This window comes from Streptomyces sp. NPDC001493, from assembly GCF_053597235.1.
Genome location: NZ_JBSFHV010000002.1, coordinates 399,735 through 457,405, shown reverse-complemented (window position 1 = coordinate 457,405; position 57,671 = coordinate 399,735). Strand labels below are relative to the sequence as shown.

At 69.4% G+C, this 57,671-nt stretch carries 49 protein-coding genes and 2 tRNA genes (2 of these 51 cut by a window edge); 30 read left to right on the top strand and 21 right to left on the bottom strand.

Annotation, left to right across the window (positions count from 1 at the left end; translation table 11 throughout):
• Positions 1-833, bottom strand: the beginning of a protein-coding gene (locus tag ACWCWD_RS04545) for a transglycosylase domain-containing protein (protein WP_450770177.1). Its footprint begins 1,897 nt before the window's first position; only the first 833 of its 2,730 coding nucleotides appear in the window; the start codon lies at positions 831-833; the stop codon falls past the left edge of the window.
• Positions 834-1,220: 387 nt separating this feature from the next.
• Between ACWCWD_RS04545 and ACWCWD_RS04540 the strand changes: the two genes are divergently transcribed.
• From ACWCWD_RS04540 to ACWCWD_RS04530, 3 genes are all read left to right on the top strand, one after another.
• A complete protein-coding gene (locus ACWCWD_RS04540) occupies positions 1,221-1,904 on the top strand; it encodes a helix-turn-helix transcriptional regulator (protein ID WP_450770175.1) in 684 nt (227 codons plus the stop codon).
• Between the two features lie 64 nt (positions 1,905-1,968).
• Complete coding sequence (locus tag ACWCWD_RS04535; RefSeq protein WP_390964085.1) at positions 1,969-3,051, top strand: inositol-3-phosphate synthase; 1,083 nt, start codon at positions 1,969-1,971, stop codon at positions 3,049-3,051.
• A 123-nt stretch (positions 3,052-3,174) separates the two neighbouring features.
• Positions 3,175-4,443 carry an MFS transporter gene (locus ACWCWD_RS04530; protein ID WP_450770174.1) on the top strand — a complete coding sequence of 423 codons (1,269 nt, stop codon included), beginning with the start codon at positions 3,175-3,177 and terminating at the stop codon, positions 4,441-4,443.
• Between the two features lie 118 nt (positions 4,444-4,561).
• Here the strand turns inward: ACWCWD_RS04530 and ACWCWD_RS04525 are convergent, their stop codons facing one another.
• Positions 4,562-6,004 carry a CCA tRNA nucleotidyltransferase gene (locus ACWCWD_RS04525; protein WP_450770172.1) on the bottom strand — a complete coding sequence of 481 codons (1,443 nt, stop codon included), beginning with the start codon at positions 6,002-6,004 and terminating at the stop codon, positions 4,562-4,564.
• A gap of 184 nt (positions 6,005-6,188) precedes the next feature.
• Between ACWCWD_RS04525 and ACWCWD_RS04520 the strand changes: the two genes are divergently transcribed.
• The 7 genes from ACWCWD_RS04520 to trxA all read left to right on the top strand — a co-directional run bounded on the left by ACWCWD_RS04520 (position 6,189) and on the right by trxA (position 15,878).
• Complete coding sequence (locus ACWCWD_RS04520) at positions 6,189-8,486, top strand: DUF6049 family protein (protein ID WP_450770171.1); 2,298 nt, start codon at positions 6,189-6,191, stop codon at positions 8,484-8,486.
• A 49-nt stretch (positions 8,487-8,535) separates the two neighbouring features.
• Positions 8,536-10,695 (top strand): murein biosynthesis integral membrane protein MurJ, encoded by a 2,160-nt coding sequence (murJ, locus tag ACWCWD_RS04515; RefSeq protein ID WP_450770169.1) that lies wholly within the window; start codon positions 8,536-8,538, stop codon positions 10,693-10,695.
• 131 nt (positions 10,696-10,826) lie between these two features.
• Positions 10,827-12,518, top strand: a complete 1,692-nt coding sequence (locus ACWCWD_RS04510) for a protein kinase family protein (protein WP_450770167.1) — start codon at positions 10,827-10,829, stop codon at positions 12,516-12,518.
• A gap of 28 nt (positions 12,519-12,546) precedes the next feature.
• Positions 12,547-13,269 carry an RNA polymerase sigma factor SigM gene (sigM, locus tag ACWCWD_RS04505; RefSeq protein WP_450770166.1) on the top strand — a complete coding sequence of 241 codons (723 nt, stop codon included), beginning with the start codon at positions 12,547-12,549 and terminating at the stop codon, positions 13,267-13,269.
• Positions 13,266-14,399: an anti-sigma factor family protein gene (locus ACWCWD_RS04500; protein WP_450770165.1), complete on the top strand. Its 1,134-nt coding sequence runs from the start codon at positions 13,266-13,268 to the stop codon at positions 14,397-14,399. Before sigM ends, ACWCWD_RS04500 begins: the two co-directional genes overlap by 4 nt.
• A gap of 131 nt (positions 14,400-14,530) precedes the next feature.
• Complete coding sequence (gene trxB, locus ACWCWD_RS04495; RefSeq protein ID WP_390959201.1) at positions 14,531-15,502, top strand: thioredoxin-disulfide reductase; 972 nt, start codon at positions 14,531-14,533, stop codon at positions 15,500-15,502.
• Positions 15,503-15,545: 43 nt separating this feature from the next.
• Positions 15,546-15,878: a thioredoxin gene (gene trxA, locus ACWCWD_RS04490; RefSeq protein ID WP_327176808.1), complete on the top strand. Its 333-nt coding sequence runs from the start codon at positions 15,546-15,548 to the stop codon at positions 15,876-15,878.
• Between the two features lie 167 nt (positions 15,879-16,045).
• Here the strand turns inward: trxA and ACWCWD_RS04485 are convergent, their stop codons facing one another.
• From ACWCWD_RS04485 to rpmH, 9 genes are all read right to left on the bottom strand, one after another.
• Positions 16,046-16,663 carry a GNAT family N-acetyltransferase gene (locus ACWCWD_RS04485; RefSeq protein WP_450770162.1) on the bottom strand — a complete coding sequence of 206 codons (618 nt, stop codon included), beginning with the start codon at positions 16,661-16,663 and terminating at the stop codon, positions 16,046-16,048.
• Between the two features lie 157 nt (positions 16,664-16,820).
• Positions 16,821-17,897, bottom strand: a complete 1,077-nt coding sequence (locus ACWCWD_RS04480; protein WP_450770161.1) for a ParB/RepB/Spo0J family partition protein — start codon at positions 17,895-17,897, stop codon at positions 16,821-16,823.
• Positions 17,894-18,970, bottom strand: a complete 1,077-nt coding sequence (locus tag ACWCWD_RS04475; protein WP_450770377.1) for a ParA family protein — start codon at positions 18,968-18,970, stop codon at positions 17,894-17,896. The genes ACWCWD_RS04480 and ACWCWD_RS04475 overlap by 4 nt, the downstream gene beginning before the upstream one ends.
• A gap of 312 nt (positions 18,971-19,282) precedes the next feature.
• Positions 19,283-19,999 (bottom strand): 16S rRNA (guanine(527)-N(7))-methyltransferase RsmG, encoded by a 717-nt coding sequence (gene rsmG, locus ACWCWD_RS04470; protein ID WP_450770159.1) that lies wholly within the window; start codon positions 19,997-19,999, stop codon positions 19,283-19,285.
• Positions 20,000-20,107: 108 nt separating this feature from the next.
• Positions 20,108-20,617 (bottom strand): Jag family protein, encoded by a 510-nt coding sequence (locus ACWCWD_RS04465; protein WP_266706608.1) that lies wholly within the window; start codon positions 20,615-20,617, stop codon positions 20,108-20,110.
• Between the two features lie 12 nt (positions 20,618-20,629).
• On the bottom strand, positions 20,630-21,883 hold the full coding sequence (gene yidC / locus ACWCWD_RS04460) for a membrane protein insertase YidC (RefSeq protein ID WP_450770158.1): 1,254 nt from the start codon (positions 21,881-21,883) through the stop codon (positions 20,630-20,632).
• Positions 21,884-21,886: 3 nt separating this feature from the next.
• Entirely contained in the window at positions 21,887-22,264 is a 378-nt protein-coding gene (gene yidD / locus ACWCWD_RS04455; protein ID WP_450770156.1) for a membrane protein insertion efficiency factor YidD, read from the bottom strand.
• Positions 22,261-22,632: a ribonuclease P protein component gene (gene rnpA, locus ACWCWD_RS04450; protein WP_327176815.1), complete on the bottom strand. Its 372-nt coding sequence runs from the start codon at positions 22,630-22,632 to the stop codon at positions 22,261-22,263. Before rnpA ends, yidD begins: the two co-directional genes overlap by 4 nt.
• 18 nt (positions 22,633-22,650) lie before the next feature.
• Complete coding sequence (gene rpmH, locus ACWCWD_RS04445; RefSeq protein ID WP_003967884.1) at positions 22,651-22,788, bottom strand: 50S ribosomal protein L34; 138 nt, start codon at positions 22,786-22,788, stop codon at positions 22,651-22,653.
• Between the two features lie 381 nt (positions 22,789-23,169).
• Here rpmH and dnaA point away from each other — a divergent pair, with 381 nt between their 5' ends.
• The 10 genes from dnaA (at position 23,170) to ACWCWD_RS04395 (ending at position 36,592) form a co-directional block, all read left to right on the top strand.
• A complete protein-coding gene (gene dnaA, locus ACWCWD_RS04440) occupies positions 23,170-24,957 on the top strand; it encodes a chromosomal replication initiator protein DnaA (RefSeq protein ID WP_450770155.1) in 1,788 nt (595 codons plus the stop codon).
• Between the two features lie 1,169 nt (positions 24,958-26,126).
• Positions 26,127-27,257 carry a DNA polymerase III subunit beta gene (gene dnaN / locus ACWCWD_RS04435; protein WP_386885238.1) on the top strand — a complete coding sequence of 377 codons (1,131 nt, stop codon included), beginning with the start codon at positions 26,127-26,129 and terminating at the stop codon, positions 27,255-27,257.
• A 138-nt stretch (positions 27,258-27,395) separates the two neighbouring features.
• Positions 27,396-28,274 carry a phosphogluconate dehydrogenase (NAD(+)-dependent, decarboxylating) gene (gene gnd / locus ACWCWD_RS04430; RefSeq protein WP_450770153.1) on the top strand — a complete coding sequence of 293 codons (879 nt, stop codon included), beginning with the start codon at positions 27,396-27,398 and terminating at the stop codon, positions 28,272-28,274.
• Between the two features lie 38 nt (positions 28,275-28,312).
• Positions 28,313-29,437, top strand: coding sequence for a DNA replication/repair protein RecF (gene recF, locus ACWCWD_RS04425; RefSeq protein ID WP_450770151.1), 1,125 nt, complete (start codon positions 28,313-28,315; stop codon positions 29,435-29,437).
• Positions 29,434-30,057 carry a DUF721 domain-containing protein gene (locus ACWCWD_RS04420; RefSeq protein ID WP_450770150.1) on the top strand — a complete coding sequence of 208 codons (624 nt, stop codon included), beginning with the start codon at positions 29,434-29,436 and terminating at the stop codon, positions 30,055-30,057. Before recF ends, ACWCWD_RS04420 begins: the two co-directional genes overlap by 4 nt.
• 460 nt (positions 30,058-30,517) lie before the next feature.
• A complete protein-coding gene (gene gyrB, locus ACWCWD_RS04415; protein WP_450770148.1) occupies positions 30,518-32,587 on the top strand; it encodes a DNA topoisomerase (ATP-hydrolyzing) subunit B in 2,070 nt (689 codons plus the stop codon).
• A gap of 46 nt (positions 32,588-32,633) precedes the next feature.
• On the top strand, positions 32,634-35,258 hold the full coding sequence (gene gyrA / locus ACWCWD_RS04410) for a DNA gyrase subunit A (RefSeq protein WP_450770147.1): 2,625 nt from the start codon (positions 32,634-32,636) through the stop codon (positions 35,256-35,258).
• Positions 35,259-35,351: 93 nt separating this feature from the next.
• Positions 35,352-35,918: a DUF3566 domain-containing protein gene (locus ACWCWD_RS04405; protein ID WP_387368196.1), complete on the top strand. Its 567-nt coding sequence runs from the start codon at positions 35,352-35,354 to the stop codon at positions 35,916-35,918.
• Between the two features lie 71 nt (positions 35,919-35,989).
• Positions 35,990-36,066: transfer RNA gene (locus ACWCWD_RS04400), tRNA-Ile, on the top strand.
• Between the two features lie 259 nt (positions 36,067-36,325).
• Complete coding sequence (locus ACWCWD_RS04395; protein ID WP_450770145.1) at positions 36,326-36,592, top strand: sigma factor-like helix-turn-helix DNA-binding protein; 267 nt, start codon at positions 36,326-36,328, stop codon at positions 36,590-36,592.
• Positions 36,593-36,710: 118 nt separating this feature from the next.
• On the opposite strand, the gene ACWCWD_RS04390 is transcribed toward ACWCWD_RS04395, so the two are convergent.
• A complete protein-coding gene (locus ACWCWD_RS04390) occupies positions 36,711-37,025 on the bottom strand; it encodes a DUF6234 family protein (protein ID WP_450770143.1) in 315 nt (104 codons plus the stop codon).
• 210 nt (positions 37,026-37,235) lie between these two features.
• On the bottom strand, positions 37,236-37,595 hold the full coding sequence (locus ACWCWD_RS04385) for a DUF6344 domain-containing protein (RefSeq protein ID WP_450770142.1): 360 nt from the start codon (positions 37,593-37,595) through the stop codon (positions 37,236-37,238).
• A gap of 328 nt (positions 37,596-37,923) precedes the next feature.
• Between ACWCWD_RS04385 and ACWCWD_RS04380 the strand changes: the two genes are divergently transcribed.
• Both ACWCWD_RS04380 and ACWCWD_RS04375 read left to right on the top strand, forming a co-directional pair.
• Entirely contained in the window at positions 37,924-38,058 is a 135-nt protein-coding gene (locus ACWCWD_RS04380; protein WP_003958712.1) for a DLW-39 family protein, read from the top strand.
• A gap of 273 nt (positions 38,059-38,331) precedes the next feature.
• Positions 38,332-39,678 carry a hypothetical protein gene (locus ACWCWD_RS04375; protein WP_450770141.1) on the top strand — a complete coding sequence of 449 codons (1,347 nt, stop codon included), beginning with the start codon at positions 38,332-38,334 and terminating at the stop codon, positions 39,676-39,678.
• A 99-nt stretch (positions 39,679-39,777) separates the two neighbouring features.
• Here the strand turns inward: ACWCWD_RS04375 and ACWCWD_RS04370 are convergent, their stop codons facing one another.
• Both ACWCWD_RS04370 and ACWCWD_RS04365 read right to left on the bottom strand, forming a co-directional pair.
• Positions 39,778-41,112 (bottom strand): serine/threonine-protein kinase, encoded by a 1,335-nt coding sequence (locus ACWCWD_RS04370; RefSeq protein WP_450770140.1) that lies wholly within the window; start codon positions 41,110-41,112, stop codon positions 39,778-39,780.
• A 179-nt stretch (positions 41,113-41,291) separates the two neighbouring features.
• Positions 41,292-41,840: a helix-turn-helix domain-containing protein gene (locus tag ACWCWD_RS04365; protein ID WP_450770138.1), complete on the bottom strand. Its 549-nt coding sequence runs from the start codon at positions 41,838-41,840 to the stop codon at positions 41,292-41,294.
• 161 nt (positions 41,841-42,001) lie between these two features.
• On the opposite strand from ACWCWD_RS04365, the gene ACWCWD_RS04360 reads away from it, so the two are divergent.
• A tRNA-Ala gene (locus ACWCWD_RS04360) sits at positions 42,002-42,074 on the top strand.
• A 228-nt stretch (positions 42,075-42,302) separates the two neighbouring features.
• Here ACWCWD_RS04360 and ACWCWD_RS04355 read toward each other — a convergent pair.
• The 3 genes from ACWCWD_RS04355 to ACWCWD_RS04345 form a co-directional block, all read right to left on the bottom strand.
• Positions 42,303-43,421, bottom strand: a complete 1,119-nt coding sequence (locus ACWCWD_RS04355; protein WP_450770136.1) for a helix-turn-helix domain-containing protein — start codon at positions 43,419-43,421, stop codon at positions 42,303-42,305.
• 343 nt (positions 43,422-43,764) lie between these two features.
• Positions 43,765-44,001 (bottom strand): hypothetical protein, encoded by a 237-nt coding sequence (locus tag ACWCWD_RS04350; RefSeq protein ID WP_450770134.1) that lies wholly within the window; start codon positions 43,999-44,001, stop codon positions 43,765-43,767.
• Positions 44,002-44,542: 541 nt separating this feature from the next.
• Positions 44,543-47,806, bottom strand: a complete 3,264-nt coding sequence (locus ACWCWD_RS04345; protein ID WP_450770132.1) for a glycoside hydrolase family 3 protein — start codon at positions 47,804-47,806, stop codon at positions 44,543-44,545.
• Positions 47,807-48,308: 502 nt separating this feature from the next.
• Between ACWCWD_RS04345 and ACWCWD_RS04340 the strand changes: the two genes are divergently transcribed.
• Positions 48,309-49,472: an ROK family protein gene (locus ACWCWD_RS04340; RefSeq protein WP_450770130.1), complete on the top strand. Its 1,164-nt coding sequence runs from the start codon at positions 48,309-48,311 to the stop codon at positions 49,470-49,472.
• 62 nt (positions 49,473-49,534) lie between these two features.
• On the opposite strand, the gene ACWCWD_RS04335 is transcribed toward ACWCWD_RS04340, so the two are convergent.
• Both ACWCWD_RS04335 and ACWCWD_RS04330 read right to left on the bottom strand, forming a co-directional pair.
• Positions 49,535-50,866: a PP2C family protein-serine/threonine phosphatase gene (locus tag ACWCWD_RS04335; protein ID WP_450770129.1), complete on the bottom strand. Its 1,332-nt coding sequence runs from the start codon at positions 50,864-50,866 to the stop codon at positions 49,535-49,537.
• A 363-nt stretch (positions 50,867-51,229) separates the two neighbouring features.
• Positions 51,230-51,940, bottom strand: a complete 711-nt coding sequence (locus ACWCWD_RS04330; protein ID WP_450770375.1) for a DUF5324 family protein — start codon at positions 51,938-51,940, stop codon at positions 51,230-51,232.
• A gap of 329 nt (positions 51,941-52,269) precedes the next feature.
• On the opposite strand from ACWCWD_RS04330, the gene ACWCWD_RS04325 reads away from it, so the two are divergent.
• A complete protein-coding gene (locus tag ACWCWD_RS04325; protein ID WP_450770127.1) occupies positions 52,270-52,797 on the top strand; it encodes a peptidylprolyl isomerase in 528 nt (175 codons plus the stop codon).
• A gap of 218 nt (positions 52,798-53,015) precedes the next feature.
• On the top strand, positions 53,016-53,924 hold the full coding sequence (locus ACWCWD_RS04320; protein WP_450770126.1) for a rhomboid family intramembrane serine protease: 909 nt from the start codon (positions 53,016-53,018) through the stop codon (positions 53,922-53,924).
• 546 nt (positions 53,925-54,470) lie between these two features.
• Here the strand turns inward: ACWCWD_RS04320 and crgA are convergent.
• Positions 54,471-54,725: a cell division protein CrgA gene (crgA, locus tag ACWCWD_RS04315; protein WP_327176833.1), complete on the bottom strand. Its 255-nt coding sequence runs from the start codon at positions 54,723-54,725 to the stop codon at positions 54,471-54,473.
• Positions 54,726-54,862: 137 nt separating this feature from the next.
• Here crgA and ACWCWD_RS04310 point away from each other — a divergent pair, with 137 nt between their 5' ends.
• The 4 genes from ACWCWD_RS04310 to ACWCWD_RS04295 form a co-directional block, all read left to right on the top strand.
• Positions 54,863-55,630 (top strand): DUF881 domain-containing protein, encoded by a 768-nt coding sequence (locus ACWCWD_RS04310; protein WP_450770123.1) that lies wholly within the window; start codon positions 54,863-54,865, stop codon positions 55,628-55,630.
• A 126-nt stretch (positions 55,631-55,756) separates the two neighbouring features.
• Positions 55,757-55,942, top strand: coding sequence for a hypothetical protein (locus tag ACWCWD_RS04305; RefSeq protein ID WP_327176835.1), 186 nt, complete (start codon positions 55,757-55,759; stop codon positions 55,940-55,942).
• Positions 55,939-56,577, top strand: a complete 639-nt coding sequence (locus tag ACWCWD_RS04300; protein ID WP_450770122.1) for an aminodeoxychorismate/anthranilate synthase component II — start codon at positions 55,939-55,941, stop codon at positions 56,575-56,577. The genes ACWCWD_RS04305 and ACWCWD_RS04300 overlap by 4 nt, the downstream gene beginning before the upstream one ends.
• On the top strand, positions 56,574-57,671 hold the 5' portion of the coding sequence (locus ACWCWD_RS04295) for a class E sortase (protein ID WP_450770120.1). Its footprint extends 570 nt past the window's final position; only the first 1,098 of its 1,668 coding nucleotides appear in the window; its start codon is at positions 56,574-56,576; the stop codon falls past the right edge of the window. Before ACWCWD_RS04300 ends, ACWCWD_RS04295 begins: the two co-directional genes overlap by 4 nt.

The window sequence follows — 57,671 nt, the reverse complement described above, 5'->3', positions numbered from 1 at the left end:
ACGTCGTCCTTGTCCATCTTGCTGCCGACCTTCAGCGTGATGAACAGTTCCTTGAACTTACGGCTGATCGTCTGTTCCTGGGTGAGCATCGAGTTCTTCACGAACTGCTGGGTGATCGTCGACCCACCCTGGGTCTCACCGCCCTTGGCCATGTTGAACAGGGCGCGCGCGATACCCATCGGGTCGATGCCGTGGTCCGTCTCGAACGACTTGTTCTCGGCCGAGATCACCGCGTACCGCATGGCCGCCGGGATCTGCGCGTAGCTGATCTCCTGGCGGTTCACCTCACCACCGGTCGCCACCATCTGCGAGCCGTCGGACCAGTAGTAGACGTTGTTCTGCGCCTTGGCCGCCTTGCTGACCTCCGGCATCTGCACCAGCGCGTACGAGACGCCCGCGACACCCATCAGAAGTCCCAGGAAACTCAGACAGAGGCCCGAGACCAGCTTCCACGAGGGCACCCAGCGGCGGAACCCGTACTTGCCGTAGCGCGGGTAGTCGATGATCCGCTTCTTGCCCGGCCCACCGTCCCCCCGGCCCCGCCCGGGGCCCTCCGAGCCCCCGCCGCGACGCCGGCCACCTCCCCCGCCGCCGCCCGGCCCCCCGGAGCCGGGGCCCTCGGCCCCGCGCCGCCGGCCGCCGCGCTGAGCGGCGCGACGCGCTTCGGCGCGGCCTCCCGGCGGACGTTCCTCGGCGTACGGGCCCGAGGGTGACTCTTGCGTCACCCTCGGTGATGGTGCTGCGCGGCGTCCTGCTGACTGCGGCGCGGCTCGTCGGGCCGCGGCACGCCCCCCGTCTTGCGGTTGAGGCGTTTTGCGACGGTGCTCGCTCATCGAACGACTACTCCTCGGGCAGGCGAGAGCGCCTGGAAGCGGCAGTTGAGATCCGGTCCCCCCGAATTGCGGACAAGCCCTGCGGAAGGCACATCCGCAGTACATCCGGCAGTCCGCGTGTTCTGACGCCATGCGGCGCTTCGCGGTTCCCGGTGATCTGCATGCCGGACAGACTACGCACGCTCAAAACCCATCTAGGGCCGAAGTTCACCCCAAATGACGCAAGTCGCTTGCTACGAATTAGTGATGTGACGCCGTTCACGAAGGCAGCCCTTGCCGAACCCTGCGGGCCGATCTATCGTGCAGATGTATCGAGTCGATACATCAGGGCGGCATAAGTGCCCGATCCGAGCATCACGGGACCACACGGCAACGGAGGAGGCGAAGATGAGCAGACGCTCCGGCATCCTCGAATTCGCCGTCCTCGGACTGCTCCGCGAGTCCCCGATGCACGGCTATGAGCTGCGCAAACGCCTCAACACCTCGCTGGGCATCTTCCGCGCCTTCAGCTACGGCACTCTGTATCCCTGCCTCAAGACGCTGGTTGCCAGTGGCTGGTTGATCGAGGAGCCGAGCACCGCCCCGGCCGATCTCGCGACGCCCGCCTCTTCACTGGCGGGGCGCAGGGCGAAGATCGTGTACCGGTTGACGGCTGAGGGCAAGGAGCACTTCGAGGAACTGCTCTCGCACACCGGCCCGGACGCCTGGGAGGACGAGCACTTCGCGGCTCGCTTCGCCTTCTTCGGCCAGACGGAACGCGAAGTGCGGATGCGCGTCCTGGAGGGCCGGCGCAGCCGGCTGGAGGAGCGCCTGGAGAAGATGCGCGCCTCTCTCGCCCGCACCCGGGAACGACTCGACGACTACACACTTGAGCTGCAGCGGCACGGCATGGAATCCGTGGAGCGCGAAGTGCGCTGGCTGAACGAGCTCATCGAGAGCGAGCGTTCGGGACGGGACCGGCGACGGTCCGGGCCCGAGGGCTCCTCTCAGCAGGACACCGCAGAGGAAACGGGCGGCCTGCCCCGGCGCCGGGCTGACACCCCGCCGGATCCGTCCGATGACACCGCCTGATGGAGCTTCCGCGCATCGCGGGAGCCCTCGTCGGGACCACCATTACACACAGGGAGCAACCGGAATGGGTTCGGTTCGCGTAGCCATCGTCGGCGTGGGCAACTGCGCCGCCTCGCTGGTGCAGGGCGTCGAGTTCTACAAGGACGCCGATCCGGCCGGCAAGGTGCCCGGTCTGATGCACGTCCAGTTCGGCGACTACCACGTGAGCGACGTCGAGTTCGTCGCCGCCTTCGACGTCGACGCGAAGAAGGTCGGCCTCGACCTCGCGGACGCCATCGGTGCCAGCGAGAACAACACCATCAAGATCGCGGACGTGCCCACCACCGGCGTCACCGTCCAGCGCGGCCACACCCACGACGGTCTGGGCAAGTACTACCGCCAGACGATCGAGGAGTCCGCCGAGGCCCCCGTGGACATCGTCCAGGTCCTCAAGGACAAGCAGGTCGACGTTCTCGTCTGCTACCTCCCCGTCGGTTCCGAGGTCGCGGCGAAGTTCTACGCCCAGTGCGCCATCGACGCCAAGGTCGCGTTCGTCAACGCCCTCCCGGTCTTCATCGCCGGCACCAAGGAGTGGGCGGACAAGTTCACCGAGGCCGGTGTCCCGATCGTCGGCGACGACATCAAGTCGCAGGTCGGCGCGACCATCACGCACCGCGTGATGGCGAAGCTCTTCGAGGACCGGGGCGTCATCCTGGACCGCACGATGCAGCTGAACGTCGGCGGCAACATGGACTTCAAGAACATGCTCGAGCGTGAGCGCCTGGAGTCCAAGAAGATCTCGAAGACGCAGGCCGTCACCTCGCAGATCCGTGACCGCGAGCTCGGCGCCGACAACGTCCACATCGGTCCGTCGGACTACGTGGCGTGGCTGGACGACCGCAAGTGGGCCTACGTCCGCCTCGAAGGCCGCGCCTTCGGCGACGTCCCGCTGAACCTCGAGTACAAGCTCGAGGTGTGGGACTCCCCGAACTCGGCCGGTGTCATCATCGACGCCGTCCGCGCCGCGAAGATCGCCCTGGACCGGGGCATCGGTGGCCCGATCCTCTCGGCCTCCTCGTACTTCATGAAGTCCCCGCCGGTCCAGTACTTCGACGACGAGGCCCGCGAGAACGTCGAGAAGTTCATCGCCGGCGAGGTCGAGCGCTGATCCAGCCCCACGGCTGACAGCATCGCCCCGCACGGGAGCGGAAACGCGCCCACGCAGGTATGACGTCCAAGGTCCCCGAGCCCGCGCGCTCGGGGACCTTCGGCGTATGTGACCCTTGCTCACATGGCTGTCGCGCGTGATCTGCGGATACTCCTGCGCCTTCGGAACTTCCGTCGCCTCCTCGCCGTACGGCTCCTCTCCCAGGCGGCGGACGGCGTCTACCAGGTCGCACTGGCCGCGCACGTCGTCTTCTCACCCGAGAGGCAGGCCTCGGCCGGCGCCATCGCCTCCGCCATGGCGGTCCTGCTTCTCCCCTACTCCCTGGTCGGCCCGTTCGCCGGTGTGCTGCTCGACCGCTGGCCGCGCCGTCAGGTCTTCCTCCACGGGAACCTGCTCAGAGCCGTCCTCGCCTGCTGCACCGCGCTGCTCATCCTCGGCTCGGTGCCCGAGTGGCTCTTCTACGCGTCGGCGCTCTGCGTCACGGCGGTCAACCGCTTCGTCCTGGCAGGGCTCTCCGCCGCCCTGCCACGTGTCGTCGACGCCGACCGGCTGGTGCTCGCCAACTCGCTCTCCCCGACCGCCGGCACACTGGCGGCCACCGCCGGCGGCGGACTCGCCTTCGCCGTCCGCCTGCTGGCCGACGACTCGGACGCCGTGGTGGTGCTGCTGGGCGCCCTGCTCTACCTGTTCTCGGCCCTGGTATCCCTGACCCTGCCCCGCAAGCTGCTGGGCCCGGACGACCAGGAGAGCGCGGTGCACCTGCGGGCGGCACTGGGGATCACCGCGCGAGGGCTCGTCGCCGGGATGCGGCATCTGGTGGAGCGCCGGGACGCGGGCCGGGCGCTGATCGCCATGACGGTGCTCCGCTTCTGCTACGGCGCCCTGACCGTCATGGTGCTCATGCTCTGCCGCTACGCCTGGTCGGACGACGAGTCCGAGGGGCTGGCGCTGCTCGGACTGGCACTGGGGATCTCCGGGGCGGGCTTCTTCGTCGCCGCGGTCGTGACGCCCTGGGCCGTGAACCGGTTCGGCCGGTACGGATGGATCGTCGTCTGCGCGGGGAGCGCGGCCGTCCTGGAACCCGCCCTGGGCCTGTCCTTCGCTCCGGCACCGCTGATGGTCGCGGCATTCGTGCTCGGCGTGGCGACGCAGGGATCGAAGATCGCGACGGACACGGTGGTTCAGACATCGGTCGCCGACGCCTACCGGGGGCGGGTCTTCTCCCTCTACGACGTGCTCTTCAACGTGGCGTTCGTGAGCGCGGCCGCCACCTCCGCGCTCGTCCTGCCGACCGACGGCCGGTCCGTCTCCGTGGTGGCCGGGGTGGCCGTTCTCTACGCGGCGGTCGCCCTGGCGATGTTCCGGTGGCGACGCACGGCCACGGCCTCCTGACCCACCGACTCCCGCCCCGCGGAGACGGCCGGTGTTTCACGTGAAACACCAACGCCCACCACCACCGTGCGGCCGGTGTTTCACGTGAAACACCGGCCGCACGGGAAGAACCCGCGACTCAGCTCCGCGCCCGCCACCACTCGACGAGAGCGGCAGCCGCGGCCTCCTCGCCCATCGGCCCGTTCTCCAGCCGCAGCTCCAGCAGGAACGCGTACGCCTGGCCGATGACGGGCCCCGGGCCGATGTCGAGAATCCGCATGATCGCGTTTCCGTCCAGATCGGGGCGGATGGAGTCCAGCTCCTCCTGCTCCTGGAGCAGCGCGATGCGCTCCTCCAGCGCGTCGTACGTCCGCGAGAGAGCGTTCGCCTTGCGCTTGTTCCTGGTCGTGCAGTCCGAACGGGTGAGCTTGTGGAGCCGCTCCAACAGGGGCCCGGCGTCGCGCACGTACCGGCGCACGGCCGAATCGGTCCACTCGCCGTCGCCGTAGCCGTGGAAGCGCAGGTGGAGCTCGACCAGCCGGGAGACGTCCTTGACCATGTCGTTGGAGTACTTCAGCTCCGTCAGACGCTTCTTGACCATCTTGGCGCCGACCACCTCGTGGTGGTGGAAGGAGACGCGACCGTCCTTTTCGAAGCGCCGGGTCCGGGGCTTGCCGATGTCGTGGAGGAGCGCGGCAAGCCGCAGGACGAGGTCCGGGCCGTTCTGCTCCAGGTCGATCGCCTGCTCCAGCACGGTCAGGGAGTGCTCGTAGACGTCCTTGTGACGGTGATGCTCGTCACTCTCCAGCCGGAGCGCCGGCAGTTCCGGCAGCACGTACCGGGCCAGTCCCGTGTCGACCAGTAGCCCCAGCCCCTTGCGGGGGTGCTCGGAGAGGAGCAGCTTGTTGAGCTCCTCCCGAACGCGCTCGGCCGAGACGATCTCGATGCGGGCCGCCATCTCCTTCATGGCCGCGACGACCTCGGGGGCCACCTCGAAGTCGAGCTGCGCGGCGAACCGTGCGGCCCGCAGCATGCGGAGCGGGTCGTCGGAGAAGGATGCCTCCGGTGTTCCGGGCGTGCGCAGGACCCGGTCGGCGAGGTCCTTCATCCCGTCGTGCGGGTCGATGAACTCCTTCCGCGGCAGGGCGACGGCCATCGCGTTGACCGTGAAGTCGCGGCGGACCAGGTCCTCCTCGATGGAGTCCCCGTACGAGACCTCGGGCTTCCGGGAGGTGCGGTCGTACGCCTCCGAACGGTAGGTCGTGACCTCGACCTGGTAGCCGTCCTTCTGCGAGCCCACCGTGCCGAACGCGATGCCGATCTCCCAGACCGAGTCGGCCCAGGGGCGGACGATCTTGAGAACGTCCTCCGGCCGTGCGTCGGTGGTGAAGTCGAGGTCGTTCCCGAGCCGTCCGAGCAGCGCGTCACGGACCGAGCCGCCGACCAGGGCGAGGGAGAACCCCGCTTCCTCGAAACGGCGGGCGAGGTCGTCGGCGACGGGGGACACCCGCAGCAGTTCGCTGACCGCACGGGGCTCCGCCTGGCTCAGGGCGCTGGTCTTGTCTTCGTTGGCGTTCGGCACAACAGAAAAGGGTACGTGCCCCGACCGGCCCGGGCGTCATCGTTTCCAGGAGCCCTGCGAGACTCTGCCGATCATGAGGGGCGGTCCGGAGCACTCCGCCACAGCGCACCTCGTTACCATGCGGGGACGCAGAACCGACAGCGATCGACACCCCAGCTGACGACGACGAGGGACGGGTACACGCGTGGCCGAGGCGGCAGACTCTCAGGGGACACATCCCTCTCCTGCTCGCCGGTGGATGAGGCGTACAGCGTCCGTGTTGCTGGGGGCGCCCCTGCTGACCGGTCTGCTCGCCGGTCCGGCGGCATCGGCTCCCCTCGCCGGCCCGGTGGAGAAGGCCGCCGCCGTCTCCAGCACGGTCGACGTCGCGCTGAACTCGCTCACTCCCAGCGCACCGGTGGAAGGGGACACGCTGGTCGTCTCCGGCACCCTGACCAACAAGGGCAAGGAGACGATCAAGGACGCCGAGGTGGACCTCCGGGTCGGTCCAAGGCTCTCGGGGCGTTCCTCGATCGATGCGAACGCCAAGCGGACCGGATATCTGCCGGGCGTCGACGCGGAACCGCTCGGCGACCCGTACACCGTGCAGGTGTCCTCGCTCCGCAAGGGCGTCAGCCAGGACTTCTCGCTCTCCGTCCCGGTGGACAAGCTGCCCCTGGACTCCGCCGGTGTCTACCAGCTGGCCGTCTCCCTGACCGGGCAGACGTCCGTCAGCTCCTACGAGCGGGTCCTCGGCATCCAGCGCACCTTCCTGCCCTGGCAGCCCGAGGAGAGCGACTCCAAGTCCAAGCTCACCTTCCTCTGGCCGCTGATCGCCTCCGCGCACATCACGGCCGAGACAGCTTCGGACGAGCAGCAGACCCCCGTCTTCGAGGACGACGAGCTCGCCGCCGAGCTGCAGCCGGGCGGCCGGCTCGAACAGCTCGTCTCCCTGGGCAGTGGCCTCCCGGTGACCTGGGTGATCGATCCGGATCTGCTGGCGAGCGTCGACGCGATGGCAGGGACCTACCGGGTCAAGTCCGGGGACACCACGGTCCCGGGCACCAACCAGGCGGTCGCGAAGAAATGGCTCGAAGCCCTGCAGAAGGCGGTGAACGGCGGCAAGGTCGTCGCCCTTCCGTTCGCCGACCCCGACCTCGCGTCCATCGCCCACCGGGGCAAGAACGTCTCGGGCACCCTCAGCCATCTGCAGACCGCCACCGAAGCGGCGACGACCACGGTCGAGACGGTCCTGCACACCACGCCGACCACCGACTTCGCCTGGCCCGTGGACGGTGCCGTCGATCCGTCGATCGTCGATGTGGCCACCTCGGCCGGGGCCCACAACGTGATCGCCCGCAGCGACAGCCTGAAGGAGACCGGGAACCTGCCGTACACCCCCACGGCTGCCCGGCCCATCGGCGGCGGTACGAACGCGGTCGTGGCCGACTACCGTCTCTCCACGGCCTTCGGCGGTGACATGACGGGGGGCGAACGCTCCACGCTCGCCGTCCAGAACTTCCTCTCCCAGACCCTGGCTTTCACCAAGCAGGACGAGGAGAAGGAACGCAGCATCGTGGTGGCTCCCCAGCGGATGCCCACCGCCGCACAGGCGCAGACGATGGCACGGGCTCTCCAGACGCTCGACGACGGCCGCTGGACGGAGTCCCTGGACCTGGTGGCCGCCTCCGAGGTCAAGCCGGACACCGAGGCGACCACCCGCGTGCCCGGCTCGTCCGCGTACCCGAAGAAGCTGCGCCGCCAGGAACTGCCCACCCAGGCGTTCCAGGACATCAGGGCCATCCAGGACTCGCTGAACAGCTTCCAGGTCATCCTGACCCAGCCGGAGCGGGTGGTGACCCCGTTCGGCAACGCGATCAACCGCTCGATGTCGACCTCCTGGCGTGGAAAGCCGCTGGAGGCCCAGCAGTACCGTGATGCGGTACGCACGTACCTCCAGGGGCTCGTCGGCCAGGTGAACCTGATCGCGAAGTCGGACGTCACACTCTCCGGCCGCAGCGCTACGATCCCCGTCACCGTGCAGAACCAGTTGGTGCAGGGGGTCGACCACCTGGTACTCAGGCTGACCTCCGACAACGCCACCCGTCTCAAGCTCAACGACGGCGGCGCGGTCGCGCAGCTGCCGGTGGCGATCGCGGGCGGCCACAGCCAGTCGGTGAAGTTCGACGCGGACGCCAACGTCAACGGCCAGGTGCAGGTCAGGGCCCGCCTCTTCACCCAGGACGGGACGCCGTACGGCGACGAGATGACCTTCACGGTGAAGGTCTCCGAGCTGACGCCGACCGTTCTGCTGGTGATCGCCGGAGGCCTGCTGCTGCTGGTCCTCGCGGGTGTGAGGATGTACAACCACCGGAAGCGCGCCGTCGCAAGCGACACGTCGGAAGGCGGCGGCGGCGAACCCGAGCAGCCGAGTGACCCGACACCGGACACCGGGCCGGAAAGCGGGGACCCGTCCGGGACGGGTGAGAAAGTGGACCGTTGAGCGATGTCTGTCGAGGCCGGTCGGCCGGGGACGATGAGGTGGGGTTTCGATGAACGCGCCGTACGACGGTGACCGCGTGCATGGCGCGGGCGGGACGGGCGCCGACCGTGTGCCCCCGGAGACGGGACCGGACGGGATGGCTCCGGCCGACCCGTACCTCCAGCACGCCTACGACCACGACCCCTACCGGGCGCGCGACCTCGCCGCCCAGGACCCGGTCGGCGAAGCCCTGTACGACCGGGCTTCCCACCCGCCGCCGCCCCCGGGCACGTACCAGGAGCCGCAGCCGCTCTACCAGCAGCCTCCCGCGTCCCAGTACCCCCCGGACCCCCGGCTCTGGGCCCAGACGCCCGCACCGGAGCCCGCAGGGCCCTCCCGGCACCTTCCCTACGGCGACGACGCCCTGACGACTCAGTTCGTGGGCGTCGACGACCTCGTCACCCGCGCCTCGGAGGACGAGGTGGAGCCGGACGCCTTCGCCCACCTCTTCCGGGACCAGGAGGGCTCCGGCGGCGGCCGGCACGCTGCCAGCGCGCCCGAACCCGAGCCCGCCAAGGCGCCCGCGCCGCAGAAGTCCGGCGGACGGGCTTCGGGACTGCTCAAGTCCAGTGCCCTGATGGCCGCCGGAACGCTCGTCTCCCGGCTCACCGGCTTCGTCCGGAGCCTGGTCATCACGGCGGCCCTCGGTGCGGCCCTGCTCGGCGACAGCTTCACCATCGCCTACACCCTGCCGACGATGATCTACATCCTCACCGTCGGCGGCGGTCTGAACTCCGTGTTCGTCCCCCAGCTCGTCCGTTCCATGAAGGACGACGAGGACGGCGGCGAGGCGTACGCCAACCGCCTGCTCACCCTGGTGATGGTCGCGCTCGGCGTGATCGTGGCTGCGGCGGTGTTCGCCGCGCCACTGCTCATCAAGCTGATGTCGCTCCCTATCGCCCGAGACCCCGACGCCAACAGTGTGGCCGTCACCTTCGCGCGCTACTGCCTGCCGACGATCTTCTTCATGGGCGTGCACGTCGTGATGGGGCAGATCCTGAACGCACGCGGCAAGTTCGGCGCGATGATGTGGACCCCGGTCCTCAACAACATCGTCATGATCGCCACGTTCGGTCTCTTCATCTGGGTCTACGGCACCTCGGCCGAATCCCGGATGGGCGTCGAGACCATCCCGCCGGACGGCGTGCGGCTGCTGGGCATCGGCACCCTGCTCGGGCTCACCGTGCAGGCCCTGGCGATGATCCCGTACCTGCGCGAGGCCGGATTCCGCTTCCGGCCGCGCTTCGACTGGAAGGGTCACGGCCTCGGCAAGACGATCAAGCTGGCCAAGTGGACCGTGCTCTTCGTCCTCGCCAACCAGGCGGGCGTCCTGGTCGTCACCCAGCTCGCCACCTCGGCGGGCAAGCTCTCCGGCCAGGACGGCACGGGCTTCCTGGCGTACTCCAACGCCCAGCTCATCTGGGGCATGCCGCAGGCCATCATCACCGTCTCCGTGATGGCCGCCCTGCTGCCCCGCATCGCCCGGGCCGCGCACGACAACGACCCCGGCGCGGTCCGCGACGACATCTCGCAGGGGCTGCGGAACTCCGCCGTCGCGATCGTGCCGGTCGCCTTCGCGTTCCTCGCGCTCGGCCTGCCGATGTGCACCCTGCTCTACGGGTCCAGCGGGTCCGATGCCTCCCGGTCGATGGGCTTCATCCTGATGGCCTTCGCCCTCGGCCTCATCCCGTACTCGGTGCAGTACGTCGTGCTGCGCGGCTTCTACGCCTACGAGGACACCCGCACCCCCTTCTACAACACGGTCATCGTGGCGGCCGTCAACGCCGCCGCCTCGGCCCTCTGCTACGTCGCCCTCCCGGCCCGCTGGGCGGTGGTCGGCATGGCGGCGTCCTACGGCCTCGCCTACGCGGTCGGGGTCGGCATCGCCTGGCGCCGGCTGCGCAAGCGGCTCGGCGGCGATCTGGACGGCGCCCGCGTCGTCCGCACGTACGCCCGCCTCTGCATGGCGGCGATCCCTGCCGCACTGGTCGGAGGTGTCGTGGGAGTCGCCCTGCTCGAACTTCTCGGCGAAGGAGTGCTCGGTTCGGTCGCCGCACTGATCTGTGGCGGTCTGCTCCTGCTCGGCATCTTCTTCGGAGCGGCCAAGAAGATGCGGATCGAAGAGGTGAACGGCCTGATGGGTATGGTCCGGGGACGGCTCGGCCGCTGAACGGGCGCCGCAGCACACAACCATCGCCGGTCTCCGCGTGTCGTGCATAGCGCCGGAGTGTGGGCACAATTGGCGTGACTGTAAGCAGAGCTGGCTGGCATCGCGCAACGGATGGGGAGGCAGGAACGACGGTGGCGGAACGTAGCACGGCTGCCGTCGACGTGGCCGACAACAGCGGCGACGAGCCGCTGGCCGCGAAGGCGGACGAGGCCACGACCGACGGGACGGCTGAAGCCAAGAGCGCGGAGGGCGGGAGCCCCGACGGCGTGGACGACAAGGACGCAGGCTCCCCTGCGGAGCCGCCGGCACCCGATCTGCACAGCGGCCACAAGCTGGCCAAGCGCTACCGGCTCGAAGAGTGCGTCACCCGGCTGGATGGTTTCAGCAGCTGGCGAGCGGTCGACGAGAAGCTGCGGCGCGCGGTGGGAGTCCACCTGCTCACGGCGAACCATCCCCGCGCCCGGCCCGTGCTGGCAGCGGCACGCTCGTCCGCCCTGCTCGGCGACCCACGCTTCGTGCAGGTGCTGGACGCCGTGGAAGAGGGCGACTTCGTCTACGTCGTCCACGAGTGGCTCCCGGACGCCGTCGAACTCACCACGCTGCTCGCCGCGGGCCCGATGGAGGCGCACGACGCGTTCCAGCTCGTCGGTCAGCTCTCCCAGGCCATGGCCGCAGCACACCGCGAGGGGCTGGCCCATCTGCGCCTGACCCCCGGCGCCGTCCTGCGCAGCTCCACCGGGCAGTACCGCATCCGCGGCCTCGCCGTGGACGCCGCCCTGCGGGGCATCACGGCCGAGCGTCCGCTGCGTACGGACACCGAGGCGATCGGCGCCCTGCTGTACGCGGCCCTCACGCAGCGGTGGCCCTACGAGAGCGACGCCTACGGGCTCGTGGGCCTGCCCAAGGGAATGGGGCTCATCGCCCCCGACCAGGTCAGGGCGGGAGTCCACCGCGGCCTCTCCGAGCTCGCCATGCGCGCGCTCGCCAACGACGGCGCCACCGCGTCGCGGCAGGAGCCTCCCTGCACCACCCCGGACGAGCTGGCCAAGGCGGTCGCCGCGATGCCGCGCATCCTGCCGCCCGAGCCGACCTTCACCGCTCCGCCCGAGTACCAGCGGACCACCTACCAGCAGGGAACGTACGGGCGTCCGTCAGCCCGCCCCGCACAGCCGGTGCCGGTCATGGCCGCGCCTCCGGCGCCGCTGCAGAGCCGCACCGGCAGGGCTCTGAAGTGGGCCGTCTCCGCCCTGCTCATCGCAGCGCTGGGGCTCGGCAGCTGGCAGCTCGCCGAGACTCTCCTGGACAACAAGAAAACCCCGGAGACCGACACGACCCGGACGACGGACAGCGGCAGCACCGACAAGAACGTACTCGTCTCCGGCAAGCCGATCACCATCGTGGGAGCCCAGGACTACGACCCTCTCGGCACCGACGGGGGCGAGAAGCCCGAGGCGATAAAGAATGCCTACGACGGTGACCCGAGCACCTACTGGTCCACCCAGAGCTACTACACCGCCAAGTTCGGCGCCCTCAAAACAGGCGTCGGCATGGTTCTCGACCTCGGCAAGGTGCAGCAGGTCGGTTCTGTGGACGTCTCCTTCCTCGACGGCACCACCTCGGTCGAGCTGCGCACCGCGAAGGACGCGTCACCGCCCTCCATGCCCGACGGCTTCACCAAGGTGGCCGAGGGTTCGGGGACGGACGTGACGCTGAAGCCCGGGAACCCCGTCCAGGCGAGGTACCTGCTCGTCTGGCTCACCGAGCTGCCCGGCAGTGGGAAGGATTACCGGGGCAAGGTCTCCGAGATCAAGGTCACCAGCTGACGGACGCAAGGGGCGGGGGAGCTCACCGTTGGACGACGCCAGATTCGTCGACATCAGCGACCAGGAGCTACTGGCACAGCACGTGGCCGGCGTACCGGAAGCCTTCGGTGAGCTGGTGCGGCGCCACCGGGACCGCCTGTGGGCCGTGGCGCTGCGGACGCTCGGAGACCGGGAGGAAGCGGCGGACGCGGTCCAGGACGCCCTCGTCTCCGCGTTCCGCTCCGCCCACACGTTCCGGGGACAGTCCGCCGTCACCACCTGGCTGCACCGGATCACCGTGAACGCCTGCCTCGACCGGGCGCGCAAGGCCGCCTCCCGCAAGACCTCACCGGTGGACACCGCCGAGCGCCTCGATCAGGTGCTGGAGCCGCACGAGTCGGCCGAGGCACCCGCCGAGCGTCAGGATCTGCACCGTGAGCTGCTGGCCGCGCTCGCCACGCTCCCTCCCGAGCAGCGCGCCGCGTTGGTCCTCGTGGACATGCAGGGATATCCCGTCGCGGAGGCAGCCGTGATTCTCGAAATCCCGGCCGGCACGGTGAAGAGTCGCTGCGCCCGGGGGCGGGCCAGACTCCTGCCGCTGCTGAGTCACCTGCGCGGGCGCGACACGGAGGACCCGCCAAGGACGAGCAAGGGCCCGCCAGGTTCCGATCGGAACCGATCACAAGGTCCATTCGTCCCAAGGGCGTCAGCGCCGAGGGACGCAGGAGCGCATGATCCTGCCGCAGCGCAGGGCGGAGGCGGACACCCATGACATCCACGACCGACACGGCTCAGCATCCGGACGTCACCGAGATCTCCGACTTCGACGAAGGCGTCCTCCCCGTCGCCCGGGCCACGGAGATCCGGCGTCACCTCTTCAGCTGCGCGCTCTGCGAAGACATGCGCTCCTCCCTGGAAGAGATCAGGTCTCTGCTCGGCTCGCTGCCGGAGCCTTCCCCCATGCCCGCCGACGTCACGGCCCGCATCAGCGCAGCCCTCGCCGCCGAGGCACCTCTCGACACCCGCACCCCTGCGGTCGCCCCCGCGGAGAGCGTCGATGTTTCACGTGAAACGGCGCCGCGTGAACCAGCGGTCGCTGAAGCAGCGGCCCGTGAAGAAGCGTGCAGTGGAGCAGCCGCCCGTGAAACAGCGGCCGACCGAACGGCATCGTGGACCGCGGAGCAGCCGACAGATCACACCGCGGAGAACTCGGCGGAGAACCCGGCGGAGAGCACCGCCGAGCAGACCGCAGGCTCGGCTGCCGGGAATCCGCCGAAGCGCAGGGCGCCGATGTCCCGTTCCGCCACCAGCCCGTCCGGCGCCTCCACAGGCCCGGGCCGGCGCCGTTCCCCCCGGCGTCGTCGCATCGTCCTAGGGACCGTATTCGGCGCCGCGATTCTGGGCATGGGCACGCTCGTGTTCCAGACGGCAGGAATGACGGCCGGCGCTTCGTCCGACAACAAAGCGGACTCCGGGGCCATGGCTGCGTCCGCGCCCTCGGAGGACGGCGCGGGGGCAGCAGCGTCATCCGCCGTCGAGTTCACCACGGCCACGCTCCCGGAACAGGTGCGCGGCCTCCTGGACAGCGCCTCCGCCCTTCAGCGCACCGAGGGTGCCGACAGCCCCCCGCGGGAAGCAGGCTCCTCCGGGCCACCCACGGTCGACCGTCCACTGCGGGCGCCGTCCGTACCCGCCTGCGTCCAGCGGGCCCTCGGCCGTACTGCTTCCGCCCTCGCGGTGGAGACAGGCGTCTACCGGGGGGCCGACACCTATCTCGTGGTACTGCCGCACCCCACTGACAGTTCCCAGGTCACCGCCTACCTCGTCGACGCCGGATGCACCGCCGCCGATCCCACGGGTACGGGCTCCCTTCTGTTCACCCACGCCTACCCCCGCACCTGACCCCGATGTGCCCCACGCCACGCAGGGCAGATCGGGAATGCACGCCCCGTAGGATCCGTTGGGTGGGGTGAGAGTCGTAGAACCGACCCCCACAGACAAGCAGGCAGACCGCAGAGACGAGGAAGACACCCGTGAGCGACGTCCGTAATGTGATCATCATCGGCTCCGGGCCGGCTGGATACACGGCCGCCCTGTACACCGCTCGCGCCTCGCTGAAGCCCCTGGTCTTCGAGGGTGCCGTCACCGCTGGTGGTGCGCTGATGAACACCACCGACGTGGAGAACTTCCCCGGGTTCCAGGACGGCATCATGGGTCCCGACCTCATGGACAACATGCGCGCCCAGGCCGAGCGCTTCGGCGCGGAGCTGGTTCCGGACGACGTGGTCGCCGTCGATCTGACCGGCGAGATCAAGACGGTCACCGACACGGCGGGCACGGTCCACCGGGCCAAGGCCGTCATCGTGACCACCGGATCCCAGCACCGGAAGCTCGGTCTGCCGAACGAGGACGCCCTCTCCGGGCGCGGCGTCTCCTGGTGCGCCACCTGCGACGGGTTCTTCTTCAAGGACCAGGACATCGCGGTCATCGGCGGCGGCGACACCGCCATGGAGGAGGCGACCTTCCTCTCCCGCTTCGCGAAGTCGGTCACCATCGTCCACCGCCGTGACACGCTCCGCGCCTCCAAGGCGATGCAGGAGCGCGCCTTCGCCGACCCGAAGATCAAGTTCGCCTGGGACAGTGAGGTCGCCGGGGTCCACGGTGAGCAGAAGCTCTCCGGTCTGACCCTGCGCAACACCAAGACCGGAGAGACCTCCGAGCTGGCTGTCACCGGCCTCTTCATCGCTGTCGGCCACGACCCGCGGACCGAGCTCTTCAAGGGTCAGCTCGACCTCGACGAGGAGGGCTACCTCAAGGTCCAGGCCCCCTCGACCCGCACCAACCTCACGGGCGTCTTCGGTGCCGGCGACGTCGTCGACCACACCTACCGTCAGGCCATCACCGCGGCCGGCACCGGTTGCTCGGCCGCTCTCGACGCCGAACGCTTCCTGGCCGCCCTGGCGGACGAGAAGCTCGCCGAGCCGGAGAAGACCCCGGCCGTCTGAACTGCTCCACCCACACCCCCACCCTGTAGTTAAGGAGGCCGCCGTGGCCGGCGCGCTGAAGAACGTTACCGACGCTACCTTCGAGGAAGAGGTCCTCAAGAGCGGCAAGCCCGTCCTCGTGGACTTCTGGGCGGCCTGGTGCGGCCCGTGCCGCCAGATCGCCCCCTCCCTGGAGGCCATCGCTGCTGAGCACGACGAGATCGAGATCGTGAAGCTCAACATCGACGAGAACCCGGAAACCGCTGCGAAGTACGGCGTGATGTCCATTCCGACGCTCAACGTCTACCAGGGTGGCGAGGTCGCCAAGACCATCGTCGGTGCCAAGCCCAAGGCCGCGATCATCCGTGACCTCGAAGACTTCATCGTCGCGAAGTAAGCACCACCGAGTAAGCACCACCCGCGCCGTGCGCGCACCCAGCAGTGCGCACGGAGCATGTTTCACGTGAAACGGGTCGGCCTCATCAAGAGGCCGACCCGTTCTGCTGTTCCCGTACCGCTGTCCCTGATGCTCTGCCCTGAGGATCCCTCGGTAGCCCTCAACCGTCAGAGCGGCCGGAGCACGGGGTCCTTCTGCACCACTCCCAGCAGCCGGTCCAACGCCAACTCGACGTCTTCCCGCCAGGAGAGCGTCGTCCGCAGGTCCAGTCGCAGACGCGGATGGACGGGATGAGGCCGGACCGTCTTGAAGCCCACCGCCAGAAGGTGATCCGCCGGGAGAAGGCACGCGGGTTCCTTCCACCGCGCCTCACCGAAGGCTTCGATCGCTTTGAAGCCCCGCTGCAGCAGATCCTTCGCCACCGTCTGGACCATGACCCTTCCGATCCCCTGCCGCTGGTACGCGGGGTCGATCCATCCGGTGATCAGCTGCACTGCGTCCGGTGAGACCGGGCTGGTGGGAAAGGAGATGGATCGCGGTACGTAGGCCGGCGGGGCGTACAGCACGTAGCCCACCGGCACCTCGTCGACGTGGACCAGACGACCGCAGGAGCCCCACTCCAGGAGGACGGCGGAGAGCCATGATTCCTTCGCCGCCTCCGACTCGCCCGCCTTGATCGCGGCGTCCGCCCTGACGGGGTCCAACTCCCAGAACACACAGGACCGACAGCGCTGGGGAAGATCCGGAAGGTTGTCCAGGGTGAGCGGTACGAGCCGACGCCCCATGAAGGCGATCCCTCACTTCCTTGGATCCCGGGAGATGCGCCCTACCAGATCGAATCGTATCGACGCGGACAGCAGGCGCCTACCCGGGAACGAGCAAAGGACGGGTCCTGTTCCGCTGCCGGAACAGGACCCGTCCTTCCACGCACTACCGGAACCGTCAGCCCGCCGCTTCGTCCTCGGCCGGCTTCGCGGAGGTGCCGCTCTCCAGCACGCGTCCCTCACCGGGTGCGAGGCTGCCGAGGATGCGGTTGAGATCTTCCATCGAGGCGAACTCGACGACGATCTTCCCCTTCTTCTGGCCAAGGTCGACCTTCACCCGGGTCTCGAACCGGTCCGACAGCCGCGACGCCAGATCACTCAGGGCGGGTGAGACCAGACTTCCCGCCCTCGGCCCCTTCGGCTTCGCGGAGCGGGTGCTCTTCGACTCCATGACCTTGACGATCTCCTCGGTCGACCGCACCGAGAGACCCTCGCGCACGATGCGACGGGAGAGATCCTCCTGCTCCTGGGGGTCCTCCAGCGAGAGCAGCGCGCGCGCATGGCCTGCCGAGAGAACTCCGGCCGCCACCCTGCTCCGTACGGAGAGCGGCAGACGCAGCAGACGCAGCGTGTTGGAGACCTGGGGCCGCGAGCGGCCGATCCGGTCGGCCAGCTGCTCCTGGGTGCAGTTGAACTCCTTCAGCAGCTGGGAGTAGGCGGCGGCCTCCTCCAGCGGGTTGAGCTGTGCCCGGTGCAGGTTCTCGAGGAGCGCGTCCAGCAGAAGCTTGTCGTCCTCCGTCTCCCGGACGATCGCGGGGATCCGCTCCAGGCCCGCCTCCCGGCTGGCCCGCAGCCGCCGCTCACCCATGATGAGCTCGTACTGGTCGGTCCCCACCTGGCGCACCACGACGGGCTGGAGGAGACCCACCTCCTTGATCGAGGTGACCAGCTCGTCGAGCGCCACCTCGTCGAACACCTCGCGCGGCTGCTGAGGGTTGGGGCGGATCGACTCCGGCAGCAGTTCGGCGAAGTACGCGCCGACCGGATCCGGCTCCGACTGCTCCACCGGCGGTTCCGGCGATTTCGGCTCGGGCACCAGAGGTCCGTTCGAAAGAGCGGACAGCTTCGCGGCCGGCACTCCCCGCTCGGCGGCCAGCACCTGACCGGGCCCCTGGGGTGCCACCTGCTTCTCCGTGGGAGCTGCCGGGATCAACGCAGCGAGGCCGCGCCCCAGCCCTCGACGACGGTCACTCACTGGATGCCCTCCGAAATGCTCCGCTGGGTGCTCTGACTGCCCACGTGGGCGGGCTGGGGTTCGTACCGCACTCCGACGCCCCGCAGCGCAATCTCACGCGCCGCTTCGAGATAGGACAGCGATCCGCTCGATCCCGGATCGTACGTCAGCACGGTCTGTCCGTAGCTCGGAGCCTCCGAGATACGTACGGACCTCGGGATGCTCGTCCGCAGCACCTCCTTGCCGAAGTGGCTGCGCACCTCCTCCGCGACCTGGGACGCGAGGCGAGTCCTGCCGTCGTACATGGTGAGCAGGATTGTGGACACATGGAGATCAGGGTTGAGGTGACCACGCACCAGTTCGACGTTCCGCAGCAACTGCCCCAGGCCCTCGAGTGCGTAGTACTCACACTGAATGGGGATCAGCACTTCCGCTCCGGCGACCATCGCATTGACCGTCAGCAGGCCCAGGGAGGGCGGGCAGTCGATGAGGATGTAGTCGAGCGGCTGCTCGTACGCCTGAATGGCGCGCTGGAGTCGGCTCTCGCGTGCCACCAGGGAGACCAACTCGATCTCCGCACCGGCGAGGTCGATGGTGGCGGGGGCGCAGAAGAGACCTTCGACGTCCGGAACGGGCTGCACGACTTCGGAGAGCGGCATGCTCTCCACCAGGACGTCGTAGACCGAGGGGACCTCGGCATGGTGGTCGATCCCCAGAGCCGTCGAGGCGTTTCCCTGCGGATCGAGGTCGATCACCAGAACGCGGGCGCCGTGCAGAGCGAGCGAGGCGGCAAGGTTGACGGTCGACGTCGTCTTGCCCACACCGCCCTTCTGGTTGGCGACCACCATGACGCGCGTCCGGTCGGGGCGTGGCAGACCCTCGCCGGCACGGCCCAGGGCCTCCACCGCCAGCTGGGCCGCACGGCCAATAGGGGTGTCATCCATCGGCGGCGGTGTTTCACGTGAAACACCGTCCCCCAGGGATTCGGTTCGGGGACCGGGGACCGGATCGGTCATCGGTCCCGCGATGTTGGCGTCGGACCGCAAGGATTCACTCTCCTCGACTTCAGGCTCGCAATGAACAGAGCCTGCCATGCTTTCGGGGTTGTGAACCAGCGAGGCCCGCTGTTCTGTGGATGGCTCCACCGATGTGGACAACTTGGTAGCTCGTTCGGGGTTGCGGTCCCGCGGCGTGGCAGCCGCACGGCCACGGCCGATGATTCCCTGCAACAGAGAGCGACGTTTCACGTGAAACACGATGCCTCTGTGGGGCAACTACCCAGCACCGACACTCCGCGTGGTGAGGTCAGGGCTACTTCTGTGGAGCATCGCCCCGCAAGCCGACAGACCGAACCCCGGCGGGGTTTCTCGTCGGCCCGCGCCCCCGTCCCGTCCGTGGAGGGCGGTTCAGCGCCGACGGCGCGTCCGCCCCACCCGGGCCGCCTTGGCCCTCTTTGCGGCGAACCTCACACCGCCCGGGCTCTCACCCACGACCACCCGGACCACCGTCGTCGTGGGGTCCACCACACCGGCCCCGGCGTGCAGCACCTCGGTCTCCACCACGCCCAGCTTGCTCAGCGCGGCGCGCGCGCCGTTGATCTCTTCCTCGGCGGTGTCGCCCTTGAGCGCCAGCATCTCGCCGTACGGGCGCAGCAGCGGAACGCCCCAGCCGGCGAGGCGGTCCAGCGGTGCGACCGCCCGTGCCGTGACGACGTGCACCGGCTGAAGCTTCCCCAGCACCTCTTCAGCCCGGCCCCGGACGACCGTCACATGGTCGAGGCCGAGCAGTTCCACGACCTCCTGGAGGAAGTTCGTCCGCCGGAGCAGCGGTTCCAGCAGCGTGATCTTCAGGTCAGGACGCACCAGAGCCAGCGGGATTCCGGGCAGCCCGGCCCCGGAGCCGACATCGCAGACCGTGACGTCCTGAGGAACCACCTCGGAGAGCACGGCGCAGTTCAGCAGGTGCCGCTCCCACAGACGTGGGACCTCGCGCGGACCGATCAGTCCACGCTTGACGCCCGCGTCCGCGAGCAGCTCCGCGTACCTGACGGCCTCCGGGAAGTACTCACCGAAAACCGCCTGGGCCGCCTCAGGTGCCTGAGGGAGCGCTGCTTCCTCCGTCACGGGGACCGTCCTTCCCTACCGCACTACCGCACTGTGGATGGCTGACTATCAGGCTGACAAAGATCGGCCCCGCCTGCGAACAGACGGGGCCGACAGAACACGTTCCGGTCAGGCCGGAAGGACGACGACGAAGCGCTGGGGCTCCTCGCCCTCGGACTCGCTCCGCAGACCGGCCGCCGCGATCGCGTCGTGCACGACCTTGCGCTCGAACGGCGTCATCGGCTCCAGCCGCACCGGCTCACCGGAGCTCTTGACCTCGTCCGCGGCCTTCGCGCCGAGCGCCGCCAGAACCTCGCGCTTCTTGGCCCGGAAGCCCGCGATGTCCAGCATCAGGCGGCTGCGGTCACCGGTCTCCCGGTGCACCGCGAGCCGGGTCAGCTCCTGGAGCGCCTCCAGCACCTCACCGTCGCGGCCCACCAGCTTCTGCAGTTCACGCGCCGACTCGCTGATGATCGAGACCGCTGCCCGGTCCGCCTCGACGTCCATGTCGATGTCGCCGTCGAGATCGGCGATGTCGAGGAGGCCTTCGAGGTAGTCGGCCGCGATCTCGCCTTCCTGCTCAAGGCGGGTCAAGGTGTCGCTGCCCTCAGCGGCCGTGGAGATGGTGCCTTCCGACACGGATGGACTCCCTTACTTCTTGGACGGGTGCTTGGGCCGCTGCGGGCCCTTGCGCGGTCCGGACTTTGCCTGGCGTGAGGAGCCCGACGCGGGCTTGCCCGCCGGCTTCGACTTGTCGTCCTGCTTCTGGAGCGAGGTCTTGGCCTCCGAGGTGTCACCGGAGTCCGGCTCCTTGGCCGCCTCGGTCTGACCGGCGGTGGCCGTCCTCTGCGCCTTGCTCTGCCGCTTGGGCTGGTGCCGGCGCTGGGTGGCTCCCTCGGCCTCGGCCACGGACGACTCGCTCTTCGCCACGGTCCCGTCCTCCTGGGCTGCGAGGCCCAGCTTGGAGAGTCCGTTGATGAACTTGCGCTCGATGTCGTTGCGCTCCGTGCCCTTGGCGAAGATGCGCTTGACGGTGTTCCGACGCGTCCGGCCGCGTACCTCGCCGTGCTGGGTGATGCTCTTCAGCAGGCGCCCGAGGTACTGGTCCTGGGCCTTGCTGCCCGGCGTCGGGTTCTGGTTGATCACGTACATCTGCTGACCCATGGTCCAGACGTTGGTGGTCAGCCAGTAGACGAGGACACCGACGGGGAAGTTGATGCCCATCACGGCGAAGATCAGCGGGAAGACGTACATCAGCATCTTCTGCTGCTGCATGTACGGGGTCTTCACCGAAAGGTCGACGTTCTTCGTCATCAGCTGGCGCTGGGTGAAGAACTGCGAGGCCGACATCATGATGATCATGACCGCGGTGACGACCCGGACGTCGACGAGCGAGGCGCCGAGCGCCTGCACCTCGGCGGAGCTGTTCATGAACTTCGCCGCGAGCGGGGCGCCGAAGATGTGGGCCTGCCGCGCGCTGTCGAGCAGCGGCTGGTCGATGACGCCGATCGTCTTGCCGTTGGCGATGGCCGCGAGCACGTGGTAGAGGGCGAAGAAGAACGGGGACTGCGCCAGGATCGGAAGGCACGAGGAGAGCGGGTTGGTACCCGTCTCCTTGTACAGCTTCATCATCTCTTCGGACTGACGCTGCTTGTCGTTCTTGTAGCGCTCCTGGATCGCCTTCATCTTCGGCTGGAGCACCTGCATGTTCCGCGTCGACTTGATCTGCTTCACGAAGAGCGGGACCAGGCAGATGCGGATCAGGATCACGAGGGACACGATGGACAGGCCCCAGGCCCAGCCCGTGTCTGCACCGAAGATCGCCCCGTACACCTTGTGGAACTGGACGATCACCCATGAGACGGGTGTGGTGATAAAGCTGAACAGACTGGCAATCGTGTCCACTAATCAGGCTCCTTGAGCTTTGGGCGAGGTCTCTGTGGCCGGACCCGGTGTCACGGCTGCCGCGGCTGTCGCGGTCGTCGCGTCCCCGGGGGGCACATCAGTGGCGGAGTCCCCGCCCTTGTCACCGCGCAGCGCGTTGCGCAGCAGTTCGTGCCAGCGCGGACGCTTGCGCGGCGGGACATGGTCCACACCGCCCGGCGACCACGGATTGCATCGCAGAATGCGCCAGGCGGTCAGCGCTGTTCCCTTGATCGCCCCGTGCCGGTCTATCGCCGTGAACCCGTAGTGCGAGCACGACGGGTAGTAGCGGCAGACAGGGCCCAGCAGTGGGCTGATCGTCCACTGGTACAGCTTGATGAGAGCCAGCAACGGGTACTTCATCGCGCGCCCCCTCCCAGCAGCCGCGCGAGGGCGGCATCCAGGTCTCGGGTCAGCTGAGCGTGGTCGGCGTCACCCGAACCGGGCAACGCGCGCACCACAACCAGGCTACCGGGGGGCAGCTGAGCCAGCCGGTCTCGAACCAGGTGGCGTAGCCGACGCTTCACAGCGGTGCGAACGACCGCACCACCCACGGCTTTGCTGACGACGAAACCCGCACGCGGTGGGGGAGGGGTCTCCCCCGACACGTGCGGGTCCGTAGTACCGCTGCGTAGATGGACGACGAGCAGAGGGCGACCAGCCCTGCGTCCTCGTCGTACCGCGGTCGCGAAGTCCTCGCGCCGCCTCAGCCGATTCTCGGTAGGCAGCACGTCATGACCTGTGGATGATCAGGCGGACAGGCTGCTGCGACCCTTGCCACGGCGGTTCGCGAGAATCGCGCGGCCGGCACGGGTACGCATACGCAGCCGGAAGCCGTGGGTCTTGGCGCGACGACGGTTGTTCGGCTGGAAGGTGCGCTTGCTCACTCGGGGGCTCCAGAATAAATCGGGTGGTGGCGAAACATCGCCTGGCTGTCACCGTGCGCCCACGAGGAACTCGCGTAAACGCCTTAGTGCACCGCTTCACAATCACAGATCGTGATCTTTGCCCATCGGAGGCAGGCGGCAGCAGCCATCGACAACTCGACCTGGTCACGGTACGCGCGGCTACGCCATCCGGTCAAACTCACCACGAGCGACCCCCCGCTATGCACAGGCTGTGGACAACAACTTGAACCGGGCGGGTCGCCGTGACTACCGTGGCTGAACTCCGGCTTCTTTTCGTTCCCCCCTGCCGGGCCCGACCCGACCCGACCCATTCCGTCCCGGGAAACACATTTTCGTGGGACATGCGAGAGAGCGTGCCTTGTGGCTGACGTACCTGCCGATCTTGCCGCAGTGTGGCCACGCGTGCTGGAACATCTCCTCGGTGAGGGCCAGCAGGGCATCGAGCCGAAGGACAAGCAGTGGATCGAGCGCTGCCAGCCGCTCGCGCTGGTCGCCGACACCGCGCTGCTCGCCGTACCGAACGAGTGGGGCAAGCGGGTTCTCGAGGGCCGGCTCGCGCCGCTCATCAGCGAGACGCTGACCCGCGAGTGCGGCCGGACGATCCGGATCGCGATCACGGTCGACGACTCGGCCGGTGAGCCGCCGACCCCTCCGGCGCCGCCCCTGCACCAGACCCAGCAGGGCCGGCAGAACCACCGCTACGCGAACCCGTCCCATGACGAGCAGCAGCACGGCGACCCGTACGACACGTACGGTCACCGTCCGCAGGACGACGGGATGCCGACCGCCCGCCCCGCGTACCCGGAGTACCAGCAGCGCCCCGAGCCGGGCGCCTGGCCGCGTACCCAGGAGGACCTCTCCTGGCAGCAGCCGCGGCACGGCGGCTACCAGGACCGCGAGCAGCAGCCCGACCAGTGGCGCGAGCCGTACGGCACCGGGCGTCCGCAGCAGCCCTCGCACGACTACCGGCCGCAGCCTCCGGAGCGTCAGGGGTACGAGTCCCAGCGGCCCGAGCGGCACGACCTCCAGGACCAGCAGCACCGGCCGGGGCGGGCCGGCGGCGGGATGCCGGGTCCGGGTTCGCAGCCGTCCCCCGCGCCCGGACCGGGCGAGCCGCACGCGCGGCTGAACCCCAAGTACCTCTTCGACACCTTCGTCATCGGCGCGTCCAACCGGTTCGCGCACGCGGCGGCGGTGGCGGTGGCCGAGGCGCCGGCGAAGGCGTACAACCCGCTCTTCATCTACGGCGAGTCCGGGCTCGGCAAGACCCACCTGCTGCACGCCATCGGGCACTACGCGCGGAGCCTCTACCCGGGGACCCGGGTGCGGTACGTGAGCTCCGAGGAGTTCACCAACGAGTTCATCAACTCGATCCGCGACGGCAAGGGCGACACCTTCCGCAAGCGCTACCGCGACGTGGACATCCTGCTCGTCGACGACATCCAGTTCCTGGCGAGCAAGGAGTCGACGCAGGAGGAGTTCTTCCACACCTTCAACACGCTGCACAACGCGAACAAGCAGATCGTGCTCTCCTCGGACCGGCCGCCCAAGCAGCTGGTGACGCTGGAGGACCGGCTGCGGAACCGGTTCGAGTGGGGCCTCACCACCGATGTGCAGCCGCCCGAACTGGAGACGCGGATCGCGATCCTGCGCAAGAAGGCGGTGCAGGAGCAGCTGAACGCCCCGCCGGAGGTGCTGGAGTTCATCGCGTCCCGGATCTCGCGGAACATCCGTGAGCTGGAGGGCGCGCTGATCCGGGTGACGGCGTTCGCGAGCCTGAACCGGCAGCCGGTGGACCTGGGCCTCACCGAGATCGTGCTGAAGGACCTGATCCCCGGTGGGGAGGACTCGGCGCCGGAGATCACCGCGCCCGCGATCATGGCGGCCACCGCCGACTACTTCGGGCTGACGGTCGAGGACCTCTGCGGATCGTCGCGCAGCCGCGTGCTGGTGACCGCCCGCCAGATCGCCATGTACCTCTGCCGCGAACTGACGGATCTCTCGCTGCCGAAGATCGGCGCGCAGTTCGGCGGCCGCGACCACACCACGGTCATGCACGCGGACCGCAAGATCCGCGCGCTGATGGCGGAGCGCCGCTCCATCTACAACCAGGTCACCGAGCTCACCAACCGCATCAAGAACGGCTGACACCCCGCCGGTCCCGTTCGGTGGGCGAGCAGCACAGGAGGGGCACCCGCCCCGGCGTACTCCGCCCACAGGGAGTGGACAACGAGGCGCCCCGCCAGACCTTTTCACGGTCCGGCGGGGCGCCTTCCGTCGTTCCGGTAGGGCTGTCCCGCCAGGAATCGCGGGACGGCCCCGAGGCGTCCGTGGAGCGGTTCCGGGTCGGTTTCCGGGATGCGCCCGCGGCGTCCGTGACGCGCCGTCGGCGGGCGGCCGGTGTCCTCTCCTCGGCGGTGCCGGAGTTCGTGGAAACGCTCCAGGAAGTCTCCTGCCGGAGGCGTCCACGGAGGCGATTCAGGTCCTCGACGGCCCGCGGAGCCCTCGTTCCGGCCGCTCGTGGAGCTTGTCGCTGTTCGAACAGAAGGTCACAGAAGGGCGGACACGGTGCTTCTCCACAGATGTGCCGGAAATCTTCTCTCCACAGCCTGGGGAACATGAAGTTGTCCAGATTGCGTCCACAGGGCCCGCTGTCGATACTCCATCAGGCCAGGTCAACCGCCTGGGGATTTGTGGTCAACCGTGATCCACAGCCTGTGGATAAAGAATCTGTCCACAGGGGTCCATCCGGGTTGTCCACCGCCAACTCACAGGATCAGGTCTCTTGTCCCCAGGAGGGACCCTCTTCTCCACACCTCTGTCCACTGTTCGGCAACACGACACCCCTCCTCACTGCCGAGAGTGAAAGGCGTCACACCAAGGTGGTCGATTGGGCTGTGGGGAACCGGGGTAAAGCTGGGGACGGCCCTGGGGAGAAGTACCCCCGTCCTGTGCATCGGGTGTGCAGAACTTTCGTGTGTCCACAGAAGTGCCTGGTTATCCACGGACTGCGCCCACAGGGGCGGTGGACAAAAAATCGGCTCTGACCTGCGAAAACGACGTTATCCACGGTTTCCACAGGGCCTACTACTACTACCTCCCAGAGTTAGCCAGGAATCAGCTTCGAAGTGGGGGCTGTGCACAACTTGGCTCGCTGGGCTCTCGGACCGCTTCGGGCGACTTGACCCCGAGCAGCGACGAGTGTCGGTGCCGTACGTCAGACTGGACCCCGGCGTCCTCCCCGGCCCCCCGGCCGACGGACCCGATCGACGACGAAGGCCAGCAGGGCGAGCGAGCAACAGCAGGAGGCGGTTCCGGTGAAGATCCGGGTGGAGCGCGATGTACTCGCGGAGGCGGTGGCCTGGGTGGCCCGCAGCCTCCCGGCCCGTCCGCCGGCGCCCGTCCTCGCGGGCCTTCTGCTGAAGGCCGAGGACGGTGCCCTCAGCTTCTCCAGCTTCGACTACGAGGTCTCGGCGAAGGTCTCCGTCGACGCGGAGATCGAGGAGGACGGCACGGTCCTGGTCTCCGGCCGTCTGCTCGCCGACATCTGCCGCGCCCTGCCCAACCGTCCGGTGGAGATCTCCACCGACGGGGTGCGCGCCACCGTGGTCTGCGGCTCCTCGCGCTTCACCCTCCACACACTGCCTGTGGAGGAGTACCCGGCGCTGCCGCAGATGCCGACCGCGACCGGCACGGTGCCCGGTGAGGTCTTCGCCTCCGCCGCCGCCCAGGTCGCCATCGCCGCCGGCCGCGACGACACCCTCCCGGTGCTCACCGGTGTGCGCATCGAGATCGAGGGCGAGACCGTCACGCTGGCCTCGACCGACCGGTACCGCTTCGCCGTCCGCGAGTTCCAGTGGAAGCCGGAGAACCCTGACGCCTCCGCCGTGGCCCTGGTGCCGGCCAAGACGCTCCTGGACACCGCCAAGGCGCTCACCAGCGGCGACACGGTCACCCTGGCGCTCTCCGGCGCCGGTGCGGGCGAGGGCCTGATCGGTTTCGAGGGCGCCGGCCGCCGCACGACCACCCGTCTGCTCGAAGGCGACCTGCCGAAGTACCGCACGCTCTTCCCGACCGAGTTCAACTCCGTCGCCGTGATCGAGACCGCCCCGTTCGTCGAGGCCGTCAAGCGTGTGGCCCTCGTCGCCGAGCGGAACACCCCGGTGCGGCTCAGCTTCGAGCAGGGCGTGCTCATCCTGGAGGCCGGTTCCTCCGACGACGCACAGGCTGTGGAGCGCGTCGACGCGGTGCTGGAGGGCGACGACATCTCGATCGCCTTCAACCCGACCTTCCTGCTGGACGGGCTGAGCGCCATCGACTCCCCGGTCGCCCAGCTCTCGTTCACCACGTCCACGAAGCCCGCCCTGCTCAGCGGCCGTCCGGCCGTCGACGCCGAGGCGAACGACGCGTACAAGTACCTGATCATGCCGGTCCGCCTCTCCGGCTGACGCTGATCGGTACCCGTACCCACGACAAGGGATCCGGCGGGCAGGCTCGGCGCTGAGCTTGCCCGCCGCTCCGTGTTCCGGTGCCGGGCGTAGGCTCGGACATGGGAACGTATCGGCACAACGCTTAAGGAATCTCTGATGGAGCTCGGTCTCGTCGGCCTCGGCAAGATGGGCGGCAACATGCGCGAGCGCATCCGCCGCGCAGGCCACACCGTCATCGGTTACGACCGGAACCCGGACGTCGCCGATGTCCACAGCCTCGAAGAGCTTGTGGGCAAGCTGAAGGGCCCGCGTGTCGTCTGGGTCATGGTCCCGGCCGGCGCCGCGACGCAGTCCACCATCGACGAGCTGGCGGAGCTGCTCCAGCCCGGCGACATCGTCGTCGACGGCGGCAACAGCCGCTGGACCGACGACGAGAAGCACGCCGTCGAGCTGGGCATCAAGGGCATCGGCTTCGTCGACTGCGGCGTCTCCGGCGGTGTCTGGGGCCTGGAGAACGGCTACGCCCTGATGTACGGCGGCAAGCCCGAGGACGTCGAGAAGGTGCAGCCCATCTTCGACGCCCTGAAGCCGGAGGGCGAGTTCGGTTCCGTCCACGCGGGCAAGGTCGGCGCCGGCCACTTCGCGAAGATGGTCCACAACGGCATCGAGTACGCCATGATGCAGGCCTACGCCGAGGGCTGGGAGCTCCTGGAGAAGGTCGACTCCGTCACCGACGTGCGCGAGGTCTTCCGCTCCTGGCAGGAAGGCACCGTCATCCGTTCCTGGCTGCTCGACCTCGCGGTCAACGCCCTGAACGACGACGAGCACCTCGACGGCCTGCGCGGCTACGCCGCCGACTCGGGCGAGGGCCGCTGGACGGTCGAGGCCGCGATCGACAACGCGGTGCCGCTGCCCGCGATCACCGCGTCGCTCTTCGCGCGCTTCGCCTCGCGCCAGGACGACTCGCCGCAGATGAAGATGATCGCCGCGCTGCGCAACCAGTTCGGTGGCCACGCGGTCGAGAACAAGAAGTAGTACGCACGCAGAGCAGGACGGACGGAAGGCCCGCGACCATGCACGTCACGCATCTCTCGCTGGCCGACTTCCGCTCGTACGCCCGGGTCGAGGTACCTCTCGACCCGGGCGTCACCGTGTTCGTGGGGGCCAACGGGCAGGGCAAGACCAACCTCGTCGAGGCGGTCGGCTATCTCGCCACCCTCGGCAGCCACCGGGTCTCCTCGGACGCCCCGCTGGTGCGGATGGGCGCCGAGCGGGCCGTCGTCCGGGCCTCGGTGACCCAGGGCGAGCGTTCCCAGCTGATTGAGCTGGAGCTCAACCCCGGACGCGCCAACCGTGCCCGGATCAACCGGTCCTCGCAGGTCAGACCGCGGGACGTGGTGGGCATCCTGCGGACCGTGCTGTTCGCCCCCGAGGACCTGGCCCTGGTCAAGGGCGACCCGGGTGAACGCCGCCGCTTCCTGGACGAACTGGTCACCGCCCGGTCCCCCCGGATGGCGGGGGTCCGCTCCGATTACGACCGGGTGCTGAAGCAGCGCAACACCCTGCTGAAGTCCGCCGCGATGGCCCGCCGCCACGGCGGCCGCTCCATGGACATGTCGACGCTCGACATCTGGGACCAGCACCTGGCCCAGGTCGGCGCCGAACTGCTGGCGCACCGGCTGGACCTGATCGCGGTGCTCCAGCCGCTCACCGACAAGGCGTACGGCGACGTCGCCCCGGGCGGGGGTCCGGTGGGCCTCGAGTACCGGGGTTCGGTGGGCGAGAACCCGGGGCGGACCCGTGAGGAGCTGTACGAACAGCTGCTGTCCGCGCTCGCCGGCGTACGGAAGCAGGAGATCGAGCGGGGGGTGACCCTCGTCGGCCCGCACCGGGACGATCTGCTGCTGGGCCTGCGCGGGATGCCGGCGAAGGGGTACGCGAGCCACGGGGAGTCCTGGTCGTACGCGCTGGCGCTGCGGCTGGCCTCCTACGAGCTGCTGCGGGCCGAGGGCAACGAGCCGGTTCTGGTCCTCGACGACGTCTTCGCCGAGCTGGACGCGCGGCGCCGCGAGCGCCTCGCGGAGCTGGTGGCCCCGGCCGAGCAGGTGCTGGTGACGGCCGCGGTCGACGACGACGTGCCGGGAGTGCTCACGGGCACCCGGTACGCGGTCGCCGGCGGCGAGGTGACCCGGCTGTGAGCGCCTCCGGGGACCGCGCGCCGGGTGGACCGGGCGACCGCGAGCCGGGCACTCCCGAGGGCGGCGCCGCCAAGGAGGCGGCCGGTGGCAGGGCGTCCGCCGGCAAGGCACCCGAGCCGTCCGGGGTGGACCTGGCCCGGGTGGCGCTGCGGGCCGCGAAGGAGCAGGCCGCGGCACGGGGCGCCGCCGCCCAGCAGCGTAAGCAGGCCAGACGCGGTGGCGGCCTGCGCTCCGGCGCCCGGTCGGACGGCCGGGACCCGCTGGCGCTCGGCTCGGCGATCAACCGGCTGATCACGGAACGCGGCTGGGAGACGCCCGCCGCGGTGGGCGGGGTGATGGGCCGCTGGCCGCAGATCGTGGGCGAGGACCTGGCCAAACACTGTGTGCCCCTGAAGTACGACGAGGCCCCCGAGGCCCGGGTGCTGACCGTCCAGTGCAGTTCGACCGCCTGGGCGACGCAGCTGCGGCTGCTCGCGCCCCAGCTGGTGGCGCGGCTCAACGCCGATCTCGGGCAGGGCACGGTCCGCATGATCAAGGTGCTGGGGCCCGGCGGCCCGCAGCGCTCGTACGGGCGGCTGCGCGCGCCCGGTTCGACCGGTCCCGGCGACACGTACGGCTGACCGGCCGCGGTCCATCGGCGGACGATCCCGCCGCTACCCCCTGTGAGCTGGGCTTTCTCGGCCAGCAGTCCTGAAGCGAGCACACCCGCGGCACAGCCGGCGGGCTCTTCGCGCTGCCCGGGGGCCGTACCGCCCGGCCTGCTCCGGTGACCTGGGGGGCTTCCGACTTGTGCCGTTGTGCGGGGGTTGAAACCTCCGGGGGCCGAGCGGGTGTCCCTCACCGTAGCGGAGGGTTGACAGCCAGAAGCGCTCAATGCCCGTGTGAGCCTCTCAGAGCCCCGTCCTGAATATGGGGAGTCGTCAGCCGCTGGTTGAGGGCGGCACATGCGGACTCAGGTACCGCCAAACCCCCATTCGGGTCGGCGCTAGCGGTAGACTGATGAACAATCCCGCTACTGAGCGGGTGTCGTCGATTACCAGCCGAACGACGCAGCCGCTCCCGCCTGCCGGAGAACGGCCTGTGCTGTGCCAGAAAGGGCGCTTCGTGGCCGATTCCGGCAACCCCAACGAGAACAACCCGTCCACAGCCGGCGAACACGGCGAGGTCACCGCCTCGTACGACGCCAGCGCGATCACCGTCCTCGAAGGACTGGACGCGGTCCGCAAGCGACCTGGCATGTACATCGGTTCGACCGGTGAGCGTGGACTCCACCACCTGGTGCAGGAGGTCGTCGACAACTCCGTCGACGAGGCTCTCGCCGGGCACGCCGACACGATCGACGTCACGATCCTCGCCGACGGCGGCGTCCGGGTCGTCGACAACGGCCGCGGCATCCCGGTGGGCATCGTGCCCTCCGAGGGCAAGCCCGCGGTCGAGGTCGTGCTGACGGTCCTGCACGCGGGCGGCAAGTTCGGCGGCGGCGGTTACGCCGTCTCCGGCGGTCTGCACGGCGTCGGCGTCTCCGTCGTCAACGCCCTCTCCACCCGCGTCGCCGTCGAGGTGAAGACCGACGGCTACCGCTGGACGCAGGACTACAAGCTGGGTGTGCCGACGGCGCCCCTGGCGAAGCACGAGGCCACGGAGGAGACCGGTACCTCGGTCAGCTTCTGGGCCGACGGCGACATCTTCGACACCACCGAGTACTCCTTCGAGACCCTCGCGCGCCGCTTCCAGGAGATGGCGTTCCTCAACAAGGGCCTCACGCTCAAGCTCACCGACGAGCGCGAGTCGGCGAAGGCGACCGTGGGTGCCGACGAGGCCGAGGCCACCGCCACCGCGGAGGAGCCGCCGGCGCGCACGGTCACGTACCACTACGAGGGCGGCATCGTCGACTTCGTGAAGTACCTGAACTCGCGCAAGGGCGACCTGATCCACCAGTCGGTGATCGACATCGAGGCCGAGGACAAGGACCGCCTCCTCTCGGCCGAGATCGCGATGCAGTGGAACACGCAGTACACCGAGGGCGTGTACTCCTTCGCGAACACGATCCACACGCACGAGGGCGGTACCCACGAAGAGGGCTTCCGCGCCGCGCTGACCTCGCTGGTCAACCGGTACGCGCGCGACAAGAAGCTGCTCCGCGAGAAGGACGACAACCTCACCGGCGAGGACGTCCGCGAGGGTCTGACCGCGATCATCTCGGTGAAGCTGGGCGAGCCGCAGTTCGAGGGCCAGACGAAGACCAAGCTGGGCAACACGGAGGCGAAGACCTTCGTGCAGAAGGTCGTCCACGAGCAGCTCACCGACTGGTTCGACCGGAACCCGAACGAAGCCGCCGACATCATCCGCAAGGGCATCGCCGCCTCGACCGCCCGGGTGGCGGCCCGCAAGGCGCGCGACCTGACCCGCCGCAAGGGTCTGCTGGAGTCGGCGTCGCTGCCGGGCAAGCTCTCCGACTGCCAGTCGAACGACCCCACCAAGTGCGAGATCTTCATCGTCGAGGGTGACTCCGCCGGTGGTTCGGCGAAGTCGGGCCGTAACCCGATGTACCAGGCGATCCTGCCGATCCGGGGCAAGATCCTGAACGTCGAGAAGGCCCGGATCGACAAGATCCTCCAGAACACCGAGGTCCAGGCGCTGATCTCGGCGTTCGGCACCGGGGTGCACGAGGACTTCGACATCGAGAAGCTCCGCTATCACAAGATCATCCTGATGGCGGACGCCGACGTCGACGGCCAGCACATCAACACCCTGCTGCTGACGTTCCTCTTCCGCTTCATGCGTCCGCTGGTCGAGGCCGGTCACGTCTACCTCTCGCGCCCGCCGCTCTACAAGATCAAGTGGGGCCGGGACGACTTCGAGTACGCGTACTCGGACCGCGAGCGGGACGCCCTGGTGGCGCTCGGCAAGCAGAACGGCAAGCGGATCAAGGAAGACTCGATCCAGCGCTTCAAGGGTCTCGGCGAGATGAACGCCGAGGAGCTGCGCGTCACCACGATGGACGTCGACCACCGGGTGCTCGGCCAGGTCACCCTCGACGACGCGGCGCAGGCCGACGACCTCTTCTCGGTGCTGATGGGTGAGGACGTCGAGGCACGGCGCTCGTTCATCCAGCGCAATGCCAAGGACGTCCGCTTCCTCGACATCTGAGTCGGCCGTACAAGCAAGCCGCCGCTCGAAAGGACTTTGACCAGCAATGGCCGACGAGAACACCCCTGTGACACCGGAAGAACAGCCCGCCGCGGCCGGTGTGGGCATGCGTGTCGAGCCCGTGGGGCTCGAGACGGAGATGCAGCGCTCCTACCTCGACTACGCGATGTCCGTCATCGTCTCGCGTGCGCTCCCCGACGTACGGGACGGCCTCAAGCCCGTCCACCGCCGGGTGCTGTACGCGATGTACGACGGCGGGTACCGCCCCGAGAAGGGCTTCTACAAGTGCGCCCGCGTCGTCGGTGACGTCATGGGTACGTACCACCCGCACGGCGACTCCTCGATCTACGACGCCCTGGTGCGCCTCGCGCAGCACTGGTCGATGCGCATGCCGCTGGTGGACTCCAACGGCAACTTCGGTTCCCCGGGCAACGACCCGGCCGCCGCCATGCGGTACACCGAGTGCAAGATGATGCCGCTGTCCATGGAGATGGTCCGGGACATCGACGAGGAGACCGTCGACTTCCAGGACAACTACGACGGACGGAACCAGGAGCCGACGGTCCTGCCGGCGCGCTTCCCGAACCTGCTCGTCAACGGCTCCGCCGGTATCGCCGTCGGTATGGCCACCAACATCCCGCCGCACAACCTCCGCGAGGTCGCCGCGGGTGCCCAGTGGTACCTGGAGCACCCGGAGGCCTCGCACGAGGAGCTCCTGGACGCTCTGATCGAGCGCATCAAGGGCCCGGACTTCCCGACCGGCGCCCTGGTCGTCGGCCGCAAGGGCATCGAGGAGGCGTACCGCACCGGTCGCGGCTCCATCACGATGCGCGCGGTCGTCGCGGTCGAGGAGATCCAGAACCGTCAGTGCCTGGTCGTCACGGAGCTTCCGTACCAGACCAACCCGGACAACCTCGCGCAGAAGATCGCCGACCTGGTCAAGGACGGCAAGATCGGCGGGATCGCCGACGTCCGCGACGAGACCTCGTCGCGGACCGGTCAGCGTCTGGTCGTCGTGCTCAAGCGCGACGCGGTCGCCAAGGTCGTGCTGAACAACCTCTACAAGCACACCGACCTCCAGACGAACTTCGGCGCCAACATGCTGGCGCTCGTCGACGGGGTGCCGCGCACCCTCTCGATCGACGCGTTCATCCGCCACTGGGTGACGCACCAGATCGAGGTCATCGTCCGGCGCACCCGCTTCCGGCTGCGCAAGGCGGAGGAGCGGGCGCACATCCTGCGTGGCCTCCTGAAGGCCCTGGACGCCATCGACGAGGTCATCGCCCTCATCCGGCGCAGCCAGACCGTGGAGATCGCGCGTGAGGGCCTGATGGGCCTCCTGGAGATCGACGAGATCCAGGCGAACGCGATCCTGGAGATGCAGCTGCGCCGGCTGGCCGCGCTGGAGCACCAGAAGATCACCGCCGAGCACGACGAGCTCCAGGCGAAGATCAACGAGTACAACGCGATCCTGGCCTCGCCCGAGCGGCAGCGGCAGATCGTCGCCGAGGAACTGGCGGCGATCGTCGAGAAGTTCGGCGACGACCGGCGTTCCAAGCTGGTCCCCTTCGACGGAGACATGTCCATCGAGGACCTGATCCAGGAAGAGGACATCGTCGTCACGATCTCGCGTGGCGGCTACGTGAAGCGCACCAAGACGGACGACTACCGCTCGCAGAAGCGCGGCGGCAAGGGCGTTCGTGGCACGAAGCTCAAGGAAGACGACATCGTCGACCACTTCTTCGTGTCGACGACCCACCACTGGCTGCTGTTCTTCACGAACAAGGGCCGGGTCTACCGCGCGAAGGCGTACGAGCTCCCGGACGCCGGACGGGACGCGCGCGGGCAGCACGTGGCGAACCTGCTGGCCTTCCAGCCGGACGAGCGGATCGCCCAGATCCTCGCGATCCGCGACTACGAGGCGGCGCCCTACCTGATCCTGGCCACCAAGGGCGGCCTGGTGAAGAAGACGGCGCTCAAGGACTACGACTCGCCCCGTTCCGGCGGTGTCATCGCGATCAACCTGCGGGAGACCGCGGACGGCAGCGACGACGAGCTGATCGGCGCCGAGCTGGTGTCGGCCGAGGACGACCTGCTGCTGATCAGCAAGAAGGCCCAGTCGATCCGGTTCACCGCGACGGACGACGCGCTGCGCCCGATGGGCCGCGCCACTTCGGGCGTCAAGGGGATGAGCTTCCGCGAGGGCGACGAGCTCCTCTCGATGAACGTCGTCAGGCCCGGTACGTTCGTCTTCACCGCGACCGACGGCGGGTACGCGAAGCGCACCCCCGTCGACGAGTACCGCGTCCAGGGTCGTGGCGGCCTCGGCATCAAGGCCGCCAAGATCGTCGAGGACCGCGGGTCGCTCGTGGGGGCCCTGGTGGTGGAGGAGACGGACGAGATCCTCGCCATCACCCTCGGCGGTGGTGTGATTCGCACGCGAGTCAATGAAGTCAGGGAGACGGGCCGTGACACCATGGGCGTCCAACTGATCAATCTGGGCAAGCGTGATGCCGTCGTCGGCATCGCGCGCAACGCCGAGGCCGGCCGTGAGGCGGAAGAGGTCGATGGGACCTCCGAGGCGGACGGTTCGGACGAGGCATCGGTCGAGGTTCTGACCGAGGGCACTGTCGAGGGCACGGAGCCCTCGACCGGGGAGCACGAGGAGTAGAGCGTGAGTGGAGCCACGGGCGCCGATTCGGCCGCTTCTGGAGACGGAGCGAACGGTGCCCGTGGCCCTGCCACGGACTCCCAAGGGGGCACTGTGACGGACACTCGGGGCCCGCAGCCCCAGTACGAGGGCTACGCGAACGGGCCGCTGCCCGGGGAGCGGGAGCCCGCGCAAGGAACGGCGGGTCCCTACCACCCGCCGCAGGCGTACGAATCGCCGGCGGGTGGCCGAGGGGCCACCGGCGGGCAGGGAGTGCGCCTGCCGCGGACGGGGGCGCGGACCACTCCGCGTACCCGTAAGGCACGGCTGCGTGTGTCGAAGGCCGACCCCTGGTCGGTGATGAAGGTGAGCTTCCTGCTCTCCATCGCGCTCGGCATCTGCACCGTGGTCGCGGCCGCGGTCCTGTGGATGGTGATGGACGCCATGGGCGTCTTCTCCACCGTGGGCGGCACGATCAGTGAGGCGACGGGTTCCAACGAGAGCAACGGCTTCGATCTGCAGTCGTTCCTCTCGCTGCCGCGCGTCCTCATCTTCACGTCGGTCATCGCGGTGATCGATGTGGTGCTGGCCACCGCGCTGGCGACGCTGGGCGCTTTCATCTACAACCTGTCGGCGGGTTTCGTGGGCGGCGTGGAGCTCACGCTGGCCGAGGACGAGTAGCCCGCGGGCTATCGATTTTGGGACTGGCCCCGACGTGCGCTAATCTTCAGAAGTCAGCGCAGCAGCGCGGCGGGGCTATAGCTCAGTTGGTTAGAGCGCATCCCTGATAAGGATGAGGCCACAGGTTCAAATCCTGTTAGCCCCACCAGTACGAAGGCCCCTCACCGGAAACGGTGAGGGGCCTTCGGCGTATGCGGTCGGGGGCGCCGGGGGATTGGTCCTTCCGGGGGTACGGCGAACGCTGCCGGGACTTCGGGCCGCGGCATCTCACCGCCGGGCGCCGCCGGGGAGCGCCCGTCGTGCGGAGCCTCCCGCCGGGCGGGGGCGGCGTCCCGCGCGGAACGCTGTGGCAGAGCCCGCCGTCGCGGACTTGGCGCCGCACGGACGCCAAGGGGCACCCTCAAGCCATGTCAGGTACCTTCGACGGCACTGCCGCCATCCGAGCCGCCATAGCCCGCCTCGCCGAGATCGCCGACCCCATGGAGCGCGCTCGTGCCGTCGGGGCCGTTCTCGACAGCCTCCCCGCGCTTCAGTCGGAGCTCCGAGCGGTTCGCCAGGACGCCGTCGTCACTCTTCGGGAAACCCGGTCCCTGGCCGAGGTGGCCGACGCCCTCGGCATCTCCCAGCCTCGGGTCAGCCAGATCGCCAAGGGCGTCAGCAGGACCAAGAAGTGAAAGGTGCCGGCCGCTTCGCCGAGGCGGCGGGAGAGCACGTCGCGCCTTTCGGTGAGGAGGGCCGGCCCGGCCCGCGCGGTCGTGTGTACGGGGAGGGGCGGGCGGGCTACCCGCGGGGCTACCCGCCGGCGGCCAGGCTGGCGAGGAGGGCCGCTCCGGCGCCCAGGACGAGCAGTTGCACGGTGCCGCACGTGCGCCAGCGCAGGAGATGGAAGCCGCCGCCCGTGACGATCGCGGCGCCGAACAGGAGCCACGTCGCGCGCACGGCCTCGTGGGGGGCGTCGGGCGGGTTGACGCCGTCGTAGGAGTCGGCCCAGCCGGTCATTCCGTAGCGGAACACCAGCCAGCCGATGACGATCAGGTCGACGACGAAGAGAACCACGCTGATGGCGGCCTGTTCGCCGGCCGACGGTCGTCCCTGCCCCTGCCCCACAGCAACCCACCCCTTCGCCTGCCGAGCCTTCCTGCCGTGCGTCTTCCAGCGTGCTCGGGTGCCGGACGGCGCGCATGAGCACGGCTACTCAGCTCCGGTCGGTGCGTCGCCGGGCCCCCAGGCCGTCCAGGGGTGCCGGGCGCACGGGAAGGCCCCCGGCCGGTGGGTACCGGGCCGGGGGCCTGAAGTCTGGGGTGGTGCGGGGGCCGATCAGGGAGGCGGGAGGGGGGACTCGCCTTCCGTGGCACCGTAGTTGGTGCGGGCTGCTTCGGTTCCGGTGGCGTTCGCGGTGTCGGCGGGCAGGTGCCTGGTGGCGGGTGAGGAGCCGTGCGCCTCGGCGCGGATGCGCTGCTTCATCGTGGGTGGCAGCGCCCGGTCACGCGGAAGGGTCCATCGCACCGACGGGGTGGTCGCGGTTGCCGCGGTCGCACCCGTCTGCTCCTGGTTCGTGTGCGTCGGCTGCTGCTCCGTGGCCGAGGCGTTCGCCGCGGCGAGGCCGAGGGAGGCGAGGAGGGCGAAGAAGGCGGTGATGAAGGCTGTCCAGAGGTTCTTGACCTTGAAGGCGCTCATGGCCCCTCACTTTCAGGTGGTCCGGTTTGCTTACCTTTCTGATGATGTGGATGTGGAAGCGTATTTCTGGGACCGACGCCACCGGTGCGCCGATCTTCTGATGAACACCACTCGTATGGTGCAACCGGGCTGGTGGAACGCTCCGGGACCTGCCCGAGGGGTCGTCGGGAGGCATTTCAGGGGCTCGTCCGAGAGGCCCGGCGGACTCGCGGATCGCCCGGGGAGGGGCCCGCGGCGGGGGCCCGGGGAGGTCACCGATCGGTATCGGCCGGTGTGTATAGTCGGGCGGCAGAAGTCCCTTAAAACCTAGGAAAGACGAGGTCGCGCGGTGAAGAAGCTTCTCCTGGTCGCACTGGCCGCCATCGGCGGGCTCCTCGTGTACCGCCAGATCCAGGCGGATCGCGCCGAGCAGGATCTGTGGACGGAGGCGACCGACTCCGTGCCCGCAGGTTCGGGCGTGTGAGACGACGCAGTCTGTGAGAAGCCCCGGCCGCCGAGCGGCCGGGGCTTCGTGCTGTCCGGGTCCGGTGCCCGACCACGCGGTACGTACCGGGAGACAGCACCGATCGCACCGATCCGCTGTGGTCGCAGACAGCGGCGGGGCCCCCGGGGCAGGATGGACGCGCATCGTGACCGCACCAGGGGCGGAAGCTCCGGTGGCGCCGGGCGAGGCCACGTGCGGGGTACGGGTACGGGCCGGGGCGCGGGCGGTCGCCGGGACGACGAGGGGGAGCGCGTGAAGAGGCAGATCGGCAGGGGCGGCCGGGCGGCGTCGGCGGCCTTCGCCGCGGTGTGCGCGGTGGTGGCGCTGTCCGGGCCGGCGTACGCGGCCGACCCGGCCCCGTACGCCTTCGATCCGGGCGCGAAGCGGGTGACCGGGACCGTGGCGAACGCCGACGCACCGGTGCTGGACGCCGGTTCGGTCTACCGCAGCTCGATCGAGCCCGGTGAGAAGCTCTACTACCGGGTGAATCTGGACGCCGCCTCGGACGCGTACGTCTCGGCGGTCGCGGTGCCCAGGTCGCCGGATGAGGCGGTCGCCTACGGCGACGGGATCACCGTGTCCGTCCGCGACCGGAACGACGCGCAGTGCGGTTCGGGCGACGCCCTGGTCGGGTCGGCGGAGTTCGCCCGTCCGCTGTCCGCCTACGCGGTCCGGACCGTCAAGGAGGGGAGCTCGTACTGCCAGGAGGCGGGCGCGTACGACGTCCTGATCGAGCGGAAGGGCAAGGAGACCTCCTCCGCCGAGGCGTGGGACCTGGAGATCCGCCACGACGTCGAGCCCGCGCTGAAGGCGGCCGGCTCCCAACCCACCGTCGCACCATCGGAGTTCGCCTCCGAGCCGCCCGCCCCGTTGCCCACGTCGGCGCCCCGGGCCGCCCGGTCCGGCGGCACCGGCTTCAACGACGCGACCGGGCTGGAACCGGGCGAGTGGAAGGACACCGTCTCGCCCGGCCAGACCCGCTTCTACCGGGTCCCGGTCGACTGGGGGCAGCAGCTCCACGTCACGGCCGAACTCAGCAACAACAACGCCTCGACCACCTTCCTCGGCAACGCGCTCTCGCTCTCGCTGGCGAACCCCGCGCGCGGTCACGTGGAGAGCGAGGTCCTCTCGTACTCGGGACGGCCCGCATCCGTCTCCCTCGACCCGCTTCCCCCGGTGGGCTGGAGCAACCGTTACGCCTCGGCGGCCGGTGTCTCCGGCATGCGGTTCGCCGGCTGGTACTACGTGGCGGTCGGGCTCAGCCCCAAGGTGGCGAAGGAGTACGGTGCCGGCCCGGTCAAGCTGACGCTGACGGTCCAGGTGGAGAACGAGGCGCAGCCCTCCCCGTACGCGGGTGACGCGGGGATCTTCGGCGTCAGCGACGCCGACCGGGACATGGCGCGCAGCGGGCAGAGCGCGCCGCAGGCCGCGCGGAGCGCGACCATGCGGCTGGTCGGTGTGGCCGGGATCGGCGCGGGGACGGTGCTGGTGCTGGGGCTCGGTGTCTGGACGCTGCTGGCCCGCCGCCGGGCGGAGGCGCCGGTGGCCGGGGCGGCCGGGCGGCCGTCGCCGTACGGAGGGCCGCCGCAGGGCTGGTAGCCGCGGGCCGGGCAGCGGTGGCGGGCGGGCTGCCGTGGACGGGCTCCGGTGGCGGGCGGGCTGCCGTGGACGGGCTCCGGCGGGTGAACCCGGCCCCGTTCAGGCCTGGGTGAGCGCCCAGATGCCGACGGCGAAGCAGAGCAGCGCGACCACCAGCACCGGGACCGCCACCTTCGGGGACGGCCCCGGCCGGGTCGTACGGGCCGCAGGGGCCGGTGGTACGGCGTGCGGGTGCGCGGCGGGCGCCGGGGCCGGGACAGGGGCCGCAGGGTGCCCGTGGGGCGCGGTGTAGCCGCGGGTCGGGGCCGGTCCGGGGTGCCCCGCGGCCGTGGCGGCGGTGGCCGAGAAGGGCGCCTGGGCGGCCGCCTCCGGGCCGGGCGCCGGGGCGGCGGGCCACGACGACGGGACGGGCGGCGGGGCCAGGTGGAAGCTGCCGGTCTCCGACATGGACACCGGGGGTGCCTGGTGCGGGAGTTGGCCGCCGGGAGGAGCGCTCCTGGGGGCGTCGGGCGAACCCGGGGGCGGGCCGCCGTACGGGTTGTGGAGCGCGCTGTTGAGCGGGCCGTCCGGGCCGAATCCGTCCGGCAGCGGCCCGATCTGGTCGAACACCTCCACCGGCTCCTCGCCGGCCAAGGGCTCGGGCAGCATCTCCACCGCCGCGGCGAGGGCCTTGCGCGCACCGGTCGCGGTACGGAACCGGGCCTGCGGATCCGGCTGGAGCAGCCCGGCGAGCACCTGCCAGAGGGGCTCGGGAATGCCCTGCGGGGCGCCGGGGGTGCCGTGGGCGGCGAAGTGCTCGATGAGCGCCCGTGAGTCGGGTTTCTGGCCCTGGAGGAGGTACAGGGCGACCAGCCCCACCGCGAAGAGGTCGGCGGGGAAGTCCGGCTCGGCACCCATCATCTGTTCCGGCGCGAAGTAACCCGGGGTTCCCACCACGTAGTTGGTTTCGGTGAGCCGGGGTTCACCCTTGCGCATCGAGATGCCGAAATCCGACAGCCGCAGGTGCGGACGGCCCGAACCGGTCGCCTCCATCAGGATGTTGGCGGGCTTGATGTCGCGGTGCACCACGCCTTCGGCGTGCACGGTCGACAGCCCCGACAGCAGCTGGTCGAGCAGGAGACAGACGAAGTGCGGCGGCAACGGGCCGTAATCGCCTATGACATGGGCCAGTGAACCGCCGCTGACCAGGTCCATGGTGAACAGGACCTTGTCGTCGTCGGCGGCCCAGCTGGCGGGCGCGAGGACGTGGGGATGCTCGATGCGCAGCGCCTGCTCGCGCACGAAGCGGAGCAGTGTGTGCGCGTCGCTCTGCTGGAGCACCTTGGCCGCGACGTACCTGCGGCGCCGGTGGTCCCAGGCGCGCCAGACGGCGCCCACGCCACCGCGTCCGATCGGATCGACCAGTTCGTACCGGCCGGCGAATACCTCACCCATTGCGCTCTGTCCGCTCCAGTCCTGTGCCGGATGGTGCCGGGTGCCGGGTGCCGGAACCCAGGGTGCGGCCGGTCGCACCCGGGTGCCAGGGGCGTCGAGCGCGTCCCCGGCACCGCTGTGCGGCCGGTGCTGGTGCTGCGCCCGGCGGGCCGGGCGCGACCCCGGTGCCGGGCGCGACCCTAGTTCTGGTGTCCCTCGTAGTGCGCGACGGCGTCCGCGGTGCGACCGGCGCCGTACACCCGGAGGAACTCTGCCAGTTCGGGGTGGGTCGGGGCGAGGGAGTCGGCCGCTTCGATGATGTCCCCGGCCGCCGATACCGAGCGCAGCAGCGACTGGATCTCGCGGACGACCCGGCGGACGGTGGGTGCTCCGCCGTTGGCCGTGGCCTGGCCGGTGCTCGACAGAACCGATCCTCCTTGGGACTTCTTGATCTCGTCCATCCGGTCGGCGGCCTCGCCCGCGCTGACGCTGCCGTCCGCGACCTGGACCGCGAGTTCCTGGAGCGCCTGGACGCGCTGGACCACCGCGGGGTTGCCGATCTTGGCCCGCTGGCCGCTCATCAGCTGGGACAGCATGGGCGCGGACAGCCCGAGTACAGCCGCGAGCCGGGCCTGATTCAGGCCAAGATCATCGATCAGCCGGCGGAAGAGCGCGCCGAGCGGCTCCCCGTACCAACTGCGCTGGAGTTCCCTGGCTCTTGCGGTTGCCTCTTGCTGCGCTGCGTCCATCACGCCTCCCCTTCGCTGCTGCGAACCTAGTCGGACATCTTACGGAGAGTGGTCGTCCCCCGGGAGTCCCCATCTCTTTGCGGGAATCCCGCCGGGACCCGGTACTCTGGTCTGCGACGGGCGCTCCACGTGCGGATGGCTAGTGGTGGCGTTTGTTGTTCGGGGCCTTAGCTCAGTTGGTAGAGCGCTGCCTTTGCAAGGCAGATGTCAGGAGTTCGAATCTCCTAGGCTCCACCTGTACAGAACCCCCTGACCTGCGAGAACGTGGTCAGGGGGTTTTCGTTGTCCACATGGGCACCGTGCGTCGGCCAGAACTGTTGTGCGGCAGGACATCGCTCTCGCGTCGTGGTTCTTGAGCGTAGGGGTACCGACAGGGGGCCGGCGATCCCGCGTGCCTCGTGACCTGGCTCGGCCGGTCGGGCCGATGGACAGCTGAGGTACTCGGCGACGCCCTCGCATCGCTCACGAAGAGGTCCAGGCGTTGCGAGCGCCTCCGGTTCGTCGGCTTCTCTGCAGCTGGGACGCTCGGCGGAAGACCGTGGGCGGAACCTGCATCCGGGGGTACAGACACCGGTAGTACGCGCTCCGGCTCAGGCAATTCTCCAGTCCGTATGCGGTGACCTGCACATTTAGTCCGGTCGGGCTCGGGTCGAAGGTGACGAACTTGCGTTCCAGCAGGCCCTCCCACAGGTATCCCGTGCGAGGGTCGCCCATGTCGTCCAGGCTGTACTGCCTGCCGTTTCGCTGGGCCAGGTCCACCATCGTCCGCCACTGCTGCCCGCTCATGGCCTCGGCGAGGAAGCGGAGCTGGGACGAGGCGACGTCGTGGGGCCGCCGCTCGATCTGGTTGCTCAGGTCGGACAGCAGTGCTCGCAATCCCTCCTGCTTCATGGTGCTCTGCTCGTAGGCGAGCTCTATCTCAGTGGTCTTGTACCGCTTGAGCAGGGCCCGGTAGCGTCCCAGGTCGTAGTTGAGCAGGCGGCACACCACGCTGGCGGGGCGCCTGAAGTGCGCAGAGAGCTGGAGAACCTCTTCGTGCTCTGGGGCGACAGCCGTTGGACCGTGCGGCACCGCGGCTCGTTCGAAGATCCGGACCAAGTGTTCGGCGATGCGGGAGCGACGCTCGGCAGCCGCCGGATGGTGGTCCAAGGCTCGATGGATCATGCCGAGGGGAAGAGCCAGCGCGTTCGCGATCTGCAGGGGGAGAGTGCCGTCGTGCCTCGCGGGCAGTATGGCCAGCCGCTCTATCTCACGATAGGTGGTCCTGCTGACACCGATCATCGACGCCAGTTGGGCAGCGGTGAGGCCGGCGTAGCTGCGGAGGTCCTTGAGCTGGTCCATGTAACCGTCGGGCAGTGGCTCATACAACTCACGCGCGTTGACTTTGAAGATCGCCGCGATCTCGGCCACGCGCCCAGGCTCCGGAACCGATGACCCGTGCTCGTAGGCGAGAACCCGCGCCTTGGACGTCCCTAGCAGTTCAGCGAGCTCAACGGCGCTGAGGAGCCGCCCGTTCACCTCCCTACTCGCGCGTAGCTGCCGGAGGATGGTTGCGTCGAATTTCGCGGCACCGCGTGCCATGGGCTGTTACTTCCTCTCTCCAACTTTCAGTCATTCGGGGTACCGTTTAGGGTCAGGTCCAGGCAGGAGCGGGATACGAGGCGAAGCCTGAATCGCACGAAGCTCTGATGGCATCGAAGCGCCGGTATCGTTTAGGGTCAGAATGCGTTTCGGTTTACCTGTCACTCAAGGCAATGTTGGAGCGTCAGCGCCATGCTGAACGCATGTGAGGCCGCCCCGGTAGGCTCTCGGGTCGTCCTCCACCGATACGTCGAAACGAAAAGGGGACCCGCGTCCCGGAGTGGAATCTAGAACGCGGGTCCGAGCCGGCTTCGGCATCAGACGGCGGGTGAGGCTGCAGACCTCATCCGCCGTTGCCGTTGACCAGGCCGTGGATCAGTGCGACGAGTCCGGCGATCGCGGTGATCGCTTCGATACTCGGCTTGATCCACGTCAGCCACGACGGGACACCGTGATGCGGCTCCTCAGGGTCAGGGGTGTCCGCGTCAGCGCGCTCGGGACCCGCCTTGCCCTCGATGTCTCGGGCGCTCGGGTCCGGAACTTCGCTGTCCCGGTCCTCGGACCTCTCGGAGTCGGCCATCCGAATCATGCTCCCTTCCGTTGGGTGTTGATCGAGCCGGTGTGGCCCGTACGACGCCCACCGACCGCATGTCGGAAGAGAGTTGGATGAAGCGTACCGGTTCGCTCACGCGTTCAAGTAATGCAGCAAATCGGGGCCGGAAGCGGAATGCATCGCTCCTGAGGGGCGTTCTTGAATTCGAGTGTTCCTCTCGGGGATTAGCATTCAAATCAATGGCTCGGGCGGGATTTTTCGGGGGCTTCGCCGTGGTGAGGCAGTGCATGGGTGCTTTGCTTGGCCGAAAATCGCCACCGTGGCGAACCCTGATGATGCAAGAGTGACGAACGCCACGTTGCGTGGCTTTGTGGGATTTGCCGTCGGCCGGGGTGTGGTGGGTGCGGTCGGCGCGTTGGTGCTTCACCGAGCGCCGGAGCGCCCCCGACCTGATGGAGCAGGTCGGGGGCGCTCGGGGGAAGTGCCGGGGTGGGCGGGCGGCGGCACCGGTCGGGGCTGCCGCCGCCCGTGGGATCAGCGTCCCCGCGGGATCAGCGTCCCGGTGGGATCAGTGGCCCTTGCCGTGTCCCTTGCCGTGGTCCTTGTCGTGTCCCTTGCCGTTCGAGCCGTGGCTGTTGGCGGAGGGGGCCTTGGAGACCTTGCTCAGGGTCGCGGTGACCGCGGGCTCCAGGTTCTTGAACTGCGAGGTGTACGGGCCGACCTTGATGCCCTTCACGCCGTTCAGGCCGGCGAGCTCCTCGAACGCCGAGCTCTGCGAGGCGGTGGTGAGGACGCGGATCGCGCTGCGCTGGAGGTCGCCGAGGCGCAGCGGGTAGCCCTGGGCGGGGTAGTCGCCCTTGATCGCGACGGTGTAGGCGACCACCGGGCTGCTGTCGTCACCGGCCGTGGCGTGCTGGACGTTCGTCAGGCTGATGCCGGCCTTCTGGGCGGCGGTCAGACCGGCGGCGCTCGGGTCGAGCAGTGCGACGACCGCCTTGTACGCGGCGTCGACCGAGGCGTACTTCGCGTTCGGGGTGAACACCTGGTTGTTATACGCGTCCCGGACGGTCTCGCCGGACAGCGGGGTCTTCGACAGGTCGGTCTTGGCGTCGACGGTGGTGTTCAGGGTCGTACCACCGGTGGCCGACGGCGTGAAGCCGCCGAACTGCCAGGTGTAGGAGGTGCGGGTGGTGGTGACGGTCCGGTTGTACACGGGCAGGCCCGTGACGTCGGTGGTCGGCGCCACCTGCTTGATGGCGTTGATGACCTCGGCCGGGTTGCCACCGGGCTCGATGAGGTCGTTGCCGGCGTACATCGAGGTCAGCGAGCCGTGGCTGCCGCCCCAGTCCGACATGACCGTGCCCTTGTAGCCCCACTCGCCGCGCAGCAGGTCGGTGAGCAGGTCGTAGTTGCTCGCCGTCCAGGTGCCGTTGATCTTGTTGTAGGAGCTCATCACCGACATCGGCTGGGCGGCCTTGACGGCGATCTCGAAGCCCTTGAGCTCGATCTCGCGCAGCGTGCGCTCACCGATCACCGAGTTGCTGGTGGTGCGGTTGGTCTCCTGCGAGTTCTCGGCGAAGTGCTTGATCGTCACGCCGACACCGGGGATGGACTGGACGCCCTCGGTGGTGGCGGCGGCGGTCAGGCCGGAGACCAGCGGGTCCTCCGAGTAGTACTCGAAGTTGCGGCCGTTGAGCGGGTCACGGTGGATGTTCATGCCCGGCGCGAGCCAGAGCTGGACGCCGTACTCCTGCATCTCCTCACCGACGGCCGTACCGACCTCGGCGACCAGGCCGCGGTCCCAGCTCTGGGCGAGCAGGGTGCCGACGGGCCAGGCGGTGCCGAACTGGTAGGTGGCGGCGTCGCCGGTGCCGATCTGCTGCGTGAGGCGGAGGCCGGCGGGGCCGTCCGAGAGCGCCATGCCGGGGATGCCGAGCTTCTCGTAGTTCGGCGTGGTGTAACCGGCGGCGCCCTTGGCGGTGAGCGTGGTGCCCGCTGCGCTGGAGCCCTCGACGATGTCGGCGAGCTGGGAGACGCTCAGGCCGGCGACGAACTGCTCCATGGTCGCCTTGCCCTTGGCGACGTCGTACAGGGTGGTCGCCGTGTTCGTGGACACGTGTTTGACCTGCTCACCGGTCTTCGGGGCGTACGCCGAGCCGGTGCCCTCCCAGTTCTTCTGCTTCGGGTCGAGGTAGACCGTGGTGGAAGAGATCTTGTCGCCGTCGAGGGCGTAGTAAGGGGAGGAGGAGTCGACCGAGACGTTCTGCTGGTACGGCGACGCCTTCTTCTCCGTACGGAACGAGGACGGGTTCAGCTTGATCCGGCCGGACCGCGCGATCTCCGACTTCTCACCCGGGTAGGTGTAGAAGTCGGAGGTGGAGCTGGTGAGCTCGGTGGCGGGCTTCTGGTCGTTCAGCTCGGTGTGGTCCTGCTCGGTGACCACGGACTTCGCGAGGTTGAGGCGGGCCGCGACGTGCGTGTTCCGGGAGGAGTTGCCGACGCGCACCACGTAGTCGCCGGCGTCCAGGACGTAGGCCGCGCGGGACTCGTCGTAGGCGGCGAGCGAGGTGGTGTCGAAGCTGACCGTCACCGTCTGGGACTGGCCCGGGGCGAGGTTGTCGGTCTTCGCGTAGCCGGTGAGCTGCTGGTACGCCTTGTCGAGCCCGGTCTGCGGGGCCGACACGTAGACCTGGACGACCTCCTTGCCGGAGTACGTGCGGCCGGTGTTGGTGACCTTCGCGGTGACCTTCACGGTCTTGGCGTCGGCCTTGACCTGCTGCGCCTTGATGTCGAAGTCGGTGTACGACTGGCCGTAGCCGAACTCGTAGTTGACGACGCTCGACGGGTCGGCGGGGTTGAGCTTCTTGTAGAGCGAGTCGAAGTAGCGGTAACCGACGTAGATGCCCTCGGAGTACTGCTCCGTCAGCGGGTCGTTGTCGTTCTTCCCGAACGTGGCGGACGCCGGGTAGTACGAGTACTGCGAGGCCCACGTGTCGGTGAGCTTGCCCGACGGGGTGACGGTGCCGTTCAGCACCTCGGTGAGGGCGGCACCGCTCTCCTGGCCGGCCTGGCTCATCAGCAGCAGCGCGTCGAGCGCCTGGCCGCCGGGAGCGTTCTTGACCTCACTGTTGATCTGCTGGAAGAACGAGGTGTCGACGATGCCGCCGGTGTTCAGCACCACGACGACGCGCTTGTACGTCTGGCCGAGCAGCTTCAGGTTGGCGCGCTCGATGTCGGTGAGCTGGTAGTCGCCCTTGCCCGAGGAGCGGTCCGAGCCTTCGCCGGAGTTCCGCGCCACGACGAAGACCGCGGTGTCGGTGGCGGCCGAGGGCGCCACGTTGGCGGCGGTCAGCGGCTGCTCGACGGAGGCGTAGTCGACGGTCGAGCCGAAGGTGCTGCCCGTCGCGCTGGCCGGGTACTTGGTGTCGTACGCCTGGGTCATCGCGGACCAGTAGGCGTCGCTCGTGGTGACCTTGTAGCCGGCGTCGGTCAGACCCTGGCGGGCGGAGATCGTGTACCGGTTGTTGACGTTGCCCGAGCCCGTGCCGCCCTTGACGGTCTTGTAGGCGCCGACGCCGAAGAGGGCGATGTTGCCCTTCTTGGCTATCGGGAGCGCGTGGTCGTGGTTCTCGAGGAGGACCATGCCCTGAGTGGCGGCTTCCCGCGACAGCGCCGCGTTCTTCAGCTCCAGCGCGGCGGGGTTGGGGTCGGAAGTGGCCGCGGTGGCCGCGGGGACTCCGGTGAAGACGATCCCGGCGACGACCGCGGTGGCGGCGGCGATCGCGACGGCCCGGCCCCGGCGGACACCTCTGGGCAGACGTGTGGTGTGCATGTCAGTAAGTCCTCTCTCAACCGCATTGTCCAGATAGGAGGTTCATGCCGGACGGGCAAACCTCCAGCCCGGAGGTCTGCGGAAGGATCGTCCGCTCGGCGTGAGCTGAGCTGACCCTAAGAGCGGCTTTTTCTGTGGTCAATGGCAAAAACATCGTGAGTTTCGCGAGTTTTTCGACTCTTAATTGGTCGAATGATGGAGAGGGCTCTCCGGCTGTCAGACACCGTGACAGAGGGCGAACGGCCTGCTATAAGGGCACGTCAGAAGGGTTGTTGAGAGCGATACGGGCCCGGAACCGGTTCCGGAGGCACCTGTTGGCGAGGGCGCCGAACCGCTCCGCTCGAAACTTCATGCACCGCGAACCCGGTTCACAGGTTGTCGGCACAGCGCTCCCGGGCGAGTCCCGTGGAGGGCTAATCGGTTACGGACAGCGGTACTTGAGGGTGAACGGAAGCCGTCGCACACCCTCCTCGGACGGGAGGCCTGACCTTAGGATCTGCGCATGCCCCAGACGCCAGCAGGTTCCTCGCCCCGGGACCGGACCCGCGAGGACGTCTTCCTGCACATCCAGTCGGCGGGCCACCTGACCCGCGCCCGGATCGTCGAACTCAGCGGACTGTCCCGGAGCACCGTCAACCACGCGGTGGCCCGGCTGCTCGCCGACGAACGCGTCACCGAGACACAGGCCGAGGGCGGCGGACCGGGCTCCGGCAGCGGCCGGCCCGCGGCGGTGCTCCGCGTCGTACCCCGCCACGGGGAAGCCCCCGTGGCGGCCATCGACTTCGGCCACAACCACATCAATGTCGCCCTGGGCGACTCCCTCGGCCGCCCCGTCGCCGAGGACCGGGTGGAGCTCGACGTCGACCTGCGGGCCGTCGAGGCGATCGATCGTGCGGCGGGGATGCTCGACGGACTGCGCGGCTCGTTCGGGACCGACCGGCTCGGTGCCGTCGTCGCGGGTGTACCCGGCCCGCTCGATACCGGATCGGGGCTGGTCCGCTCCCCCACCATCCTGTCGAGCTGGGTGGGGCTCGCTCCCCGCAAGGAGCTCGAACAACGCCTCGGAGTGCCCGTGCACGCCGAGAACGACGCCCTTCTCGGCGCGTACGGAGAGCTGCACCTCGGAGTCGGCCGCTGCTACAGCGACTTCCTCTACGTCAAGGTGTCGCACGGCATCGGGGCGGGGATCGTCGTCGGCGGGGTGCCGTACCGGGGGGCGCAGGGGTACGCGGGCGAGATCGGGCACACCCAGCTGCCGGGGCACACGGAGATGTGCCGCTGCGGCAACCGGGGCTGCCTGGAGACCGTGGTGTCGGTGTCGGCGCTCGCGGCGCAGATCGCCCACACCCACCCCGGAGTGGTGTCCGGGCCGCGCTTCCTTCCGCAGGTCGACGACCCCGTGACCGACCGCATCCTGGACGGGGCGGGCCGGACACTCGGCGGCGTCCTCGCCGCCTTCTGCAACCTGCTCAACCCGTCGGCGCTGATCGTGGGCGGGGAGCTGGGCGCCTCCACCGGGGCGCTCGTCGAAGGCATCACCACGGCGATCCGCCAGCACGCCCAGCCGGCCATCGCGACCGGGCTGCACATCCTGCCCGCCGGGCTCGGCACCCGCGCCGAGCTGCTGGGCGCCCTCCGGCTCGCCACGACGCTCGTCCCGCACTGAGCGGCCCACGGGTCGCCCACGGGTCTCCCACGGCCGGGTCGGATTCCGTGCCGGGGCCGTCGTCAGCGGGGCGGTTCGGCGGAGTCCTGGCGGCCGGGCAGGGCGGTGGCGGTCGAGGAGATCTCCGTCCACCGGGTGACGGACAGAGCCGGCTGGACCGGTCCCGCGGACGGCGGCGCGACGCGTACGGCGAAGATCGTGGTGTCGTCCTGGAGCCGTCCGTAGACGTGCCCCAGCATCCGGTCCCGTACGGCCCTGACCAGGCGGTACGGCGAGTCGGCGAGCTGCGGGTCCTGAGCCACGGCGGCTTCCAGCGCCTCGGCCAGCGGGAAGAAGTCGCCCGCCCGGTCGCGGGCCTCGGTCACCCCGTCCGTGGTGAGCAGCAAGGTCTCGTCCCCGGCGAGGCGTATCCGGTGCGGCGCCGCCGACCGCTCCGACGCCGGGGCCAGCTCGTTGAGGCCGAGCGGGAGCCTGCCACTGCCGGCGTCCAGCCGGCGTACCCCGCGCGCGCTGACCGCGAAGGGCGGATCGTGCCCGAAGTTGATGACGTCGACGTACCCGCCGGGGGAACCGGGCGGCGGGAAGTCCAGCAGGACGGCGGTGGCGAACCGGTCGCCGTCCTTGTAGCCCATGGCCTGTTCGTACAGCCGGTTGCGTTCCATCCGGACTTCCATGCGCTCGCCCACCACCCGGAGGTCGGGCTGGTGGAAACCGGCCTCCCGGAAGGTGCCCAGCAGATTCGCGGCCACGGCCACGGCTCCGAGACCCTTGCCCTGGACGTCACCGAGCAGCGCGCGGGTACCCCAGGGACTGGGCTGGATGTCGTAGAAGTCGCCGCCGAGCCGGGCTTCCGCGTCGGCGGGCAGATAGATGTGCGCGTGCAGCAGCCCGCCCCAGCTGGGCGGGAGCGGCCGGATCACGGTGGCCCGGGTGGTGTCCGCGACGTTCCGGACGGAGAGCGAGCGTCGCTCGCCCCGGCGGCGGAGCCAGGCGGCCGCGACGGCGAGCAGGCCGCCCATGGAGACGAGGATGAAGTCGGGCAGCCCCGCGCGGAACTCGTGCTCCCACGCCTGGTCGATCACGCCGTACGCGGCCACGGCGGTGACCGCGAAAAGGGCGGTGGTGCCGACCGGGCAGAGGGCGGCGGCCACGACCGGGACCACCACGAGCCAGGACAGCACCCGGAAGTCGCCCGAGGTGTTCCAGTCGGCGAAGCAGACGACCACGAGCAGGACGAGCGGCAACAGCCAGCCGAGCCGGCGCCGGGGCCGTCCGAGGACCACCAGCAGTGCCCGGTCCAGCCAAGGCTGCCGCCGGAGGAGCCCGCTTCCATGGGGAGCGGGTACTTGGTCGGACCCCGGTGGTGAGGAGCGTGCGGAGGGGCGGGAGGGCACCTGGCCAGCGAATCACGGTCTCCGGTGCCACGCATCCGCACGTCCCGGGGACGGTTTTCGGAGGGGGTTCTCGGCGTGCCGGAGCAAGGGGCCGGTTCTCGGCGCGCCGGACGCGGGATCCGGTTTCCGGGGTGCCGGGCGCGGGGTCCGGTTCGCTCAGGCGGCTTCCGGAGGCCGCTTCCGGAGACGACCTCCGGGAACGGCCGAGGGGCGTCGGACGACGCTGCGGTCGTCCGACGCCCCTCGGTGGTGGGGACGGGGTGGAAGCCGGGTGCGCGCGGTGGGCGGACGCGACTGTTTCACGTGAAACGCTGCTCCGTCGGAAGTCCTGTTTCACGTGAAACAGGACGGCAGGGCCGGTCCTCAGGGACGGTCGCCGGGGTTCTTCCCGTTCGGGCCGCCGGTCTCTGCATCCGACTGCTTGGCCCTGACCTCGGGGTCCAGGTCGGTGCCGTCGACCGAGGTCAGCGGTGCTCCGGGTGAGCCGACCGCCGTGGGCTCGGACGGCTCCACCAGCCAGTCCGGGTTGGCCTGCCGGTCCCACCAGCGCCAGGCGGCACAGGCGCCACCGGCGACCAGCGAGAAGATGAGGACCCCCTTGACGAACCGGCCGGTCTTCGCCCGGCGCGCGTTCTTCCTGGCAAGCCGGTGGATGTCCTGGGCGGTGACCTGACCGCGCAGGGCGGCGAGGGCCGCCGCGCTGCGTACCTGGGCCTCTCCGGCGACCGGAGCGGCAGCGGCCACCGCGTACTCGAAGCGCGGCACGGTGTAGCCGGCCGCGTTCCTGGCCGCCTTGCGGGTGTGTGCGGCGGCGACCCGGGCGGTGTCGTCGACCTTCGGGGGTACGTGGGCGAGGGCCTGGTCGAGACGGGGTGCCACGCGTGCGACGTACTGCACGCGGGCCTGCTGTGCTGCCGCCGACACCTTGGGCGCGAGGCGCACCCGGGCCTCGTTGGCGTAGTGCGCGGCCTGGATCCTGGCTGTGTCGGCGTAAGGCGCCACCACTTCCGCGGCGTGCTGCGCGCTTTCCTTCGCCGAGTCGGTTGCGGCGCGCACGCTGTCGATGCGGGTCACGTGATCCTCCTCCTTGGTGGCGGGTAGGTACTCCGCCTGTCCGCCCATGCCGAAATCATGCCTGTGGGGCTTCTGCGGGGCATGCGGGGCGGGCATCCGGGTCATGGGACATATACGGTCAAACCGAATCGTGGAGTGCGTGGACGACGATGCCACGGTTCGGGTGGAGGCGCGCCGTACGGGCCTCTGCCCGGCCGGGTGTGTCCCGGTGAAGCCGCCCGGACGGGGCACGGGGAGGCGCACCTCCGCAGTCTCCGCGCGCGGAGAGTCCGTCGTGCGAGGATCGGGGGGCTTTTCCGCGCAGACCGAGGATTGATGGAAGGCAGACCGTGGCCGAGCAGCTGTACGCCACCCTGAGGACCAGCCAGGGCGACATCGAGATCCGGCTTCTGCCGAACCACGCCCCCAGGACCGTCCGGAACTTCGTCGACCTCGCCACCGGCGCCCGTGAGTGGATCCACCCGGCGACCGGCGTCCGATCCGCGGGCCGGCTCTACGACGGCACCGTCTTCCACCGGGTCCTGGAGAACTTCATGATTCAGGGTGGCGATCCGCTGGGGAACGGGACCGGAGGTCCGGGGTACGAGTTCGCGGACGAGTTCCACCCCGATCTCGCGTTCACCCGGCCGTATCTGCTCGCCATGGCGAATGCGGGGCCGGGGACGAATGGGTCGCAGTTCTTCGTGACCGTCTCACCGACTGCCTGGCTGACGGGCAAGCACACGATTTTCGGCGAGGTTCCCGGTGTGGCCGGCCGCAAGATCGTGGACACGATCGCGTCGCTCCCGGCGAACCCGCGGACGAACCGCCCGTACCAGGACGTCGTGCTGGAGTCCGTCGTGGTCGAGCACCGCTGACCCGTCGGCCCGTCGCTTTCCGTGGTCCTTTCGAGATCCGACGCTGCCGCGCTGTCGTCCGTGCGTGATGTTCCGCGCGGAGAACGCGATGAACGCGATGAACGCGATGAACGCGGAGATCGCGGGGAACCATTCGGACCGACGGTCCGTACGGTTACATAACGGACCAGGACTGGCAGTGGCAGGACTGGCAGCGACAGGACCGAGAGGTCGGGACGATGGACCAGCAGCAGCCTCCGGCAGACCGCGACCCGTCCGGAGAGGGCGGGGCTACGCGCTTCTGCTATCGCCATCCGGACCGGGGGACCGGGATCAGCTGCACCCGCTGCGACCGGCCGATCTGCAGTGAGTGCATGATCAGCGCCTCCGTGGGCTTCCACTGTCCGGAGTGCGTACGGAGCGGTGGCGGTACGGGCCATCACCCGGCGGCCTCGCGGCCTCGTACGCTCACCGGCGGCGCGGTGGCGGCAGACCCCCGGCTGGTCACGAAGATCCTGCTCGCGATCAATGTGGCGGTCTTCGCCGCCGTGTGGCTGACCGGCCGGTCGTGGCTGGTCGAGGACCTCATGCTGGTCGGCCGTGCCTGGGATCCCCAGCCGTTTCCCGGCGGCTGGACCGGGGTTGCCGAGGGGCAGTGGTACCGGCTGCTCACCTCGATGTTCCTGCACGAGGAACTGCTGCACATCGCCTTCAACATGCTGGGGCTGTGGTGGCTGGGCGGGCCCCTGGAGGCCGCGCTGGGCCGGGTCCGGTTCCTTGCGCTGTATCTGCTGTCGGGGCTGGCGGGCAGTGCGCTCACCTACTGGATCAGCGCGCAGAACCAGGGTTCCCTGGGGGCTTCCGGGGCCGTCTTCGGTCTGATGGGCGCCACCGTCGTGCTCATGCGGCGGATGAACTACGACCTGCGGCCGGTTCTCGTCATTCTGGCGCTGAACGTGCTTTTCAGCCTGCGGTCGGGCATCGCGTGGCAGGCCCACCTCGGCGGTCTGGTCGCCGGCACGCTCATCGCCGTCGCCCTGGTGCACGCGCCGCGCGCACGGCGGAACGCGGTGCAGTTCGGAGCCTGTGCACTGGTGCTCCTGGTGACCGTTGTGATCGTTTTTGCTCGTACCGCCGCACTGACCTGACGGATTCTGTCCACTCCTGGGACGGAGTTATCCACAGAATGACACTGCGGGGCGACAGAGAGTGGGGTACGTGTGTTCGCCTTGTCGCTGAACAGGGTCTTCTTGGCTCAGGTGGTCGCTACAGCCTCCCCGGATGAGGGAGGCTGTAGTCACACCGGCGTCAACTTCGACGTAAGTTATCCACAGATCGTCTGACCTTTTCCCCCGCCTGTGGATAACTCTGTGGGTAACTTCAGGGCAGGACGTGAAAAGGGCTCCGCACACGGCCACTGACAAGGCTCCGCACACGGCCACTGACAAGGCCCCGCACACGGCTACGTACGGCCGCGTGGACGGGCCCCGCGGACGGGCCCCGCGGACGGTCCGCGCACCCGGCCCGGAACCGCGTGGTCCGGGCGGGAACGGGCACCCGTAAGGCCGGCCGGACTCCGTGCGCGCACGGGTTCCGCCGGTATCTCGGGTGAAGCGGTCCTTCGGGGTCAGGCAGTTGTCGCGCATGCCGCGGAAACGAGACGGCAGGAGCGGGGGGACAGCGGGGTCAGCGGGCTACTTCCACTGGGTGGAGACGGCGAAGCCGCCGCCGATGAGCCCGAAGCCGACCACGATGTTCCAGTTGTGGAGCGCCTCGATGGGGAGCGAGCCGTCGGTCACGTAGAACAGGACGATCCAGGCCAGACCGATGAGGAAGAGCCCCAGCATCACCGGAGCGATCCAGCCGCGGTTTCCCAGCTTGATGGTGGTCGCCTGGTTCGCCGCGAGGGGCGTGAAACCGGCCTTCTTGCGGATACGTGACTTCGGCACGAGGAACGCTCCTGTCGATGCGCTGCGTGACCGCGCAGTGATCTTTGGCTGGCGCCCGAGGGCGCTGGGGGGAAGCTGCCTCCCCCGGGCGTCCGTTAGCGTAGTGCTTCCATGGCGCCTGATGAGATAAGGGTACGTTGAGCAATCTCGCGGACTCCTCCGAAGAGGCGGCCCGGCGCACCTCGAAGCGGCCGGTCCGGCTGCTCACCGCTGCCGTCTTCGCGCTCGCCGGACTGATCTTCGTGGCCAGTGCCAACACGGCCAAGGGCACCAACATCCGCAGCGACTCCTCCCTGCTCAAGCTCTCCGACCTCATCGGTGAGCGGAGCGACAAGAACGGGTTGCTGACCGACTCGAACGCGGCCGTGCGCGCGCAGATCGACGCGCTCGTCCAGCGCGACGACGGCAGCACCGAGGCGGAGGACGCCCGGCGCAAGGCGCTGGAGAAGTCGGCCGGGACCACCGCGATCACCGGGAAGTCCGTCAGCGTGACGCTCGACGACGCCCCGCCGGACGCCACCGCGAACCCCGGATACCCGGAGCCGCAGCCCAACGACCTGGTGATCCACCAGCAGGACCTGCAGGCCGTCGTCAACGCGCTGTGGGACGGCGGCGCCCAGGGCATCCAGGTCATGGACCAGCGGCTCATCTCCACCAGCGCCGTCCGCTGCGTGGGCAACACCCTGATCCTCCAGGGCCGCGTCTACTCGCCGCCGTACAAGGTGACCGCCGTGGGCGACCCCGACGAGCTCCGGAAGGCGCTGGACGCCTCCACGGCCCTGCAGAACTACCAGCTGTACGTGAAGGCCTACGGACTCGGCTGGAAGCTCGACGAGGACGACAGGACGCGCCTGCCCGCGTACGCCGGAACGATCGACCTCCACTACGCCCAACCCGTCGAGTAGCCGAGTAGCGGCGGCGGGAGCCGTACCGGACGGCGGGCTTCCTCCCGCCGGCTGTGGCTTTCCACAGCTGCCCCACACCCGGGCCACCGACCTTTAGTCTGGTCCCGAACCGAATGGAGGGGCAGCATGTACGGCTGGATCTGGCGGCATCTGCCGGGCAACGCGTGGGTGCGGGGAATCATCTCGCTCGCGCTCGTCCTGGCGGTCGTCTACGCACTGTTCCAGTACGTCTTCCCCTGGGCGGAGCCGCTGCTCCCGTTCGGCGACGTGACGGTGGACGGCCAGAGCGCCGGAGCGGAGGCAGGGCAGTGAGCGCACGCATTCTGGTCGTGGACAACTACGACAGCTTCGTTTTCAACCTCGTGCAGTACCTCTACCAGCTCGGCGCGGAGTGCGAGGTGGTCCGCAACGACGAGGTCACCACCGCCCACGCCCAGGACGGTTTCGACGGGGTCCTGCTCTCGCCCGGCCCCGGTGCCCCCGAACAGGCGGGCGTCTGCATCGACATGGTGCGTCACTGCGCGGCCACGGGCGTGCCGGTCTTCGGCGTCTGCCTCGGCATGCAGGCGATGGCCGTGGCGTACGGCGGGGTGGTGGACCGGGCCCCCGAGCTGCTGCACGGCAAGACCTCGCCGGTGAGCCACGACGGGCAGGGCGTCTTCGCGGGACTGCCGTCCCCCTTCACCGCCACCCGCTACCACTCGCTGGCCGCCGAACCCTCCGCGTTCCCGGCCGAGCTGGAGGTCACCGCGCGGACCGCCGACGGCATCGTCATGGGGCTGCGCCACCGCGATCTGCCGGTCGAGGGCGTGCAGTTCCACCCCGAGTCGGTGCTCACCGAACACGGCCACCTGATGCTGGCCAACTGGCTCGTCCGGTGCGGGGACGCGGGTGCGGTCGGCAGATCGGCGGGGCTCACGCCGGTGGTGGGCAAGGCCGTCGCGTGACCGCACTCCGTCCCGAGCACGACGCCGGTGAGGAGTACCCGCCGAGGCGCGGGACGGGCGGTTCGTTCGAGGACGCGGTGGCCCGGCTGGCGGATCCGCTGAACGACCCGCTGCCGGGGGGCTACGCCCCGCCTCCGGCGCGCCATGCCGGGGACGGCCCGGTGGAGAGCGCACCGGGCAGTCCGCCCGCCGAACGTCCGCCCGCGGGCGGACGCGTCGTGGAGGGCGTGGTCGTGGAGAGCTCCCTGAGAGCCCGTACGGGGCGACCACGGCCACCACAGCAGTCCGTGGGCCCCCAGCGGCACCAGAACCCCCAACAGCCCCTGTACGGGCCGCAGGAGGGCCTCCGGCCGTCCGGCGAGCCCAGCGAGTGGTACGACCCCGAGGGCTACCGCCGCGACTGGTACGGCGGACAGGGCCGGCAGACGCCCGCGCCCGGGCCGACCGGGGCCACCGGACCGGCCGCGGCTCCCGGGACCACCGGCCCGACCGGCGCGACCCGGCCCATGGGACCGTCCGGAGCCGTACCGCCTGGAGCCGTACCGTTCGGACCGGCCGGGCACACCGTCTCCGGTTTCGGTACGCGCGCCGGGGCCGGGCCGCGTGGTGGTGCCGGGCCGAACGGCGGGGCCGCACCGGGTGGCGGCGCGCAGGCGTTCTCCGGCGCGTTCGCGGACGAGTCGGCGACCGCCGTCCTTCCCGCGCTGGACGTGTCCGACCCCGGCCTGCTCCCGCCGCACGACGAGACCGTCGCCCTGCGGACGGTGCGCCCCGCAGGCCCGGACGGGCCCGGAACCACCGGGGCCCCCGAGGACGGCCCGGCGCCGGGCGGCCGGGCGGAGCGGCGCCGGGCGGCCAAGGCGGGCGGCCGCCGCCGTCCGCCCCCGCCGGCGGCGTCCGGGGGAAGCGGCCCCGGGGCCGGACCGGGGGGTACGGAGTCCGCCCGGCCGATGTCGCGGGTGGAGGCGCGCCGGGCGGCCCGCGCGGCCAAGGACAGCCCGGCGGTCGTGGCCAGCCGGGTCGTCGGTGAACTCTTCATATCGCTCGGCTTGTTGATGCTGCTGTTCGTCGCGTACCAGCTCTGGTGGACCAAC

Bases quoted from the DNA above. Each gene is read 5' to 3' on its own strand.
- ACWCWD_RS04340 (WP_450770130.1), top strand. From the start codon at position 48,309: ATGCCCCAGACGCCAGCAGGTTCCTCGCCCCGGGACCGGACCCGCGAG.
- ACWCWD_RS04475 (WP_450770377.1), bottom strand. From the start codon at position 18,970: ATGGCAGGCTCTGTTCATTGCGAGCCTGAAGTCGAGGAGAGTGAATCC.
- ACWCWD_RS04320 (WP_450770126.1), top strand. From the start codon at position 53,016: ATGGACCAGCAGCAGCCTCCGGCAGACCGCGACCCGTCCGGAGAGGGC.
- ACWCWD_RS04370 (WP_450770140.1), bottom strand. From the start codon at position 41,112: ATGGGTGAGGTATTCGCCGGCCGGTACGAACTGGTCGATCCGATCGGA.
- ACWCWD_RS04350 (WP_450770134.1), bottom strand. From the start codon at position 44,001: ATGGCCGACTCCGAGAGGTCCGAGGACCGGGACAGCGAAGTTCCGGAC.
- ACWCWD_RS04385 (WP_450770142.1), bottom strand. From the start codon at position 37,595: ATGAGCGCCTTCAAGGTCAAGAACCTCTGGACAGCCTTCATCACCGCC.
- yidD (WP_450770156.1), bottom strand. From the start codon at position 22,264: ATGAAGTACCCGTTGCTGGCTCTCATCAAGCTGTACCAGTGGACGATC.
- ACWCWD_RS04500 (WP_450770165.1), top strand. From the start codon at position 13,266: ATGACATCCACGACCGACACGGCTCAGCATCCGGACGTCACCGAGATC.
- ACWCWD_RS04305 (WP_327176835.1), top strand. From the start codon at position 55,757: ATGTACGGCTGGATCTGGCGGCATCTGCCGGGCAACGCGTGGGTGCGG.
- ACWCWD_RS04365 (WP_450770138.1), bottom strand. From the start codon at position 41,840: ATGGACGCAGCGCAGCAAGAGGCAACCGCAAGAGCCAGGGAACTCCAG.
- ACWCWD_RS04345 (WP_450770132.1), bottom strand. From the start codon at position 47,806: ATGCACACCACACGTCTGCCCAGAGGTGTCCGCCGGGGCCGGGCCGTC.
- ACWCWD_RS04535 (WP_390964085.1), top strand. From the start codon at position 1,969: ATGGGTTCGGTTCGCGTAGCCATCGTCGGCGTGGGCAACTGCGCCGCC.
- ACWCWD_RS04395 (WP_450770145.1), top strand. From the start codon at position 36,326: ATGTCAGGTACCTTCGACGGCACTGCCGCCATCCGAGCCGCCATAGCC.
- recF (WP_450770151.1), top strand. From the start codon at position 28,313: ATGCACGTCACGCATCTCTCGCTGGCCGACTTCCGCTCGTACGCCCGG.
- gyrA (WP_450770147.1), top strand. From the start codon at position 32,634: ATGGCCGACGAGAACACCCCTGTGACACCGGAAGAACAGCCCGCCGCG.
- gnd (WP_450770153.1), top strand. From the start codon at position 27,396: ATGGAGCTCGGTCTCGTCGGCCTCGGCAAGATGGGCGGCAACATGCGC.
- ACWCWD_RS04540 (WP_450770175.1), top strand. From the start codon at position 1,221: ATGAGCAGACGCTCCGGCATCCTCGAATTCGCCGTCCTCGGACTGCTC.
- murJ (WP_450770169.1), top strand. From the start codon at position 8,536: ATGAACGCGCCGTACGACGGTGACCGCGTGCATGGCGCGGGCGGGACG.
- ACWCWD_RS04355 (WP_450770136.1), bottom strand. From the start codon at position 43,421: ATGGCACGCGGTGCCGCGAAATTCGACGCAACCATCCTCCGGCAGCTA.
- ACWCWD_RS04485 (WP_450770162.1), bottom strand. From the start codon at position 16,663: ATGGGGCGTCGGCTCGTACCGCTCACCCTGGACAACCTTCCGGATCTT.
- ACWCWD_RS04530 (WP_450770174.1), top strand. From the start codon at position 3,175: ATGGCTGTCGCGCGTGATCTGCGGATACTCCTGCGCCTTCGGAACTTC.